The 42586-nt window shown below is 70.6% G+C and carries 33 protein-coding genes, 1 other RNA gene and 1 pseudogene; 17 read left to right on the top strand and 18 right to left on the bottom strand.

Annotated features, from left to right (window positions below; all coding sequences use genetic code 11):
• Positions 1-327: 327 nt before the first annotated feature.
• The 6 genes from ASF28_RS10675 to ASF28_RS10650 all read left to right on the top strand — a co-directional run bounded on the left by ASF28_RS10675 (position 328) and on the right by ASF28_RS10650 (position 7037).
• Positions 328-1413 (top strand): branched-chain amino acid ABC transporter substrate-binding protein, encoded by a 1086-nt coding sequence (locus ASF28_RS10675; RefSeq protein ID WP_147710697.1) that lies wholly within the window; start codon positions 328-330, stop codon positions 1411-1413.
• 127 nt (positions 1414-1540) lie between these two features.
• A complete protein-coding gene (locus tag ASF28_RS10670; RefSeq protein ID WP_056091873.1) occupies positions 1541-2650 on the top strand; it encodes a TRAP transporter substrate-binding protein in 1110 nt (369 codons plus the stop codon).
• Between the two features lie 419 nt (positions 2651-3069).
• Positions 3070-4479, top strand: coding sequence for a deoxyribodipyrimidine photo-lyase (locus ASF28_RS10665; RefSeq protein WP_056091870.1), 1410 nt, complete (start codon positions 3070-3072; stop codon positions 4477-4479).
• A 72-nt stretch (positions 4480-4551) separates the two neighbouring features.
• On the top strand, positions 4552-5874 hold the full coding sequence (locus ASF28_RS10660; protein WP_056091867.1) for a chloride channel protein: 1323 nt from the start codon (positions 4552-4554) through the stop codon (positions 5872-5874).
• Positions 5875-5976: 102 nt separating this feature from the next.
• Positions 5977-6156, top strand: coding sequence for a DUF1328 domain-containing protein (locus tag ASF28_RS10655; protein WP_056091864.1), 180 nt, complete (start codon positions 5977-5979; stop codon positions 6154-6156).
• A gap of 5 nt (positions 6157-6161) precedes the next feature.
• Positions 6162-7037 (top strand): SDR family NAD(P)-dependent oxidoreductase, encoded by an 876-nt coding sequence (locus tag ASF28_RS10650; RefSeq protein WP_443189731.1) that lies wholly within the window; start codon positions 6162-6164, stop codon positions 7035-7037.
• 284 nt (positions 7038-7321) lie between these two features.
• Here ASF28_RS10650 and ASF28_RS10645 read toward each other — a convergent pair whose 3' ends face one another.
• Positions 7322-9031 carry a lysine--tRNA ligase gene (locus tag ASF28_RS10645; RefSeq protein WP_443189730.1) on the bottom strand — a complete coding sequence of 570 codons (1710 nt, stop codon included), beginning with the start codon at positions 9029-9031 and terminating at the stop codon, positions 7322-7324.
• Positions 9032-9258: 227 nt separating this feature from the next.
• Here ASF28_RS10645 and ASF28_RS23300 point away from each other — a divergent pair.
• A pseudogene (locus tag ASF28_RS23300) lies at positions 9259-9459 on the top strand (MFS transporter); the annotation flags it as partial.
• A gap of 92 nt (positions 9460-9551) precedes the next feature.
• Here the strand turns inward: ASF28_RS23300 and ASF28_RS10635 are convergent.
• A complete protein-coding gene (locus ASF28_RS10635) occupies positions 9552-10373 on the bottom strand; it encodes a transporter substrate-binding domain-containing protein (protein WP_443189732.1) in 822 nt (273 codons plus the stop codon).
• Positions 10374-10513: 140 nt separating this feature from the next.
• On the opposite strand from ASF28_RS10635, the gene ASF28_RS10630 reads away from it, so the two are divergent.
• Positions 10514-12364 (top strand): glycosyltransferase family 2 protein, encoded by a 1851-nt coding sequence (locus tag ASF28_RS10630; RefSeq protein ID WP_082476464.1) that lies wholly within the window; start codon positions 10514-10516, stop codon positions 12362-12364.
• A gap of 3 nt (positions 12365-12367) precedes the next feature.
• On the opposite strand, the gene ASF28_RS10625 is transcribed toward ASF28_RS10630, so the two are convergent.
• From ASF28_RS10625 to ASF28_RS10575, 11 genes are all read right to left on the bottom strand, one after another.
• Complete coding sequence (locus ASF28_RS10625) at positions 12368-12946, bottom strand: SCO family protein (RefSeq protein WP_056091858.1); 579 nt, start codon at positions 12944-12946, stop codon at positions 12368-12370.
• A 110-nt stretch (positions 12947-13056) separates the two neighbouring features.
• Positions 13057-14550, bottom strand: a complete 1494-nt coding sequence (gene cysG, locus ASF28_RS10620; RefSeq protein WP_056091855.1) for a siroheme synthase CysG — start codon at positions 14548-14550, stop codon at positions 13057-13059.
• Positions 14551-14589: 39 nt separating this feature from the next.
• Positions 14590-17262, bottom strand: a complete 2673-nt coding sequence (locus tag ASF28_RS10615; protein WP_056091852.1) for a nitrate reductase — start codon at positions 17260-17262, stop codon at positions 14590-14592.
• Positions 17263-17487: 225 nt separating this feature from the next.
• On the bottom strand, positions 17488-19089 hold the full coding sequence (locus tag ASF28_RS10610; RefSeq protein WP_056091848.1) for a sulfite reductase subunit alpha: 1602 nt from the start codon (positions 19087-19089) through the stop codon (positions 17488-17490).
• On the bottom strand, positions 19086-20873 hold the full coding sequence (locus tag ASF28_RS10605) for a NirA family protein (protein WP_056091847.1): 1788 nt from the start codon (positions 20871-20873) through the stop codon (positions 19086-19088). The genes ASF28_RS10610 and ASF28_RS10605 overlap by 4 nt, the downstream gene beginning before the upstream one ends.
• Before the next feature lie 11 nt (positions 20874-20884).
• Positions 20885-22114, bottom strand: coding sequence for an NAD(P)/FAD-dependent oxidoreductase (locus tag ASF28_RS10600; RefSeq protein WP_082476463.1), 1230 nt, complete (start codon positions 22112-22114; stop codon positions 20885-20887).
• 13 nt (positions 22115-22127) lie between these two features.
• Complete coding sequence (locus ASF28_RS10595) at positions 22128-22922, bottom strand: ABC transporter ATP-binding protein (protein WP_056091841.1); 795 nt, start codon at positions 22920-22922, stop codon at positions 22128-22130.
• A 10-nt stretch (positions 22923-22932) separates the two neighbouring features.
• Positions 22933-23799, bottom strand: a complete 867-nt coding sequence (ntrB, locus tag ASF28_RS10590) for a nitrate ABC transporter permease (RefSeq protein ID WP_056091838.1) — start codon at positions 23797-23799, stop codon at positions 22933-22935.
• Positions 23799-25088 carry a CmpA/NrtA family ABC transporter substrate-binding protein gene (locus ASF28_RS10585; RefSeq protein WP_056091835.1) on the bottom strand — a complete coding sequence of 430 codons (1290 nt, stop codon included), beginning with the start codon at positions 25086-25088 and terminating at the stop codon, positions 23799-23801. Before ASF28_RS10585 ends, ntrB begins: the two co-directional genes overlap by 1 nt.
• Positions 25089-25542: 454 nt before the next feature.
• Complete coding sequence (locus tag ASF28_RS10580) at positions 25543-26559, bottom strand: CmpA/NrtA family ABC transporter substrate-binding protein (RefSeq protein WP_056091833.1); 1017 nt, start codon at positions 26557-26559, stop codon at positions 25543-25545.
• Positions 26556-27143 carry an ANTAR domain-containing response regulator gene (locus tag ASF28_RS10575; RefSeq protein WP_056091829.1) on the bottom strand — a complete coding sequence of 196 codons (588 nt, stop codon included), beginning with the start codon at positions 27141-27143 and terminating at the stop codon, positions 26556-26558. The genes ASF28_RS10580 and ASF28_RS10575 overlap by 4 nt, the downstream gene beginning before the upstream one ends.
• A gap of 272 nt (positions 27144-27415) precedes the next feature.
• Between ASF28_RS10575 and ASF28_RS10570 the strand changes: the two genes are divergently transcribed.
• From ASF28_RS10570 to pgl, 6 genes are all read left to right on the top strand, one after another.
• Positions 27416-27994 carry a hypothetical protein gene (locus ASF28_RS10570; RefSeq protein ID WP_157085546.1) on the top strand — a complete coding sequence of 193 codons (579 nt, stop codon included), beginning with the start codon at positions 27416-27418 and terminating at the stop codon, positions 27992-27994.
• A gap of 143 nt (positions 27995-28137) precedes the next feature.
• Complete coding sequence (locus ASF28_RS10565; RefSeq protein ID WP_082476462.1) at positions 28138-30024, top strand: glycoside hydrolase family 15 protein; 1887 nt, start codon at positions 28138-28140, stop codon at positions 30022-30024.
• A 118-nt stretch (positions 30025-30142) separates the two neighbouring features.
• The gene (tkt, locus tag ASF28_RS10560) at positions 30143-32218 is read left to right on the top strand and encodes a transketolase (RefSeq protein ID WP_056091880.1); all 2076 of its coding nucleotides are present in this window, start codon (positions 30143-30145) and stop codon (positions 32216-32218) included.
• A gap of 140 nt (positions 32219-32358) precedes the next feature.
• The gene (locus ASF28_RS10555; RefSeq protein ID WP_056091824.1) at positions 32359-35205 is read left to right on the top strand and encodes a bifunctional transaldolase/phosoglucose isomerase; all 2847 of its coding nucleotides are present in this window, start codon (positions 32359-32361) and stop codon (positions 35203-35205) included.
• Positions 35206-35346: 141 nt separating this feature from the next.
• Entirely contained in the window at positions 35347-36321 is a 975-nt protein-coding gene (gene gnd / locus ASF28_RS10550; RefSeq protein WP_056091822.1) for a phosphogluconate dehydrogenase (NAD(+)-dependent, decarboxylating), read from the top strand.
• A 44-nt stretch (positions 36322-36365) separates the two neighbouring features.
• Positions 36366-37088: a 6-phosphogluconolactonase gene (gene pgl / locus ASF28_RS10545; RefSeq protein WP_056091818.1), complete on the top strand. Its 723-nt coding sequence runs from the start codon at positions 36366-36368 to the stop codon at positions 37086-37088.
• Positions 37089-37103: 15 nt separating this feature from the next.
• Here the strand turns inward: pgl and ASF28_RS10540 are convergent, their stop codons facing one another.
• On the bottom strand, positions 37104-37766 hold the full coding sequence (locus tag ASF28_RS10540; protein ID WP_147710872.1) for a hypothetical protein: 663 nt from the start codon (positions 37764-37766) through the stop codon (positions 37104-37106).
• A 379-nt stretch (positions 37767-38145) separates the two neighbouring features.
• Here ASF28_RS10540 and ASF28_RS22465 point away from each other — a divergent pair, with 379 nt between their 5' ends.
• From ASF28_RS22465 to ASF28_RS10530, 3 genes are all read left to right on the top strand, one after another.
• Positions 38146-38316 carry a hypothetical protein gene (locus tag ASF28_RS22465; protein WP_157085545.1) on the top strand — a complete coding sequence of 57 codons (171 nt, stop codon included), beginning with the start codon at positions 38146-38148 and terminating at the stop codon, positions 38314-38316.
• A gap of 360 nt (positions 38317-38676) precedes the next feature.
• Positions 38677-39063, top strand: a complete 387-nt coding sequence (locus tag ASF28_RS10535; RefSeq protein ID WP_147710871.1) for a hypothetical protein — start codon at positions 38677-38679, stop codon at positions 39061-39063.
• A gap of 124 nt (positions 39064-39187) precedes the next feature.
• Positions 39188-39841: a hypothetical protein gene (locus ASF28_RS10530; protein ID WP_056091812.1), complete on the top strand. Its 654-nt coding sequence runs from the start codon at positions 39188-39190 to the stop codon at positions 39839-39841.
• Positions 39842-40014: 173 nt separating this feature from the next.
• On the opposite strand, the gene ssrA is transcribed toward ASF28_RS10530, so the two are convergent.
• The 4 genes from ssrA to ASF28_RS10515 form a co-directional block, all read right to left on the bottom strand.
• Positions 40015-40378: a transfer-messenger RNA gene (ssrA, locus tag ASF28_RS21745) on the bottom strand.
• Between the two features lie 23 nt (positions 40379-40401).
• Positions 40402-40719, bottom strand: a complete 318-nt coding sequence (locus ASF28_RS10525) for a hypothetical protein (protein ID WP_056091810.1) — start codon at positions 40717-40719, stop codon at positions 40402-40404.
• A gap of 7 nt (positions 40720-40726) precedes the next feature.
• Positions 40727-40906: a hypothetical protein gene (locus tag ASF28_RS10520; RefSeq protein WP_056091807.1), complete on the bottom strand. Its 180-nt coding sequence runs from the start codon at positions 40904-40906 to the stop codon at positions 40727-40729.
• A 137-nt stretch (positions 40907-41043) separates the two neighbouring features.
• Positions 41044-42471 (bottom strand): SNF2-related protein, encoded by a 1428-nt coding sequence (locus ASF28_RS10515; RefSeq protein ID WP_056091805.1) that lies wholly within the window; start codon positions 42469-42471, stop codon positions 41044-41046.
• Positions 42472-42586 lie beyond the last annotated feature (115 nt).

The raw sequence follows: 42586 nt of genomic DNA, 5'->3' as shown, positions 1-42586 counted from the left end.
CTCGTCTACGTCTCCAACGCCCCCTTCACCGAGGTCCAGAAGGTGCTCTCGGTCTTCTCAACCGTCACCGCACCCGTCGCCGCAGGCGCGTCGATCTACAGCGTCTCGCGCTGAGCGACGGCGGCACCGCCGGTCGCCGTCCGGCGATCGGCTCTTGCGTTCTCGTGCGGCATCCCGCACGGGTCGGTCGGTCCGGGGGCCCCGCGCCCCGCGTTGTCTTCGAAAGTCCGCTGAAACCTTCCTGAGGTCGAACGAGGCGTGAAACGGGGCGAGACGAGGTTCGGACGTGCGGCCCGGCGCCCTGCGAGAACAGGACGGTCGGCGGCCCTGCTGGGCCTCGCCCTGAGCCTCTGGCCGGCCGGGATCGCCGCCGCACGGGCGGACGTGGTCATCGGCGTCGCCGTGCCGCGCTCGGGCGCCTACGTGGGCGTGGGCGAGCAGGTCCTGCGCGGCGTCCAGGCGGCGGCCCGCGACGCCAACGCCAAGGGCGGCCTCGACGGCCAGACCATCGTCCTCGACGTGCAGGACGACGCGTGCGATTCGAACAAGGCTGTGGCGGTGGCCAACCACTACGCCGCGCAGGGCGTGCGCCTCGTCGTCGGGCACGTCTGCTCCAACGCGTCGCTGGCGGCCTCGGAGGTCTATGCCGCCAACGGCACCCTGATGATCACGGCGGCGTCCGTGGCGGCCAAGCTCACCGATCGCGGCCTGCCGACGATCTTTCGGGTGTGCGGCCGCGACGACGACCAGGCCAAGCTGTCGGCGACGGTGCTGGCCGAGCGGTTCCGCGAGAAGCGGATCGCCATCCTCAACGACCTCACGCCGGGCTCGCGCAACCTCGCCGCCGCGACGAAGGAGAACCTCAACCGCATCGGCATCAACGAGGCCCTCGCCACGGCCTTCGCGTCGAGCGACGCCGACGACGCGGCCCTGGCCGACCGCCTCAAGGAGGCCGGCATCGCGGTGGCGTATTACGGCGGGGACGCCCGCGAGATGGGACGCCTCGTGCGGATCTCCGCCGAGCGGGGCTTCAAGCCGCAATGGTTCGGCACCTCGGCCATCGCCACCCAGGAATTCGCCACCGTCGCGGGGCCGGCGAGCAACGGCGTGCTGATGACCTTCTACCTCGACCCGCGCCGCAAGCCCGAGGCGGCGGCCGTGGTCGCGGCCTTCAAGGCCGAGGGCGTCGAGCCCGAGGGCTCCACGGTCTACGGCTACGCCGCCCTCCAGGCCCTGGTGGCGGCGGGCAACTTCGCCCACAGCCAGGATTCCAAGCGTCTCGCCGCGACGCTCCACGCCGAGCGCTTCGACCTCGTGCTCGGCTCCGTCGGCTTCGACGCCAAGGGCGACGTCACGGCCCAGGGCTACGTCCTGTACGTCTGGAGCGACGGCACCTTCAGCTACGCCAAATAGAGCCGCAGCGACGGCAAAGAGGGCCACCCGGGATCGTTTCGGGCCCGTCCTCGTTCGTGAACCGACGGCCGGACGGGCCGCCCGCGCCCACCCCCCGGCGCGTGGATCGACAGCGAAGCGAGGCGTCATGGCCCAATCCCTCCCGCGACGGGCTCTTCCGCGACGGGCCCTCCTCGCCGCCGGCCTCGGCGGTGCGGCGGCCGTCGCCGCCCCCGCCCTCGCCCAGACCGCGCCGGAGCTGCGCTGGCGCCTCGCCTGCGCCTACCCCAAGACCCTCGACATCCTGTTCGGCGGCGCCGAGACCCTGGCCCGCCTCGTGGCCGAGGCCACGGACGGGCGCTTCCAGATCGCCGTGCAGGCGCCGGGCGAGCCGGTGCCGGGGAGCGGTGTCCTCGACGCGGTGGCCGCCCGCACCGTCGAGATGGGCTACGCCTCGGCGACCCAGGGCCTGGCCAGGGACCCCACCTTCGCCCTCGCCGCCGCCGTGCCGTTCGGCCTCAACGCCCGGGGCCAGGGCGCGTGGTGGCTCGACGGCGGTGCCGCCGACCTGTTCGGCGAGATCTTCGCCCGCAACGGCCTCGTCGCCCTGCCCGCCGGCAACACCGGCGCGCAGATGGGCGGCTGGTTTCGCAAGGAGGTGAAGACCGTCGCCGATCTCCAGGGGCTCAAGCTGCGCATCGCCGGCCTCGGCGGTCAGGTCCTGGCCAAGCTCGGCGCCGTGCCGCAGGCGACCCCCGGCCCCGAGATCTACGCGGCCTTCGAGGCCCGGACCCTGGACGCCGCCGAATGGATCGGCCCCTACGACGACGAGAAGCTCGGCCTGCAGAAGGTCGCGCCGATCTACCACTATCCGGGCTTCTGGGAGGGCGGAGCCCTCGAGCACGTCTGGTTCAACGCCGAGGCGTGGAAGGCCCTGCCCCGATCCTATCAGGCGATCCTGCGGGCGGCCGCCGCCCAGGTCCATGCCGAGGTCCAGGCCCGCTACGACGCCCGCAACCCCAAGGCGCTCCGCCGTCTCGTCGCCGCCGGCGCGCAGCTGCGCCCGTTCCCCCAGGACGTGATGGAGGCGGCCCTGAAGGCCGCCACGGACGTCTACGCCGAGATCGCGGCCAAGAACCCCGACTTCAAGCGGATCTACGAGGCGATGCGGACCTTCCGGAACGAGGAATACCTCTGGTTCCAGGTCGCCGAGTACACCTACGACAACTTCATGATCCGCGCCCGCGCACGGGGATGACGAGCGCGCGACAGAAAAAAGGCCGCTCCGAAGAGCGGCCCGAAGTCTAGGGAGGAAACGCCCAAGAAGGGCAGCGGGACCGCGACGCCATCGCGTTCCCGCAATGCACAATCTGATCCTCCCGCCTGGAATTGCAAGATCATTGGGGCAGCACCCCTGTCTCTTTTCGTGCCGCCGCGCACATTCCACCAATTCTGTATCCAAAATGACGCAGGCTCGCCCGCCCCTGCGCGGACGGCTCCGCGTCGATGCCAGAGCCGGGTGGAGGACGGGCAAGCGCTTGTTCGAGAACGGTTTTCGGGCGATCGCATGGCGATCTGCGGCGCTTGCCTGCATCCGGAACCTGCGGCCATCCACCGCCGCCCGGGCCCGGGGCGACGCTCTACTTTTTCAGCAGCACAGGAAAGCGACGGCCGAAGATGGCGATACAGGCGGGACGAATCAGGGTCCTCAACGACGTGGCGCCGCGCGAAGGGGGAGCCTACGTCCTCTACCTGCTCCAGCAGGCGAATCGCGCCCATTTCAATCCGGCCCTGGAATACGCCGTCGGGGAGGCCAACCGCCTCGGCGTGCCGGTCCTCGCCTGCTTCGGCCTCCTCGACGGGGCCAACGGCTTTCCCGAGGCCAATGCCCGGCACTACGCCTTCCTGCTCCAGGGGCTCGCCGACGCCAAGGCCGGCCTCGACAAGCGCGGCATCGGCTTCTGCCTGCGCAAGGCGTCCCCGGCCGAGATCGCCATTGATCTCGCCCGCGACGCCGCGCTCCTCGTCCTCGACCGGGGCTACCTCGCCATCCAGAAGCGCTGGTACGGGGAGATCGGGAAAGCGGTGGAGACCCGCATCGTCCAGGTGGAAGGCGACGTCGTCGTCCCCGTCGAGGTGGCCTCGGGCAAGCACGAATACGCCGCCCGCACCCTCAGGCCGAAGCTCAACCGCCTGTTCGACAGCTACATCGCGGGCCTGTCCGAGCGCACCGTGAAGCACAGGGCCGGGCGCGGCCTGCCGGAGACCGAGATCGACATCTCGGACCCCGACGCGGTGCTCGCCGGCATGACCCTCGACCGGGACGTTCCCCCGGTGAAGCGCTTCACCGGGGGCGAGACGGAAGCGCGGCGCCGACTCAAGGCCTACCTCGCCGGGCCGTTCGGCACCTACGGGACCGAGCGCAACAGGCCCGAGGCGGGGGCGGCCTCGCACATGAGCCCCTACCTGCATTTCGGCCAGATCTCGCCCGTGGAGATCGCCCTCGCCGTGCGCGCCGCCGGGACCGGCGGGGACGAGGACAAGACCGCCTATCTCGAGGAACTCATCGTCCGGCGCGAGCTCGCCATGAACCACGTCCACTACACCGAGGGCTACGAGGCCTACGCCCGCGCCGTGCCCGAATGGGCGCGCAAGACCCTGGCCGAGCACGCCGACGATCCCCGGCCCCACACCTACACCGAAGCGGAACTCGCCGAGGGCAGGACCCACGACACCTACTGGAACGCCGCCCAGGCCGAGATGCGCGAGACCGGCTACATGCACAATCACCTGCGCATGTACTGGGGCAAGAAGATCCTCGACTGGTCGCCCTCCCCCGAGGAAGGGTTCAGGCGCACCCTGCGCCTCAACAACCGCTACTTCCTCGACGGCCGCGACGCCAACTCGTTCACCAACGTCGCCTGGGTCTACGGCCTGCACGACCGCCCCTGGGCCCGGCGCAAGGTGTTCGGCACCGTGCGCTACCAGAGCGAGAATTCCTTGAAGAAATTCGACGCCAAGGCCTACCTGAAGACCGTCGCGGCCCTGTGCGCGGCGGAGGAAGCGCAGGGAGGCCGAAAAGCGTGATGCAAGGCGGGCCGGCGCCGGGTATGCGCCTTGCGTGAGGCGCCGTGCGCCGCAACGCCGGATTCCCGACCCATGCCGCCCCGTTTCCGCATCCGCCCCGCCTTCACGCGCCTGCGCAGCGGGGCCGTCGATGCCTTCGCGGTCTGGCGCCGCCGGCTCTTGTTCCTCCTCGGCGGGATCGGGGTCGGCCTCGCCGCGGTGGGAATGGCCAAGCTCGCCGACGCGGCGCAGGAGGGGTTTCGCGCGGCCCTGTCCCTGTCGCCCTGGGTGGCCCTCGCGGTGACGCCCCTGGGCTTCGGCCTGTGCGCCCATCTTGCCCGGACGGTGTTCCCGAATTCGCAGGGCTCGGGCATTCCCCAGGTCATCGCGGCGCGCCACACGGCGAACCTGTCCCTGCGCCGGGCCCTGGTCTCCCTGCGCACGGCCGCCGGCAAGATCGTCGTGATGGCGCTGGGCCTCCTGTTCGGCGCCTCCACGGGGCGCGAGGGGCCGACCGTCCAGGTCGGGGCGGCGATCATGGCCGCCGTCGGCCACCTGACGCCGCACCGCCAGCCCGGCCTCATCCTCGCCGGCGGGGCCGCCGGCGTGGCCGCCGCCTTCAACACGCCGATTGCCGGGATCGTCTTCGGCATCGAGGAACTCGGGCGCGCCTACGAGGCCCGGACCGGCGGCCTCATCGTGGCGGCCATCGTCGCGGCCGGCCTCACCGCCCTGGCGATCACCGGAAACTACACCTACTTCGGCACGTCGGGCACGACCCTGCCGTTCGGTCCCGGCTGGCTCGCCGTGCCGGTCCTGGGCGCCCTCGGCGGCCTGACGGGCGGTCTGTTCGCCCGCATCGTCATCCTGTTCGCCCGCGGCCTGCCCGGCCGCGCCGGCGCCGCCATCGCGCGCCGGCCCGTCGCCTTCGCGGTGGCCTGCGGCCTCGGCGTCGCCCTGTGCGGCCTCGCCTCGGGCGGCGCCGTCTACGGCACCGGCTACGAGGAGGCCCGCGCCCTCCTCCACGGCACCGGGGGAGGCGCCCTCGACTTCGCGCCGCTGAAGTACCTCGCGACCCTGTTCTCGGCCGTCAGCGGCATTCCGGGCGGCCTGTTCGCCCCCTCCCTCAGCGTCGGCGCCGGGCTCGGGGCCGCAATCCAGGGCCTGTTTCCCGGGGTGCCCGTGGCCGCCCTCGTCCTCGTCGGCATGGTCGCCTATCTCACCGGCGCCCTCCAGGCCCCCATCACCGCCTTCGTCATCGTCACCGAGATGACCCAGGACCATGCCCTGATGATCCCCCTGATGGTCGCCGCCCTCATCAGTGACGCCGTCTCGAAATCCGTGTGCCGGGAGGGGCTCTATCACGCCCTGGCGGAGATCCTGCTGGCGCGGGCGGAACGCGCCCCGGCGCCCTGACCCTCCGGAAAATCGGCGTGCGGGCGACGATCCGCGAGCGTGGCGGGAACGGAAGCGTGGCCGCGGGGTTGTCGCTCGATTCCGCGTGCTGGAGTGCTGTGCATGACCCTGTTGAAATGGGCCCTCATCTGTTTCGTGATCTCCCTCCTGGCGGGTGGTCTCGGCTTCACCGGCATCGCCTCGGGCGCCGGCTCCCTCGCCCGCATCCTGTTCGGCCTGTTCCTCGTGGTGGCCATCGTCATCGTGGTGGTAGCCTTCGCCGTCGGGCAGGCGGTGTTCTGAACACCATGGCCCATGCGGCGCCGATGCGGGACAAGGTCTGCCTCGTCACGGGCGCCACCTCCGGCATCGGCTTCGAAACCGCCCTGGGGCTGGCCCGCAAGGGCGCCCGGGTCGGCCTCGTCGGGCGCGATGCCGCGCGGACGCGGGACGCCGCCGAACGCATCGGGGCGTCCGTCCCGGGTGCGCGGATCGATCCCTTCGTGGCGGACCTCTCCGTGCAGGCGGAAGTCCGCCGCCTCGCCGGCGAGGTCCGGGCGCTCTATCCGCGCCTCGACGTGCTGGTGAACAACGCCGGCGCCATCTTCGACACGCACCGGCTGACCGCGGACGGGATCGAGCGGACCTGGGCCCTCGATCACCTCGCCTACGTGCTCCTGACCCTCGAACTCCTCGACCTGCTGAAGGCGAGCGCTCCGTCGCGCATCGTCAACGTCGCCTCGGCGGCGCACACCCGCGGCCGCATCGCGTTCGACGATATCGGGCACGCCCGCCGCTTCTCCGCCATGACGGTCTATTCCCAGGCCAAGCTCGGCAACGTGCTGTTCACGGGCGCCCTCGCCCGCCGGCTGGCCGGCACGGGCGTGACGGTGAATGCCCTGCATCCCGGCGTCATCGCGAGCGGGTTCGCCGCCGGCACCGGCGGCTGGTTCGGCCTCGGCTGGCGCCTGATCCGGCCGTTCATGACGGGGCCAGCCGACGGCGCGGTCACCTCGATCCACGTGGCCGGCGCGCCGGACCTCAATGGGGTGACGGGGCTGTACTTCGCCCGCTCGCGCCCCGTGGCGACGTCGCGCCGGGCGGCCGATCGCGATCTGCAGGAGCGGGTCTGGCGCCTGAGCCTCGACCAGCTCGGCCTGCCATCGACGGCGGTGTCATCCTAGGGCAGCATCGTCCTGGAACCGTTCGAATGCGTTTCACGCATACCCCCTCCCCCATCCGGGGGATTGAAGGGTGCAGTGCAAAATGGCATTTCGATCTCATACACCGCAGCGATGGCGTCGCCGCGGTGTGCCCTTCTTGGGCGTTTCCTCCCTAGACTTCGGGCCGCTCCCTCACCGGGGCGGCCTTTTTTCGTCTTCGGTGAAGCGGCTTCTAGCCGTCCGCCCCGGCGACGACAAGCACAATGATGCGCCGTTCGGCCGGGGTGTGGGTTTTTGTTGCAGTCTCAGGCCGCCGGGGAGACGAAAGCGCCCGAAAGGGCCTCGGCGATGAGCGCCCGGGTCTCGGCGACGCCGTAGAGGGCGACGAACGAGCCGAAGCGGGGGCCGCGCGCCTCGCCGAACAGCACGTTGTAGATGGTGGCGAACCACGCCTGCGACACGCCGGGGCGCCCGTCGGGGCTCTTGGCCTTGCCCGAGAGGTCGGGGAAGTGCCGGCGCCCGACCTCGTAGACGATGGCCTGGAGCCCTTCCGGATCCGTCGAGCCCTCGTGCGCCGCCAGGGTCTCGGACAGGTCGGCCAGCGCCGCCGCTTCCGCCTCCGTCGCTGCCCGGTAGGTCTTCTGAGGCCGCACCACATCGCGATAGTAGGCGAGGGCGTGGCCGACGAGCCGGGCCAGGACCGGATGGGTCTGCGGGCCCACGGTCGGGTCGTAGCGGCGGATGAAGCCCCACAGCACGGCCGGGTCCTCGGTGTTGGCCACCGCCGCGAGGTTGAGGAGCATGGCGAAGTTCAGTGCGCCGCCCTTGCCCACGGCCTCGGCCGCCGGCGGCCGGCCGGCATGCAGGTGCCAGACCGGGTTGCCGAGCTGCTGGGCCGGGGCCTGGCCGGGATACTTTTCGAGGAAGCCCAAGTAATCGTCGACCTGACGCGGGATCATCTCCACGAACAGGCGCTTGGCCTCGCGGGGCTTGTTGTACATGAACAGGGCGAGGCTGTCGGCGGTGCCGTAGACGAGCCAGTCGTCGATGGACAGGCCGTTGCCCTTGGACTTCGAGATCTTGCGGCCTTCCTTGTCGAGGAAGAGCTCGTAGTTGAATCCCTCCGGCGGCTCGGCCCCGAGGGCACGGGCGATCTCGCCCGAGAGCTTGACCGAGTCGATGAGGTCCTTGCCGGCCATCTCATAGTCGATGCCGAGGGCCATCCAGCGCATGGCCCAGTCGGGCTTCCACTGCAGCTTGGCGTGACCACCGGTGACGGGGGTCTCGTAGGCCTCGCCCGTGTTCGGATCGCGCCAGACCAGGGTCCCGGCGCTCGCCCGCACCTCGTCGATGGCGACCTGCATCACCGCGCCGGTGACCGGGTGGATCGGCAGGAACGGCGAGTAGCTCGCCGAGCGCTCGGCGCGGAGCGACGGCAGCATGATCGCCATCACGGCGTCGTAGCGCTCCAGCACCGTGAGCAGGGCGGTGTCGAACAGGCCGGCCCTGTAGCACTCGGTGGCGGAGCGGAATTCGTAGTCGAAGCCGAAGGCGTCGAGGAAGCGGCGCAGCTCGGCGTTGTTGTGGGCGCCGAAGCTCTCGTGGGTGCCGAACGGGTCCGGCACCCGGGTCAGGGGCTGGTTCAGCGCCCGGATCAGCATCTCCTTGTTCGGCACGTTGTCCGGCACCTTGCGCAGACCGTCCATGTCGTCCGAGAACGCGATGAGGCGCGTCGGCACGCTGTCGTTGGTGAGCACGCGGAACGCGTGCCGGACCATGGAGGTGCGGGCGACCTCGCCGAAGGTGCCGATATGCGGCAGGCCCGAGGGGCCGTAGCCGGTCTCGAACAGCACTTCGCTCTTGGGACGTCGCTCGAGCCGCGCCACCAGTTTGCGGGCCTCCTCGAACGGCCACGCCGTGGCGGAGGCGGCGGCCTCGATGAGGGCGGGGTCGAGCGGGGCGGACGGCATCGTGGCGGACGACATGGGTGCGGACGACATGGGTGCGGACGACATGGGCACAGCGTCAGTTCTGGCAAGGTGTTTGGGAAGGCCGGCACCCGAGAGCATCGGCCCGAAAGGTGGACACCGGCTTTCGGAAAAGCCGATGCCAGAACGATGCTCTAGGCAGCGCGTTCCGGAGGGTCAACGTAGGGAACGACCGGACCGGGCTTCACACGTTCGCCGCGTCGCCCTGCAAGGATGGTTCGACGGCCTCGTCCGATCCTGTCCGAAAAGGCCCCATGACCACGACCGTCGCCCTCGACACCCAAGCCGGCGCCAACGCCGAAATCCGCTCCACCCGCCTGCTGTTCCTCATCGTCGGCTTCGGTGTCGCCGCCTGGGCGCCCCTGGTGCCGTTCGTGGCGGCGCGGGCCGGCCTCGACGCCGCGACCCCGGGCGGGCTGCTGCTCTGCCTCGGCATCGGCTCCCTCGCGGCGATGCGCCCTCGCCTACGCCACCGGCCTGACCACGGCCTTCCTGGCGATCGCGCTCCTGTTGGTGGGCGTCGCCGCGGGCGGGCGCCGGATCGACGTCAGAACGGGCTGACGGGGAAGAACCGCAGGTAGAGTTCGGCGTACTTGCCGTCGTCCCACACCCGCTGGAGCGCATCGTCGAGGGCGCGGGACAGGGCCACGTCGTCGGGCCGGGTGACGAGGCCGATCCCCTCGCCGAAATAGCGGTTCTCGAGGTAGGCGCCGCCGATGAGGGCGCAGCATCGGGCCGATTCGATGCCGCCGACCCAGAGGGCGAGGTTGAGGCCGTCGGCGAAGACGTAGTCGACCTCGCCGCGCCGCAGGGCGCCCTCGGCGGCGGCGAGATCCGTGAAGTCCCGCGCCACCGCCTTGGGGAAGAACGCCGCGCGGTAGGCCGCGTGCGCGCTGCCCGCCACGACGCCGACGCTGCGCCCGGCGAGCGCCGCGGCGGACGGCGCGGGCAGGCCCCTGTCCGTGCGGGCCACGAACCGCCCGGGCCAGCGGAGATACGGCCGCGTCGCCAGGAACCGCGCCCGCAGGGCCGGCGTCAGGGGAATCGCGGCGGCGACCACGTCGCCCTGCTTGTCGGCCAGCGCGTCGAGGAGGGTGTCGAACCGCCGCGCCTGGACCGTGCAGGTCAGGCCGAGCTTCTCGCAGACGGCGCGGGCGAGCTCGACGGAAAAGCCCGTCGGCGTGCCGTCGGCCCCGGGGAAGTGCAGGGGCGGGAACTCGTCGTCCGTGAGGAAGCGGACCGTGCGGCCCGTCTGGGGCGTGTCCATGCGCTCCTGGCGCGCCCGCGGGTTCCAGAAATTGGGGATCGCGACCCCCTGCCCCGCCGCCGCAGGCGTCTGGGCCGGCGCGGCGCCGGCCCATAGACCGATCGCCAAGCCCAAAACCGCCGGGCGAATCCAGCGCGGTCTTGACCCGAGGGTTGTATTCGTGGTGCGCTGGTTGTGCGCGGACGCGGTCTGGCTCACGCCGCCTCCCTAGCACGTTCTCGAGCCGCCGGGAGACGCTCCCGTTGTCGATCCTCGGTTTCCCGTCGACCTTGCGGACCGGTGCCCTGCCGCTGCCGCCCGACCTCGCCTTCCTCCTGGGCCACGGGGTCGATCCGGCCACGCTGGTCCGGGCCGCCGACCGCGCCCGCGCCTGGGGCACCGACGGGGCCTCGACCCTCCTGGCCCTGGGCGCCGTCACCGAAGAGACGTATTACCGGGCGCTGGCGGCGGAACTCGGCGCGTCCTTCCTCGCCGGTCCGATCCCCCTGGGGCCGGGGGCGCGCTACCCCGAGAGTGTGGTCGCCGGCGTGGCGCCGCTCCGTCCCGGCGCGCCGGCCGCCTACGTGCTGGCGCCGCGCGGGGCCGCCATCGCCGAACTCCTGCACGGACGCAGTCCCACGGGGCGGATGCCGACGCTGACGACCCCCCGCACCCTGCGCGAGGCGGTCTTTTCCGCCAACCCCGCCGGCATCGCCGCCTGCGCAGCGGATTCGCTTCAGGTCCACCGGCCCGACTGGGCCCTGAAGGCCCGGCCCATGGGACCGACCCTGGCCATCGCCGGCCTGATCGCCGGCCTCGTCGTGGTCGCCGTGGTCGAACTCCCGCCCGCCCTGGTCCTCGGCCTGTGGACCCTCGCGCAAGGCGTGCTCCTGGCCATGGTGGCCCTGCGGGTCGCCGCGATCAGCGTCGAGGCGAACGGCCCGGCGACGGGGCCCATGAGCGATGCCGCGCTGCCGATCTACACGGTGTTCGTCGCCCTGCACCGGGAGGCCGCCGTGGTGCCGCGCCTCGTCGCCGCCCTGTCGGCCCTCGACTACCCGGCGGCCAAGCTCGACATCAAGTTCGTCATCGAGGCCCACGACGCCGGGACCCTGGCCGCCCTGGAGGCCGCCACCCTGCCGCCGGGGGCGGAGATCGTGGTGGTGCCGCCCGGCCTGCCGCGCACGAAGCCGCGCGCCCTCAACTGCGCCCTGCCCCTCGCGCGCGGCAGCTGCCTCGTGGTCTACGACGCCAAGGACGTGCCCGATCCGGGGCAGTTGCGCGCCGCCGCCCGGATCTTCGCCCGCAGCGATCCGGGGACGGCCTGCCTGCAGGGGCGCCTCGTCATCGACAACCAGCGCGACGGCCCCCTGCCGAAATGCTTCGCCCTCGAATACGCCGCCCTGTTCGACGTGCTGGTCCCGGCGCTCGCCGCCTGGAACGTCCCGATCCCGCTGGGGGGCACCTCGACGCATTTCCGCACCCCCATCCTGCGTGCCGTGCACGGATGGGATGCCTGGAACGTCACCGAGGATGCCGATCTGGGCCTGCGCCTCGCGCGGGCGGGCTACCGGGTCGGGGACCTGCCGAGCAGCACCTTCGAGGAGGCGCCGGCCCGGCCCGGCGCGTGGCTGCACCAGCGCGCCCGCTGGATGAAGGGCTTCATCCAGACGAGCTTCACCCACGGCCGCCAGCCGGCTCGGACCGCGCGCGAACTCGGGGCCCTCGGGACCCTGGCCGCCGCCGCCCTGGTGCCCGGCACCGTCCTCTGCGCCCTCGCCTACCCGTTCTTCATGGGGCACGCCGCCTACCGGTTCCTGTTCGCCGGGGTCGAGCCCGCCGCGGGATTCTGGAGCAACCTGCCCAACGGTACGGCGATGACGGTGTTCGTGTCCGGCCTCCTCGCCATGGTGCTGCCGGCGGCCCTGGGGTGCGTGCGCCGGGGCTGGTGGGACCTCCTGCCCTACGTGCCCCTGATGCCCGCCTACTTCCTCCTGGTGAGCCTCGGCGCCTGGCTCGGGCTCATCGAACTCGTCCTCGCCCCCGACCGCTGGAACAAGACCGAGCATGGCCTGTCGCGCAGTTCCCGCAGCGGCGCCCTGAACCGCACCTGACGCTCACAGCACCTTGGCGAGGTCGGCGGCGGCGGCCTCCGGCGGGCGGGTCAGGTTGAGGGCGTTGAGGAAGCGGTTCTGCCCGTCCATGACGTAGACCAGGGCCGTGTGCTCCATGGTGTAGTCGCCGTCCTTCGTCGGTACCTTGCGGATATAGGCGCGGTAGCCCTTCACCACGGCGGCGATCTCCTCCGGCGTGCCGGTCAGGCCGACGATGCGCGGGTCGAAACTCGTCAGGTAGGTCTTCAGGGCAGCGGGCGTGTCGCGCTCGGGGTCCACGGCGATGAACAGCGCCTTGGTGTCCTTGGCCTTGGGGCCGAGGGCCTGCAGCACGTCGCCGATCTGCTGGAGGGTGGTGGGGCACACGTCGGGGCAATGGGTGAAGCCGAAGAACACCAGATGGGTCTTGCCCGAGAAGTCGCGCTCGGTGACGCGGCGTCCGTCCTGATCCGTCAGGGTGAACGGGCCGCCGACGCTGCTGGCCGTGGCCACGTTCGCCTTCGGCACCAGCACGGTCACGGCGGCGACGCCGAGGGCGACAAGGCCGATGGCGAACAGGATGAGCGGCAGGGCGCGACGCATGGGGAGCCTTGGGGGAGACTTGGGGGGGCTTCAGGCCCGAAAATCTGCGCGTGCAAGACCATGCGACGGTGGGCGGGGCAACCCCGCAGACCGTCGCTGCCGGTTCCGGATCAGATCGCGAGCTTGTCCGGCGCGAGGTCCGCGATAGCGGCCTCGGCGCCCGTCCGACGAAGCGCTTCGCCGACCATGAGCAGCGCCGGTCCCTCGAAGCCCGAGGCCTCGACCCGGTCGGCGAGGTCGAGGGCGCTGGCCTCCACCACCCGCTGGTTCGGCCGGGTGGCGTTGAACACGAGAAGCGCCGGGGTGCCCGGGGCGAGGCCCTCGGTCATGGCCCGCTCCAGCAGCACGCGCAGGGTCTTCTTCGGCATGTAGACCACGGTGGTGACGCTCGGATCGGCGAGCGCGCCCCAGTTCAGGTCCTCGGGGAGCGCGCCGCGCCGGTCGTGGCCGGTGACGTATTGCAGGCGCCGAGCGGCGTCGCGGTTGGTGAGCGAGACGCAGAGGGAGGCGGCCGCACCCTGCGCCGCCGAGACGCCGGGCACGATGGAGACGGGGATGCCGGCAGCCCGACAGGCGTCGATCTCCTCGCCGGCCCGGCCGAACACCAGGGGGTCGCCGGATTTGAGGCGCACCACCTGTTTTCCGCTCCGGGCGAGCTGCACCATCAGGGCGTTGATGTCGTCCTGGCGGCAGGACGGGCCGTGCCCGGTCTTGCCCACCAGCATGGTGCGGGCCTCGCGGCGGGCGTAATCCAGAATCTCGGGGGCGACGAGGTCGTCGTACAGGATCACGTCGGCGTTGCGGAGCGCCCGCAGGGCCTTGAGGGTGAGGAGTTCGGCGTCGCCCGGCCCGGCGCCGACCAGGGTGACGGCGCCGCCCTTCGGCGCGGCCTCGGTCTCGCCGAGCAGTTCGGCGAGGTCGGTGGCGGTGGGAGCCCGGTCCGGTTCGGCGAAGGCCCGGTCGGTGAAGCGCTCCCAGAAGGCGCGGCGGTCGGAGAAGCCGTGGAAGCGGGCGGTGACCTCCTCGCGCCAGTCGCGGGCGGCGCCGATCCAGGCCTTGAACCCGCGCGGCAGCATGCCCTCGATGCGGGCGCGCACGGTCTGGCCGAAGACCGGGGCGGCGCCCTCCGTCGAGATGCCCACCACCATGGGCGAGCGGTTGACGATGGCGCCGAACTTGACGTCGCAGAGATGCGGGCGATCGACGGCGTTGACGATGGCGCCCGCCCGGCGGCCGGCGGCGACGAATTCGATGCAGTCGGCCTCGTCCTCCATGGCGCCGATGACGAAGGCCGCGCCCCGAAGGTCGGCCTCCACCCATTGGCGCTCGTGCAGGGTGACGGAGCCGGCGACGATCTCGCCCGGCACGGCGCGGAGTTCTTCGCTGGGCTCGGGGGCATAGACGTCCACGTCCGCCCCGGCGGCGGCCAGCAGCTTCACCTTCCACGGCGCCCCGCCGTTGGACCCGGCCAGCACCGCGCGCTTGCCCTGGAGCGGCACGAAGACCGGCAGGACGGCTAGTGGTTCGAGGCCGGCCGGGCCGGCGCCACGGGCGGATTCGGGACCGGCGGGGCGAGTTTCGCGGGGCTGGCGGGGTGTGCTCATGGATCTCGGATCGGGGTCCTTCGTCCCCACAAAGTGAGCCTATGCTGCGTTGCGCGCAAGCACCTGCGGCAGCAGCTTGCGGATCTCGGGGATGCACGAGCCGCAATTCGTGCCGGCCTTGCAGGCGGCGCCCACGGCCTCGACGGAGCCGGCGCCTGCGGCGATGACGCCGGTGATCACGTCGAGGCCGACGCCGTGGCAGGCGCAGACCGTGGGGCCGGACGACGCCGATTCCGCCCGGCCCGACAGGAGGGCGCGGCGGGCGGCGGGCTCGATCTCCTCGGCGGCGAAGTACGCCTTGGCCGCCTCCCAGCCCGGCCGGGCCTCGCTCGGGGCGAGGGCGAGGCAGGCGACGAGGCGGACCCCGTCATAGACGGCGCAGCGGTAATGCCCCCTGGCGTGGTCGGCGAATTCAGCGAGTTCCAGGCCCTGGAACAGGCCGCGCATCATCAGGGCGACGGCGCGCGAGCTCTCCTGGGTGGCGAATTGCAGGCCCGATCCCCCCTCCACCGTGGCCCGCGCCCACCACCAGCTCGCCGGCGGCATGTGCTCGGTGCGGGTGATGAGGAAGCCGCGGTTGCGGTAGGGTGCGGGCGCGACGGCGGCGGGCGTCGCCTTGAGTTCGGGCTGGCCCGAGACCGGATCGGGCACGCCGCGCACGAGGGCGCCGACGCGGGCATCCGACGCGGTGGCGTCGCTCCAGTGGAAGGCGGCGAACAGGTCGCCCCGGCGCACGCCGTCGGTCAGCATCGCCTCGAGGATCGCGGTGCCGTGCGGCGTCGAGACCCGGGCGAGGTCGCCCTCCTGTACGCCGAGGCGGACGGCGTCGTCGGGGTGGATCTCGACGAAGGGGACGGCGCGGTGGGCCGAGAGGCGCTGGCTTTTGCCCGTGCGCGTCATGGTGTGCCAGTGGTCGCGCACCCGGCCGGTGTTGAGGACGAAGGGGTGCGCCTCCGTGACGGGCTGGGCCAGGGCCGGGGCCTGCACGGCGACGAAGCGGGCGCGCTTGTCGAAGGTGTAGAACTGGCCGTCGGCGAACAGCCGTGCCCGGCCCTTGCCGCGCTTCGGCAGGGGCCATTGCAGGGGCGGCGTGCCGGCGTAGGCCGCGTCCGGCATCTCGGCGAGGGCGCCGATGTCGAAGTCGCGGGTGCCGTTGTTCTCGTAGGCCGAGAGGGCCGCGTGCTCGCGGAAGATGGCGGCGGCATTGGCATAGGCGAAGGCGTCGCCGTGGCCGAGGCGGCGGGCGACGTCGCAGACGACCGCCCAGTCGGCCCGCGCCTCGCCGGGGGCTTTCAGGAAGGCGCGCTGGCGCGAGACCCGGCGCTCGGAATTCGTCACCGTGCCGTCCTTCTCGCCCCAGGCGAGGGCCGGCAGCAGCACGGTCCTCTTGCCCGTCGCCCGGGCCGTGTCGCTGTCGGCGACGGCCTCGGAGACCACGTAGAGGTCGAGGCCCTTCAGGCTCTCGCGGATGGCGTCGGCCCGGGGCATGGAGACGACGGGGTTCGTGCCCATCACCCACAGGGCCTTGATCTTGCCGCGCGCCACCGCCTCGAACAGGGCCACCGCCTTCATCCCCTCGCCGGTGATGATGTTGGGCGCCTTCCAGAACCGGCGGACGCGGTCCACCTCCTCGGGGGCGAAGTGCATGTGGGCGGCGAGCATGTTGGCGAGCCCCCCGACCTCGCGCCCGCCCATGGCGTTGGGCTGGCCCGTGAGGGAGAACGGCCCCGCGCCCGGCTGCCCGATGCGGCCGGTGGCGAGGTGGCAGTTGATGATTGCGTTGCCCTTGTCGGTGCCCTGCGCCGACTGATTCGCGCCCTGCGAGAAGGCCGTGACCACACGGCTGGTGCCGGCGAAGAGCGCGAAGAAGGCGGCGATGTCGGCCTCGGCGAGCCCCGTGGCGGCGGCGGTGGCGGCGACGCTCGGGGCGATGGCGGTGGCGCGCTCCAGGGCGCCGTCGAAGCCGCTGGTGTGGTCGGCGACGTAGGCCGCATCGACGGCGCCGGTGGCGGCGAGATGGACCAGCAGGCCGGAGAACAGGGCGGTGTCGGAGCCGGGCTTGAGGCCGAGGAACAGGTCGGCCTCCTCCCCCGTCTGGGTGCGGCGGGGATCGACCACCACGAGTTTCGTGCCGCGCTTGGCCCGCGCGTCGATCATCCGGCGGAACAGGATCGGGTGGCACCAGGCGGTGTTGGAGCCGACGAGCACGATGACGTCAGCCTCGTCGAGGTCCTCGTAGCAGCCCGGCACCGTGTCGGAGCCGAAGGCGCGCCGGTGGGCCGCCACCGCGCTCGACATGCACAGGCGCGAATTGGTGTCGACGTGGGGCGTGCCAAGGAAGCCCTTCGCGAGCTTGTTGGCGACGTAGTAATCCTCCGTCAGCAACTGGCCCGACAGGTAGAAGGCGATGGAATCCGGGCCGTGCTCGGCGGCGATTTTTCGCAATGACCCCGCGACGGTGCCGAGCGCCGCTTCCCAGCTCGTGCGCGCGCCGTCGACCTGCGGGTGCAGCAGGCGGCCGTCGAGGGAGACGGTCTCGCCCAAAGCCGAGCCCTTCGAGCACAGGCGGCCGAAATTCGCCGGGTGCGCGGTGTCCCCGGCGATGCCGACCCCGCCCTGCCCGTCCGGCGTGGCGAGGACGCCGCAGCCGACGCCGCAATACGGGCAGGTGGTCTTTACGGAGACGGCGGGCGCCTGGACGTGCGCGTTCATGGCGTGATCCTCGGCAATCTTTTCGTGTCGGTGGTCGGGAGCAAGAGTCGGACCTAAGCGCGCCGCGTACCCCTCTCCCCTCTGCGGGAGAGGGTGGCCCGCGTCAGCGGGTCGGGCCGGGATGAAGTCCCGCGAGAGGGGAGCGCCGTATCCGGAAAGGTCGCCCCCTCGCCCGCCTGCTCCGCAGGCACCCTCCCCCGGAGGGGGGGAGGGTCGAGCGCGGCGCTAATACACGTCGGCCTGATACCGGCCGGTCTTCTTCAGATGGGCGAGGTAGGCCACGGCCTCGTCGGGGTTCTTGCCCCCGTGCTGGCCGGCGACATCGATGATCGCCCGCTCCACGTCCTTGGCCATGCGCTTGGCGTCGCCGCAGACGTAGAAGTGGGCGCCGCCCTCGAACCACTTCCACAGTTCCGCGCCGCTCTCGCGCATGCGGTCCTGCACGTAGGTCTTCTCGGTGCCGTCGCGGGACCAGGCCAGCGACAGGCGGGTGAGCACCTTCCTGTCCTTCAGGCCGTTCAGCTCCTCCTTGTAGAAGAAGTCGGAGGCCTGTTTCTGGTGGCCGTAGAACAGCCAGTTGCGGCCCGGCGCCTGCGTGGCGTCGCGCTCGCGCAGGAAGGCGCGGAACGGCGCGATGCCGGTGCCGGGGCCGACCATGATGACGTCCTTGGACAAATCCTCGGGCAGGGCGAACCCATGCGCCTTCTGGAGGTAGACCTTGACCTTCATGCCCTCGGGGATGCGCTCGCCGAGATGGGTCGAGGCGACGCCGAGGCGCAGGCGCGAGCGGTGGTTGTAGCGGACGGCATCGACGGTGAGGGAGACGCGGCCGGGATCGGCCTTCGGCGAGGACGAGATCGAGTAGAGCCGGGGCTGCAGCTCGTCGAGGGCTTCGACGAACACCTCGGCGTCGGGCCGCGCGCCGGGGAATTTATGGAGCGCGCCGAGGACGTCGAGATGGGCGGCGTCGCCGTCCGGGTCCTCGCCGGCGGCGAGCGCCTGGGCCTTCTTGCGGGCCTCGCCCGAGGTGAGCAGCGAGAGGAGCTGGTAGAGCCCGTCCGGCGCGCCGCCCAGCGCATAGTCCGTCATCAGGCGGTCGCGCAGGGTCCTGCCCCCGATCCTGCGCTCGGGCCGGGCGCCGAGTTCGGCGATGACCGCATCGACCAGGGCCGGGGCGTTGGCGGGAAACAGCCCGAGGGAATCGCCGACCACGTAGTCGATGGGCGTGCCGGTGAGGTCGATCTCGACGTGCCAGGTCTCTTTCTCGCCGCCGGGCGCGTTGAGGCGCAGGCGCGACACGAACGTCGCCTCCACGGGGTTTTCACGACAGAATCCGAGGGGGCCGAGGGTCGGCTCGGCCTTCGGCGCGGCCTCGCCGGCGGCTTTCGGCGCGGCGCCGTCCCCGGCGCCGAACTCCTCGTCGAGCTTCTTCAGCATCCGGAGCGTATCCTTGCCGCCGGGCTGGCACAGGTTCAGGCGCTCCTCGCTCTTGAGGAAGATGGCGTTGGCGTAATCGGCGCAGTTGTAGCCGCACTGGCCGCAATCCTGCTGGGCCATGGCGGCCATGAGCTTCTGCGCCTCGGGCCGTTCCTTGGCGAGCTCCATGCGGTCCGGCAGCGGCATCGACGGATCGTGCCAGGGCGCGTCGTCGTTGTCGGCGAGCTTCTGACCGCCGCCGGGCATGTCGCCGGGGGCCAGCGCCGTGGCGCCTTCCACGGCGGGGCCGAGCAGCGCGGCGAAGTAGCCCGACAGCCACGAGCGCTGATCGGGGTTGAAGGGGGCGTTCTCGGGGATGAGAACCAGCGGGGGCGTGACGTGCTCGCTCATGCTGCGGCCTTCAGGACGGGTTGCTCTTCGGCGCTGTCGCGCAGGGAATCGGGACCGGTGCGCATGGTGAAGGCCTGGAAGCTCTCCTGCGGCCCGTGGCGGTTGCCGAGATAGCTGCGCAGGAGCGCCTCGATCCGGGCCGGGCACTCCTCGGCTTTCACGGCCTTCCAGATCTCGGTGCCGATCTTCGGGCTGTCGCCAAAACCGCCGCCGACGACGATGTCGTAGCCCTCCACCGTGTCGCCCTCCTCCGAGACGACGACCTTGGCGCCGATGAGGCCGATGTCGCCGATGTAGTGCTGGGCGCAGCTGTGGTGGCAGCCGGTGAGGTGCACGTTTACCGGGACGTCGAGCTCCTTGAGGTTGGCCTCGATGTAGTCGGCGATGACGAGGGCGTGGCCCTTGGTGTCGGAGGCGGCGAACTTGCAGCCCTGGTTGCCCGTGCAGGCGACGAGGCCGGCGCGGATGCTGGAGGCCTCCGTGGTGAGACCTAGGGCGGCGACGCGGGTCTGAACCTCGGCGACCTTCGCGTCGGACACGCCCGAAAACAGGAAGTTCTGCCACACCGTCATGCGGATGGCGCCGTCGCCGCATTCCGTCGCGATCTTCGCCAGATCGCGCATCTGGTCGGTGGTGAGCTTGCCCACGGGCAGGATCACGCCGATCCAGTTGAGGCCGGGCTGAACCTGCTTGTGGACGCCCACATGGGCGAAGCGGTCCATGGGGCCGCGCGGGGCGACATGGGCGGGGTCGACGCGGTCGAGCTTGCGGCCGAGCTCGTCCTCGACGGCGGCGAGGTACTTGTCGAAGCCCCAGGCGTCGAGGACGTACTTCATCCGGCTCTTGTTGCGGTTGGTGCGGTCGCCGTTCTTGATGAAGACCCGCAGGATGGCGTCCGCCACCCTGTTGCAGTCCTCGGGCTTGAGGACCACCCCGGTGTCGCGGGCGAGGTCGCGGTGGCCGGAGATGCCGCCGAGGACGAGGCGCATCCACACGCCGGGCGCCACGGCGGCGCCGTCGAGGACCCGGATGGCCTGGAAGCCGATGTCGTTGGTCTCCTCCAGCACCGGCATGACGCCGCCGCCATCGAAGGCGACGTTGAACTTGCGGGGCAGGCCGAACAGCGAGCGGTCGTTGAGGATGTGGTTGTGCCAGGATTTGGCCAGCGGCCTCGTGTCGAGCAGCTCCTGCGCGTCGATGCCGGCCACCGGCGAGCCGGTGACGTTGCGGATGTTGTCCGCCCCCGCGCCGCGCGCGGTCAGGCCGAGGTCGATGAGACCGTCGAGGAACGGTTGGCCGTGCTCGGGAGTGATCTCGCGGACCTGCAGGTTGGCGCGCGTGGTCACGTGGCTGTAGCCGCCGCCATGGGCGTCGGCGAGGTCGGCGATGCCGGCGAACTGCCAGTGGTGCAGGATGCCGTTGGGGATGCGCAGGCGGCACATGTAGGAGTTCTGCGCCGGGGCGACCCAGAACAGGCCGTGATAGCGCCAGCGGAAATTGTCTTCGGGCTTCGGCGCCTTGCCGGTGGCGGCCTCCGCGATGAGGCGGTTGTGGCCGTCGAAGGCGCTCTCGGCCCGCTTCCACTTCTCCTGGTCGCAGAGCTTGCCGCCGGCCTTCACCGTGGCGTCCTGGGCCTTGATGTGGATGGCGTCGGGGCCGGTGGGCTCGGCCGGGGGCGCGGCGGCCTGCCCGAGGGCGAGGCCGCCCGTCATGCGGGCCGCGGAGATGCCGGAGGCGAAACCTTCGAGGTAGCGCTTCTGCTCGGCGTTGAAGTCGTCAGCCATGAAAGCCTCCGTCACGCTGCGAGGGGTTGGGGGGCGAGGGGATAGGGGGCTTGACGCCCGAACATGAGGTCGTCGCGGTGGCCGCCGATGGAGGCGCCGGTGCGGATGAGCTCCTTGCACCAGCCCTGCTCGGCGATGTCGCCGACGAAGACGGCGCCGAGCAGCCGGTCGTCGGCGACGATGAGCTTGCGGTAGAGGCCGAGGCCGGGATCGCTCATGAGGATGGTCTCGGAGCCCTCCGGCGCCTCGATGGCGCCGGCGGAGAACACCGGCAGGCCCGAGACCTTGAGGCTGGTGGACAGGGAGGTGCCGAGATAGGCCGCGTCCTCGCCGACGAGGTGGCGGCTCAGGGCCTCGGCCTGCTCGTAGGCGGGCTCGACGAGGCCGTAGACCATACCCCGGTGCTCGGCGCATTCGCCGAGGGCGAAGATGCGGGCGTCCGAACTCTGCATCCGGTCGTCGACCTTGATGCCGCGTCCGGTCTCGATCCCGGCGCCCTGCGCCAGGGCGACGTTGGGGCGCACGCCCACCGACATCACCACGAGGTCGGCGGGCAGCACGGTCCCGTCGGAGAGGATCAGGCGCTCGACCCGGCCGTCGCCCTCGATGGTGGCGGTGTCGGCCTTGAGCAGCACCGTGACGCCGCGGGCCTCCATGGCGCGCTTCACGAGGCCGGCGGCGGCGTGGTCGAGCTGGCGCTCCATCAAGCGGTCCATGACGTGCAGGAGCGTGGTGTCGACCCCGAGGCGCGCGAGGCCGACGGCGGCCTCGAGGCCGAGGAGCCCGCCGCCGATGACGATGGCGCGGGCGTGCTCCACCGCCGCCTTGCGGATGGCCGCGACGTCGGCGAGATCGCGGAACGTCAGCACGCCGGGCAGGTCCATGCCGGGCTTGGCCAACCGGATCGGCACCGACCCCACGGCGAGCACGAGCTTGTCGAAGGGCAGGACGTGGGTCTCGCCCACCATCACGAGGGCGTTCTCGCGGTCGACCTGCGTCACTGGCGCGCCGGTGATGAGGCGGATGCCGTGGCCCTCGTACCAGTCGAGGCCCCGGAAGGCGCAGCCGGCCTCGTCGACCTCGCCGCCGAGCAGGGACGAGAGCAGGACGCGATTGTAGGCGGCCTGCGGCTCGGCGCCCACGACGGAGACGTCGTAGCGCCCCGGCGCCCGCTCGGTGAGGCGTTCGAGAAACCGCAACGACGCCATGCCGTTGCCGATGACGACCAACCGCTCCCTCATGACGGCCGTATCCTCAGGCCGCCATGGCCGGCTTGGCGTGCCGGGCATAGAGGAACTCGAGGACCGCGGCGCGGGCATGGGTGTAGGTCGGGTCCTCGACGAGGTCGAGGCGGCGGCGCGGGCGCTCCAGATCGACGGTCAGGATCTCGCCGACGGTGGCCGAGGGACCGTTGGTCATCATCACGATGCGGTCGGAGAGCAGCACCGCCTCGTCGACGTCGTGGGTGATCATGATGACGGCGTTCCTGAGCCGCGCATGGATGTCCATGAGCGAATCCTGCAGGTGCGCGCGGGTCAGCGCGTCGAGGGCGCCGAACGGCTCGTCGAGGAGCAGGACCTTCGGCTCCATGGCGAGCGCCCGGGCGATGCCGACGCGCTGCTTCATGCCGCCCGAGATCTCGCTCGGGCGCCGGTCGGCGGCGTGGGTCATGTTCACGAGCGCGAGGTTGTGGTCGATCCAGGCCCCGCGCTCGGCGCGGGACTTCCTGCCCTTGAAGACCTTGTCGACGGCCAGGGCCACGTTCTCGCGCACGGTCAGCCACGGCAGGAGGGAGTGGTTCTGGAACACCACGGCGCGGTCCGGGCCGGGGCTGTTCACTTCCTTGTCTTCGAGGAGGACGCCGCCGGTCGAGGCCTTGAGCAGGCCGGCGACGATGTTGAGCACCGTCGACTTGCCGCAGCCGGAATGCCCGATGAGGGAGACGAACTCGCCCTTGTCGATCTTCACGCTGACGTCGCGCAGGACCTCGTTGGTGCGGCCAGAGCGGGTGAAGGAGATGCCGACGTTCTCGATGCTGAGATAGGTCATGGGATGATCCTCAGGCCGTCGCGGTGCCGCGGGTGACGAGATTGCCGACGAAGGCGACGAAGCGGTCGAGGATGAAGCCGATGACGCCGACATAGACGAGGGCGACGATGATCTCGGAGATGTGGGAGGAGTTCCACGCGTCCCAGATGAAGAACCCGATGCCGACGCCGCCGATGAGCATCTCGGCCGCCACGATGGCGAGCCAGGACAGGCCGACGCCGATGCGCAGGCCGGTGAAGATGTACGGCGCCGCCGAGGGGAGCATGATCTTGGAGAAGAACTCGATCGGGTTGAGGCGCAGGACCGCCGAGACGTTGCGATAATCCTGCGGGATGTTGCGGATGCCCACCGCCGTGTTGATGATGATCGGCCAGATCGAGGTGATGAAGATCACGAAGATCGCCGACGGCTGGCCGTCGCGGAAGGCGGCCAGCGAGAGCGGCAGCCAGGCGAGCGGCGGGATCGTGCGCAGGACCTGGAAGATCGGATCGAGGCCGCGCATGGCCCATTCCGACTGCCCGATGAGGGTGCCGACCAGGATGCCCGCCACGGTGGCCAGGGCGAAGCCCAGGGCGACGCGCTGGATGCTGGCGGCGATGTGCCAGAACAGCCCCTTGTCGGTGCCGCCGTTGTCGTAGAACGGGTGGGCGATGATGTCCCAGGCCTCGGTGACGACGCGGGACGGCGGCGGCAGGCCGGCGCCGGGACGCGAGCACAGGAGCTCCCAGATCACCAGGAACGCGATGAGCACCACCACCGGCGGGATCAGGTTTTTCGCGATGGTGTTCAGGGTCGCCATCGTGACGAGGGGCGCGCGCTTCGGCTTGGCCGCTTTCGCGGCGACCGGGCTGGCGGCGATGGTGGAGGTGTTGGCCATCACGCGGTCCTCTTGATGCCGAGGCTGGACAGGTAGGCGGCCGGATCGGCCGGATCGAAGACCTTGCCGTCGAAGAAGGTCTCTTTTCCGCGCGACGTGGAGCTCGGGATCGCGGTGACGCCCAGGGCCTTGGCGGCGTCGCGCCAGATGTCCTCGCGGTTCACCTTGGCGACCAGTGCCTTGGTGTCGGTCTGCGCGTCGAACTTGCCCCAGCGGATGTCCTCGGTGAGGAACCACAGGTCGTGGGACTGGTACGGGTACGAGGCGTTGTCGGCGAAGAACTTCATGATGTGCGGGCTGTTCTCGACCACCCGGCCGTCGCCGTAGTCGATGGTGCCCTTCATCCGGCCGGCGACGTCGGCCACCGGGATGTTGATCCACTGGCGCTTGGCGACGATGCCGGCGAACTCGTCGCGGTTCTCGGGCCTGTCGCACCACATCTGCGCTTCCAGCACCGCCATGGTGAGGGCTTTGGCGGCGTTCGGATACTTCTCGACCCAGGAGGCCCGCATGGCGAAGGCCTTCTCGGGATGGTCCTTCCACAGCTCGCCGGTGGTGAGCGCCGAGAAGCCGAGGCCCTGCTGCACCAGCTGCGCGTTCCACGGCTCGCCGACGCAGAAGCAGTCCATGGTGCCGACCTTCATGTTCGCCACCATCTGGGGCGGCGGCACGACGATGGTCTCGATGTCCTTGTCGGGGTCGATGCCGGCCGACGCCATCCAGTAGCGGATCCAGAGGTCGTGGTTGCCGCCCGGGAAGGTCATGGCCGCCTTCACCGACTTGCCGGAGGCCTTCTTCTTCTCGATGGCCGCCTTGAACGTCTTGGCGTCGAGGCCGACCTTCTGGTCGAGGTATTCCTTGGCCACCGAGATGCACTGGCCGTTGACGTTGAGGCGCGCCAGGATCTGCATGGGCACGGGGACGTTGTTCTGCGTCACCCGGCCGGCGGTGATGAGGTAGGGCATCGGCGACAGGATGTGCGCGCCGTCGATGCCGTTGCCCTCGGAGCCGAGCACGAGGTTGTCGCGGGTCGTGCCCCAGGAGGCCTGCTTCAGCACCTCGACGTCGGGCATGCCGTGCTTGGCGAAGAAGCCCTTTTCCTTGGCGACGAAGAGCGGGCCGGCATCCGTCAGGGCGATGAAGCCGAGCTTGGCCCCCTTCACCTCGGGACCCGCGCCCTGCGCAAAGGCGCCGCCGGGCAGGGCCGTGCGGGCGAGCGCCGCCAGGGACAGGGTCGCGACCGCCCCCTTCAGGATGTTGCGCCGGCTGTTGGCAAAACCATCACTCATCGAAACCGGATTCCTCGCCAGGGCTACAGCCCGCCGAAACAAAAATACCGCCGACCAAGCACTTCCGTCGGACGCAGGAGGATGCGTGCCTTGGGGGAGACTCGGGTCAGCGGCTCTGCCGACGGATGTGGCGCGTCTTCGTTGACGTGCCCCGATGAGCTAGCAGGAGGCATGCCACGGCCCGGATCGCGTGGGGCCGGATCGCGGTGCGAGGTCGTCCGGGGCGCCTAAGCGAATGAGAACTTTGGAATTTGTCCAAAACGTCTCAGGGCGTCGGAGCGCGGCCGGTCCGCCGGGGCCCGCGCCGCCCTTGCATCCGGCCTTGCATCCGGCCCGTCGGGCGCTTGGCACCGCCTGAGGCGAAACGCGGCATTCCGCGTCTCCGCTCCCGCACTGCACAATCCGTATGCAGGGTGCCGGTGACGCGGGCACGCCGCCGGATCAGTTCGCCGGATCAATCCGCCAGGGCGGCCGCGTACAGGTCCGGCCGGTAGAGGGCGCGGGCGCGCTCGGTCAGGGCGGGCGTGGGGACGAACTGGCCGGCCGCCGCCATCTGATCGAGGAGCCAGTCGACCCGGGCGACCCGGGGCTCCTCGACGCGCGGGCCGAACACCACGAAGTCCGGCGCGTCCCGCCGCGTCCCGTCGGGATCGACCACGATGGTGCCGGCCAGGACACGGCGGATCAGGGCCGGTGCCAGGGCGAGGTGGCCGGGGGCCGCCAGCAGGTCCGCGAGTTCGTTGTGGTTCTCCGCTTGCGCGCACCAATGGCCGGCCCGGCGCACCGCCCGCACCAGGGCTCCACTGGCCGGCGCGGCATCGGCGGGCAGGGCCAGCACCTTTTCCGGGCAGTCGGGCGCGAGTTCGCAGCCGAAGGCCGCGATCCGGCCGTAGCCGTCCTCCACCGCGAGGCTGTTCCAGGGGCTGCCGGCGCAGAAGCCGTCGATATGCCCGGCCCGGAGGGCCTCGGCAATGCGCGGCGGCGGAATCACCACGGTCCGGGTCGTCCCGTCGCGGTGGAGGCCGCCGCGGGCGGCGAACAGCCGGAGCTGGTAGGTGTGGCTCGAGAACGGGTGGACGGTGCCGAGGGTCAGCGGACGCCCCTGCCCCGCCCGCTCCCGCGCCACCCGGGCGAAGGCGCGGGCCACCGTGTCCACGTCCGCGCCGTCCGGGCCCATGGCGGCCCAGAGGGCCCGCGAGACGGTGATGGCGTTGCCGTTGAGGTTGAGGGCCAGCGGCACGGCGAGCCGGGTCTCGGGTCCGCTGATCCCGAGGGTGCTGGCCAGCGCCAGGGGCGCCAGCATATGGGCGCCGTCGAGGTGGCCGAGCGCGAGCTTGTCGCGCAGGGTCGCCCAGGAGGGCTCGCGCACGAGGTCCACCGCCAGCCCCTCGGCGGCGGTGAACCCGCCCTCCACGGCGACGATGAGGGCCGCCGCGTCGACGAGGGGCACGTATCCGAGAGCGAGCCTCATCCGAGCAGGTCCGCCGCCGTGACGATGGCGCGGGCGATGTCGGCGATCTTGCGCTTCTCGTTCATGGCCTTGCGCCGCATCAGCCGATAGGCCTCCTCCTCGGGAAGGCCCTTGGCCGTCATCAGGATGCCCTTGGCGCGCTCGATGAGCTTGCGGTCGGCGAGTTCCCCGCGCGCCTCCGAGAGTTCGCGCTGGAGCCGCGCGAAGGCGTTGAAGCGCAGGATCGCCACGTCGAGGATCGAGCGGATGCGCTGGGGGTGGAGGCCGTCGACCACGTAGGCCGAGATGCCCGCATCCACCGCCGCCTGCATCATCGGAACGTCGGAGCGGTCGACGAACATCGCCACGGGCCGCTCGACGTGGCGCGACAGGCCGGACATCTGCTCGAGGATGTCCCGGCTCGGACTCTCGAGGTGGATCACCACCACGTCCGGATTGAGGGCGGCGACCCGGGCCGGCAGGTCGGCGGTGTCGGGCAGGATCACCACGCGGGCGATGCCGGCCGCCGCCAGACCTTCTTCGAGGATCGCGGCGCGTGCCGGGCTCGGATCGATCACGGCGACGGTGAGGGACGGCTCGGTCATCGGGGTCCGAAGGGCAGGGAGGGCCGCCTCACGCTGATCGCACGGGGCTCCGATTCCCGGCAAGGTGAGGTTTTGGGCAGGGCGCGCTTTTGAGCACGACGGTTTCGGGGAGCGGGACGCAGCCGAAGGGAGGCGGTTTACCGTTGCGAAAGGAAATAGCCCAGCTTCCGCCGCAAACGACCCCGCTTATGGGCGTGGGGACAGCGATGGATTGCGAGGATGCCGGCATGACGGAGCGAAACCAGTGCGGATGTGCCGATGAGGGCCTCGGCATGGATGCGACCTCCGGCGTGACGCCGCCCCTGCTGCCCACCCTGCTCATGGCCCTCGTGCTCGGTGCAGGCTCGCTGCTCTGCCGCGAGCCGGACGCGCCCGCGCCGGCTCCCATGGCAGCGCCCCGGACGGTCATCAGCACGACGATGGCGCCGCGGATCGTGGCGGCGCCCGCGATCCAGGTCGCCGAGGCCGCGCCGCCCTTCGTGCCCGCCGCCCTCGCCTTCCCGCGCCAGTTCCCCATCGTCGTGGCCGCCGCTTCGATGACGGCGGTCGCGCAGCACCGTCCGGCCGGCCCCCGCGTCGCCGCCCTGCGCCGGGCCGCTCCCGCCAAGACCCATATCGCCGAAGCCGCCGAGGTCCCGCGTGCGGACCCCGTCGCGAGCGTGGCGCAGGTCGAGGCGCCGGCGCCCGCCGAGGCGGACGATCTGCTGCCCGATCTGGCCCTCCCCTTCGCGCCGGCGATCCGGGCCGTCGGCCGTGCCCGCGACTTCGTCGGCATCCAGGGCGCGGCGGCGCGCACGCAGGCCTCGGCGCTGGGCGGTGCCGTGGTGGATTTCGTCGGCACCCTGCGCTGAACGCAGCCCTGGTTTTCGAGACGGCTCGGTTTCTCGCCCCGCGCGCCCTGGACCCTGCCCCCTCGGGGGACTAGGTGGACGCCATCGACGATGCGTTGCCGCGAGGTGGAACGTGCCGCGGGTTTGCCGGGACGAGGGCGTGGATGGCGGGACGGATCGAGGATTACGCGCTCGTCGGCGACGGCCGCACCGCCGCCCTGATCGGGCGCGACGGCAGCGTCGACTGGCTGTGCTGGCCCCGCTTCGATTCCGCCGCGTGCTTCGCCGCCCTCCTCGGCACCGAGGATCACGGCTTCTGGAAGCTCGGCCCCGCCGACCGGGCGGCGAAGACGTCCCGCCAGTACCGCACCGGTAGCCTCGTCCTCGAGACCCATCACGAGACCGGGACCGGCTGCGTCCGGGTGACCGACTACATGCCGGCCAATGACGGATCGCACCTCGTGCGCATCGTCGACGGCCTGAGCGGCGAGGTCGCCATGCGGATGCATCTGGCCGTGCGCTTCGATTACGGGCTCGCCGTGCCGTGGGTGTCGCACAACGAACTCGGGGACCTGCGCGCCATCTCGGGCCCGCACAAGGTGGTCCTGCGCACCCTCGTTCCGCTCCACGGCGAGGGCCAGACCACGGCCGCCGACTTCTCCGTCGCGGCGGGCGAGAGCGTCGCCTTCACCCTGAGCTACGGCCCCTCCCACGAGGACGACCCGCCGCCGGTGCAGCCGCGCAAGGTTCTGTTCGAGACCGACCGCCATTGGCGCGACTGGTCGAACCGTTCCGCCCACGGTACGCCGTGGGATGCCATCCTTCAGCGCTCGCTCCTGACCCTGAAGGCGCTGATCTACCAGCCCACGGGCGGGATCGTCGCCGCGCCGACCACGTCCCTGCCGGAGGATCTCGGCGGCGTGCGCAACTGGGACTACCGGTTCTGCTGGCTGCGCGATTCCACCTTCACCCTCATCGCCCTGATGGATGGCGGCTACCTCGACGAGGCCCGCGCCTGGCGCGACTGGCTGGTGCGGGCGGTGGCCGGCAACCCGGAGCAGGCCCACATCCTGTACGGCATCGCCGGCGAGCGCATGCTGCCCGAGATCGAGCTCGACTGGCTGCCCGGTTACGAGAACTCGAAGCCCGTGCGCATCGGCAATGCCGCCGTCGAGCAGTTCCAGCTCGACGTCTACGGCGAGATCTTCGACGCCCTCTACCAGGCACGCCAGCGCGGATTGCTCGGCGACGCCGACGGCTGGCGCGTCGGCCAGGCGCTCCTGCGCCACCTCGAGAAGGTCTGGAGCACGCCGGACGAGGGCATCTGGGAGGTGCGCGGCGGACGCCGGCACTTCGTCCATTCCAAGGTGATGGCCTGGGTCGCCTTCGACCGGGCGATCCGCTCCTTCGAAGAGGGCGACACCCGCGTCGACGCCCCGGTGGGGCGCTGGCGCGAGATCCGCGACCAGATCCATGCCGAGGTCTGCGACAAGGGCTTCGACACGCAGCTCAACAGCTTCGTGCAGTCCTACGGTTCGAAGAGCCTCGATGCGAGCCTGCTGCTCATCGCCCATATGGGCTTCCTGCCCCAGACCGACCCGCGCGTGGTCGGGACCGTGGAGGCCATCGGCCGGACCCTGATGCGCGACGGCTTCATCCTGCGCTACGACACCGAGGACCAGACCACGGACGGCCTGCCGGGCGACGAGGGCGCGTTCCTGCCGTGCAGCTTCTGGTACGCCGACAACCTCATCGGCCTCGGCCGCTGCGAGGAGGCCCGCGCCCTGATCGAGAAGCTCATCGGCGTCTGCAACGATGTCGGCCTCGTCTCGGAGGAGTACGACGTGAAGGCCAAGCGCCTCGTCGGCAACTTCCCGCAGGCGTTCAGCCACGTCACACTGGTGAACACCATCCTGAACTACAGCCGGGCCAACGGGCCGGCCCGGGAACGCAGCGCGGGCGCCGAGGACGGAACCGGGAACGGGGACGGAACCGGCACCCGGGGCGCACGCCTCCGGGCCGACAGGACGGCCGAGACGATGCCGGCCTGACGGCGACGTCGACGTGAATCGAGGTGGATGGGGCCGGCATCGCGCCGGCGACCCTCCACGGGACGAGGGCCGGACCCGCGGCGTGGGCGGCCAAGGCGATACGAAGGAAGACGAGACCATGAGCGGAGCCGACACCAAGCCGAGCGAGGCCCTGAGCCCCATCGACAAGCTCAGCATCGACACCCTGCGCACCCTGGCCATCGACGCGGTGCAGAAGGCGAATTCCGGCCATGCCGGCGCGCCGATGGCCCTGGCGCCCGTGGCCTACACCCTGTGGAACCGGTACCTGCGCTACGATCCGGCCCACCCGCACTGGCCCAACCGCGACCGCTTCGTGCTCTCGGCCGGCCACGCCTCGATGCTGCTCTACGGCCTGCTGCACCTCGCCGGCGTCGCCCAGACCGACGGCGGCAACGAGCCCGCGGTCTCCCTGGATGATATCAAGAACTTCCGGCAGCTCGACAGCAAGACGCCGGGCCATCCGGAATACCACTTCACCACCGGCGTCGAGACCACCACCGGGCCGCTGGGCCAGGGGGTCGCCAACTCCATCGGCATGGCCATGGGCGGGCGCTTCCTCGGCGAGACCCTGAACCGGCCCGAGCTGCCGCTGTTCGACTTCAACGTCTACGCCATCTGCTCGGACGGCGACCTCATGGAGGGCGTCGCCTCGGAAGCCGCCTCCATCGCCGGGCACCTGCGCCTGTCGAACCTGTGCTGGATCTACGACAACAACACCATCACCATCGAAGGCCACACCGAGCTCGCCTTCTCCGAAGAGGTCGCGACGCGCTTCCTCGGCTACGGCTGGCAGGTGCTGCGGGTCGCCGACGCCAACGACGTCCACGCGATCTCGAACGCCCTGGAGACCTTCCTCCAGTCCAGCGACCGGCCGACGCTCATCGTGGTCAACTCGATCATCGGCTTCGGCGCGCCGAAGAAGCAGAACACCTCCAAGGCCCACTCCGATGCCCTTGGCGAAGAGGAAGCCAGGGGCGCCAAGCGCGCCTATGGCTGGCCCGAGGATGCGCAGTTCCTCGTGCCCGAGGGGGTCCGCGAAAACTTCCAGGCCGGCATCGGCGAGCGCGGTGCGGCGCTCTTCGCCGACTGGGAGCGGTTCATGGGCGAGGCCAAGGCCTCCGATCCCGCCCTGGCCGAAGAGATCGACGCCCTGCACGCGGGTCGCCTGCCCGAGGGCTGGGACCGGGACATCCCGGTCTTCCCGGCCGACGCCAAGGGCATGGCCACCCGCGAATCGTCGGGCAAGGTCCTCAACGCCATCGCGAAAAACGTGCCGCACCTGCTCGGCGGCTCGGCCGATCTCGCGCCGTCCAACAAGACCAAGCTCGAATTCGAGGGCGCCGGCACCCTGTCGCCGTTCGAGCCGGGCGGCCGCAACATCCATTTCGGCGTGCGCGAGCATGCCATGGGGTCGATCGTGAACGGCCTCGGCCTTGTGGGCCTGCGCGCCTACGGCGCCACCTTCCTGGTCTTCGCCGATTACATGCGCCCGCCCATCCGCCTCGCGGCCCTGATGGAGCTGCCGGTCTTCCACGTCTTCACCCACGATTCCATCGGCGTCGGCGAGGACGGGCCGACCCACCAGCCGGTGGAGCAGCTCCTGACCCTGCGGGCGATCCCCGGCCTCGTCACCCTGCGCCCGGCCGACGCCAACGAGGTCGCGGAATCCTATCGCGTCATCATGGGCCTCAAGGACCAGCCGGCGGTGCTCGCCCTTTCCCGCCAGCCCCTGCCGACCCTCGACCGCGAGACCTTCGCGAGTGCCGCCGGCGTCGCCAAGGGCGCCTACGTCCTGGCCGACAGCGACGGCACGCCCGACGTGATCCTCATCGGCACGGGCTCGGAGGTGCAGCTCTGCGTCGGCGCCTACGAGGCCCTGACGGCGGAGGGCGTGAAGGCCCGCGTGGTCTCGATGCCGTCCTGGGACCTGTTCGAGCGCCAGGACGAGGCCTATCGGAACTCGGTCCTGATCCCGGACGTGCTGGCCCGCGTCGCCGTCGAGCAGGGCTCGGTCATCGGCTGGGACCGCTACGCCGGCTCGGCGGGCACGATCATCGGCATGCACACCTTCGGCTCGTCGGCGCCGATCAAGGACCTGCAGACGAAGTTCGGCTTCACCCCGGAGAAGGTGCTTCAGGCGGCGCGCGACCAGATCGCGCGGCACAAGAAGTAGGGTTCGGGGGTTTTCGAACGACGGGACGCGCATCCCCTCCCCCCTTTTCGGGAGAGGCGGCGCATTTCCGGACGACGATGGTTGAACGGCGCCACCCTCTTGCGCGCGACTCACGACGACGGACGACTGGGAGTTTTCGCATGAACCCGCTCAAGGCTCTCTTCCCCGAACAGGGCCAGGCCGTGTGGCTCGACTTCGTCGCCCGCGGCTTCGTCCTCGACGGCAAGCTCAAGGCCCTGGTGGACGCGGACGGCCTGCGCGGCGTGACCTCGAACCCGTCGATCTTCGAGAAGGCCATCGGCGGATCGCAGGAATACGACGCCGCCCTGAAATCCGTGATGGACGCGGGCGACGCCCGGGTCATCGACCTCTACGAGGGCTGCGCCATCGCCGACATCCAGGCGGCGGCCGACGTGCTGCGCCCGGTCTACGAGGCCAGCGACGGCGCCGACGGCTACGTCAGCCTCGAGGTCTCGCCCTACCTTGCCCTGAACATCGAGGACACGCTGGATGAGGCCCGGCGTCTCCACAGGACGGTGGCCCGCGACAACCTGATGGTGAAGGTGCCGGCGACCCGCGAGGGCATCCCGGCGATCCGGGCGCTCACGGCGGACGGCATCAGCATCAACGTCACCCTGCTGTTCTCCGTCGAGACCTACGAGGCCGTGGCCCGCGCCTTCATCGACGGCCTGGAGGAATTCGGCGCCAAGGGCGGCGACGTCTCGAAGGTCGCCAGCGTCGCGAGCTTCTTCATCAGCCGCATCGATGTCGCCGTCGACAAGGCCCTCGACGACAAGATCGCCGCCGGCAGCGCCGACAAGGCGCCCCTCGAAGCCCTCAAGGGCAAGGTCGCCATCGCCAACGCCAAGCTCGCCTACCAGCGCTTCAAGTCCGTCTTCTCGGAAGCGAAGTGGCAGGCCCTTGCGGCAAAGGGCGCCAAGGCCCAGCGCCTGCTGTGGGCGTCCACGGGCGTGAAGAACAAGGCCTATTCCGACGTGCTCTACGTCGAGGAATTGATCGGCCCCGACACCGTCAACACCATGCCGCCGGCCACCATGGACGCCTTTCGCGACCACGGCACGGTCAAGGCCGCCATCGAGACCGACCTCGATGGGGCGAGGGCCGTGATGGACGGCTTGGCCCGCGCCGGCATCGACATCGAACAGGTCGGGGACCAGCTCGTCGACGAGGGCGTGCAGCTCTTCATCGACGCCGCCGACAAGCTCCTCGGCGCGGTCGCGGGCAAGCGCATCGACTTCCTCGGGCCCAAGCTCGACGGCCAGACCCTGGTGCTGCCCGAGCCCATCGCGGCGGAAGCGAAGAAGGCCGTCGAGGCCTGGCGTGCCTCGGGCGCCATCCGCCGCCTGTGGGCTCACGACAAGACCGTCTGGTCGAACGCCGACGAGGACAAGTGGCTCGGCTGGCTGCGGATCGTCGAGGACGAACTCGCCCACGTCTCCGATTACGCCGCCTTCGCCGACGACGTGCGCCAGACCGGTTTCACCGACGTGGTGGTCCTCGGCATGGGCGGCTCCAGCCTCGGCCCCGAAGTGCTGGCCGAGACGTTCGGACACCGCGACGGCTTCCCGACGCTGCGGATCCTCGATTCGACCGATCCCGATCAGGTCCGCGAGACGGAAGCGGCGATCACCCTCGAGACGACTTTGTTCATCGTCGCCTCGAAGTCCGGTTCGACCCTCGAGCCCAACGTGTTTCGCGACTACTTCCTCGGCCGGATGAAGGCGGCGGTGGGCGAGCGCGCCGGGGCGCATTTCGTCGCCGTCACCGATCCGGGCTCGGCCATGGAAGCGGCGGCCAAGGCCGACAACTTCAGAAAAATCTTCTACGGCGTGAAGCAGATCGGCGGGCGCTACTCCGTGCTCTCGGCCTTCGGCCTCGTGCCGGCGGCGGCCTCTGGCATCGACGTGAAGGCGTTCCTCGACACCGCCCGCACCATGGTCCGCTCCTGCGGCCCGGCCGTGCCGCCGGCGCAGAACCCGGGCGTACTCCTCGGCACGGCACTGGGCGCCGCTGCCCTGGCGGCGGGGCGCGACAAGGTCACGTTCATCGCCTCCCCGGGCATCGACACGTTCGGCGCCTGGGCCGAGCAGCTCATCGCCGAATCCACCGGCAAGGACGGCCATGGCCTGATCCCCATCGACGGCGAGCCCGTCGACGTGCCGGCCGTGTACGGACTCGACCGGATCTTCGTGTACCTGCGCCTCGACAATCGCGCCGATGCGCGCCAGGACGAGGCCGTGCGCAGCCTCGAACGCGAGGGCCATCCCGTCGTCCACATCACCCTGGCGAACGAAGAGCAGCTGCCGCAGGAATTCTTCCGCTTCGAGATCGCCACGGCGGTGGCCGGGGCCATGCTCGGCATCAACCCGTTCGACCAGCCCGACGTCGAAGCGAGCAAGATCGAGACGAAGAAGCTGTTCGATGCGGCCGAGGCGAGCGGGGCTCTCCCCGCCGAGACGCCGCTGTTCTCCGACGACACCATCGCGCTCTACGCCGACCCGAAGAATGCCGGGGCCCTGCCCCAGGCATCGGATGGATTGGATGCGGCCCTCAAGGCCCATCTCGGCCGGGCCAAGGCCGGCGACTACGTCGCCCTGCTGGCCTACGTCGCGCGCAACCCGAAGCACCACGCGATCCTGCAGGACGCCCGCGTGGCGCTCCGCGACAAGACCCGCCTCGCCACCTGCCTCGAATTCGGCCCGCGCTTCCTCCACTCCACGGGCCAGGCCTACAAGGGTGGGCCCGACACCGGATTGTTCCTGCAGATCACCGCCGATCCGTCGGAGGATCTGTCGATCCCGGGGCGCACCCTCGGCTTCGGCACCGTGGTGGCGGCCCAGGCGCGCGGCGACTTTTCGGTCTTGGCCGAGCGCGGCCGGCGGGCCCTGCGGGTCCACATCAGGGGCGGCGACGTCGAGGCCGGCCTGAAGCGCATCGCCGCCGCGCTCAAGGCGGCCCTGGCCTGACATAAGCGTCCTCTCCTCCCCCTTGCGGGGAGGAGCCGGAGGTGGGGGTCGTGCAGAAGGCACCGCCGCGCCCGTCCGGCACCACCCCCACCCCTGACCCCTCCCCGCAAGGGGGAGGGGAAAAACGCACGGAGATCACCCATGCAACTCGGCATGATCGGCCTCGGCCGGATGGGCGGCAACATCGTCCGCCGGCTCCTGCGCGACGGGCACACGGCCGTAGTGTTCGACCAGAGCCCGGAGGCCGTGGCGGCCCTCGTCGCCGAGGGCGCCACCGGGGCGGCGAGCCTCGAGGAGTTCGTGCAGACGCTCGACGCGCCGCGCAATGCCTGGGTGATGCTGCCGGCGGGCGCCATCACGGAGGGCACGGTGGCGAAGCTCGGCGGCCTCATGGCCGCCGACGACGTGATCATCGACGGTGGCAACTCGTTCTACAAGGACGACATCCGCCGCGCCGCCGAGCTGAAGCCGAAGGGCATCCACTACGTCGATGTCGGCACCTCCGGCGGCGTCTGGGGCCTGGAGCGCGGCTACTGCATGATGATCGGCGGCGACGACGCGGCCCTCGCGCGCCTCGACCCGATCTTCAGGACCCTGGCACCCGGCGCCGGCAGCATTCCCAAGACCCCCGGCCGCGACGGCCGCGATGCCCGCGCTGAAGAGGGTTACATCCATGCCGGGCCGAGCGGGGCCGGCCACTTCGTCAAGATGATCCACAACGGCATCGAGTACGGCCTGATGCAGGCCTATGCCGAGGGCTTCGACATCCTCAAGCACGCCAACTCGCCGGATCTGCCCGAGGGCCAGCGCTTCGACCTCAACATCGGCGACATCGCCGAGGTGTGGCGGCGCGGCAGCGTGGTCTCGTCCTGGCTCCTCGACCTCACCGCCGGGGCGCTGGCCGGCGACGAGAGCCTGTCGGACTTCTCCGGCTTCGTCGCCGATTCCGGCGAGGGCCGCTGGACCCTCAATGCCGCCATCGAGGAATCGGTGCCTGCCAACGTGCTCTCGGCCGCCCTCTACGCCCGCTTCCGCTCCCGCGAGGATGCCAGCTACGCCGACAAGCTGCTTTCGGCCATGCGCAAGGGATTTGGCGGTCACCAGGAGCCGAAGTAGGGACCCGCCCATCCCATCGCTACCGCGACGTCGAGGACCACGCGATGATCCCGCTGCCGAAGAACTCCGGGATCCTGCCTGATGCGGACGCCGTGGCGCGGGCGGCGGCCGACCGCCTCGTCGCCCTGTGCGCGGCGGCCCCGGACCGGCCCGTCGCCGTCTGCCTCTCGGGCGGTTCGACCCCGAAGCGCCTCTATGCCCTTCTGGCCGGCCCGGACTATCGCGACGCCCTCCCCTGGGCGAGGCTGCACTGGTTCTTCGGCGACGACCGCCACGTGCCCTGGGACGATGCGGCGAGCAACGTCCGCATGGCCCGCGAGGCTTTCGCCGGGGCGCCGATCCCCGTTGACAACCTCCACGGCATTCCCACGGAGGGGACCCTGGAGGCGGATGCGGCGGCTTACGGGACGGAATTGAACGCGTTCTACGGCGCCGACCGCCTCGACCCGGGCCGGCCCCTGTTCGACCTCGTCCTCCTCGGTCTCGGCGAGGACGGCCACACCGCTTCGTTGTTTCCGGGAAAGCCCGCCTTGGACGAGGCCACGGCCTGGGTCGCTCCGGTGCCGGAGGCGGGGCTCGCCCCGTTCGTCCCGCGCATCACCCTGACGTTCCCGGTCCTTGCCTCAGCCCGCAGCGTCCTCTTCCTGGTGACGGGGGAGGCCAAGCGCGCACCCCTCGAACGCCTTGCCGAAGGCGAAACCCTTCCGGCGTTCCGCGTCGCGGGCCCCGTCACTTGGCTGTTGGATCGTGCCGCCGCGGGGGCCTGAACCCCGCGAAATAGATCAGTTTGAGGCGGCGACGGTCCAGGGCATGATGACCCGCATGGACGCGGTCTCGGCCTGCACCGGCGCGACGCTCGTCGGCAGGACCTTGCGCGCCTTGGCTGCCATCCGCCGTGCCTCGTCGGCCGGGATCGCGCCCACGGGCATCACCATCGCCGACAGCAGGGCGCGGGTGTGCCGATCGACGAAGGCTGAACGGCCGACGCCCTCGAAATCGCGCGCCGCGTGCCGCTTGTCCGGGTTGCCGGTGAACACCTTCACACCCTCCTTGAGCACGACGATGTCGCCGGGCCGCAGGGTCTCGTCCTTCATGAACGCGGCGGCCGGTCCGGCGCTCAGGTCGAGGGGGGTCTGACGGTCGCTCACCCGAATCTTGAGGGGCTCGGCCTTCGGCAGGGCGGCGTAGCGCATGTTCGGCCGGGGGCGGGTGTTCAGGGCCCGCGCCGCGCGGCGGACATTCATCTGCCGTTGGGTCGGCCACGCCGCGGCGTCCGCAGCGGGTGCCGGTTGCATCGCCACGGGCTGGCTCGGCTGGAACAAGCGCTGGAACAGGCCGCCGAGACCGTCATCGGCCGCGATGGCCTGGTTCGGAAGGGTAAAGCTCAGGGCGGTGAAGAGCGCAACGGCGACACCGCCGCGCACGAAAGACGGAGCTCGGGTCATGGGAAATCGGCTCTCGTTGTCAATCCCCGCCGCACGCTGGGATGAGCCTTTAACAAAAGCTCAACCTGAACAGTTCCCACGGGGTCGTGTGGTTTCTTGAGGGGGCTCGCAACTCATCTGTCGTGCACGGTACGAATTGGTTCCGGACGATACCAACGGATGATGCACGTCTCAGAGGCCGGATGGGAAATCCTGATCCGCGCGTCTCGATCCGGCACGGATTCGTAGGGCGAAACGGTGATCCTTTCGCCACGCCAGGTGCAATTTCGTTAACGCAAGGGAAACGATTCGCCTCTGGCGACTTTACCGTCCCTGCGATTCATCCTGCATGCGAACGGGTCCACCGACGCCGGGGGGATCGCCTGGGAGTCTTCGAGCCGTGACTGAAACCAGCCATCTCATGCCCTCCGGCGATCTTGCCTCCGATCCCGTGGTGTTTGGCGTTGCCCAGGGCTTGTCCCAGTTGTTCCCGCCCGTGGCACATCCGGATGGCGTCTTCGTCGATGACGCAACCGGAGAGGATTCCGGCGAAGCGGATGCGATGGCCTGAGCCTCGGGCTCGCGTTCGGAAGGTTCGAACCGGCCGCTCTGGCCGGGCGCCTCCAGGGTGGAGGCCGGCGCTGAATCGGTATCGGGGTGTGCCCGGGCCAGCAGTCCATGGCTTGGTTGGTTTGCCGCCGGGGGACACCGTTTTACGCGCGTAAACGCATGACGGCGGAGAGACATCAGTCGCGATCGCCATCCGCCAAGAATTCGTGTTCGTCCGAGTTTTTTGGATGAAAGTGATCCGGCAAATGGGATCGCGCGCAGCGCCCTTCCCATCACAGTGAAGACTGATCCGCTGTTACGAAAGACGGAACGATCGGGCAATCTCGGAGATTGAATGGGTCCTCAGTCAAAGGAGAATACCGTGAACCGGACCCTGCAAACCCTCGCCATCCTGACGGTCCTCGGCGCCAGCCCGGCCCTCGCCCAGACCACCGTGACCGGAACGCCCGCCCCCGACGCCAAGTCGAGTGCCACCTCCGGCGGCCAGGAAGCCGTGACCCGGCCCAACACCGACCGGCCGGATGCGGCCAAGCCCGGCACGGCCCATGCCGCCACGGGCGCCAAGCTCGAGGAAGGCGCCAACAGCTTCACCGAGGCCCAGACGCATCACCGCCTCACCGAGGCCGGCTACAAGGACGTCAAAGGCCTGACCAAGGACGACAAGGGCATCTGGCGGGCCGACGCGATGCTCGATGGCAAGCCCGTCAAGGTCGGCATCGACTTCAAGGGCAACGTCGCCGCGCATTGAGCGTGTCCCGCGGAGATTGCCCCGACATGAGGGGGCTTTTCGCGGGGACCCGAGCGGCCCACGGGGTTCCGTGAGCGCTTCGCCGATCCCGAGTCCGCGTTTCAGACCTGAACAGGAGTCCACCATGGCCCAGCAGACCATTACGGCCCTCTACGACAATTACGACGATGCCAGCGCCGCCGTGGCGAAGATCGAGACCCTCGGCGTCCCGCACAGCGACATCAGCATCGTCGGCAGCAACGAGGGCGACCGCCACGCCGGACGCGTCGCCTCCCCGACAGCGACGCACGACCACACCGACACCGCCGAGAGCACCGCGACGGGGGCCGGCACCGGCGCCACCGTCGGCACGGTTCTGGGTGGTGCCGCTGGCCTGCTCACGGGCCTCGGCCTGATGGCGATCCCCGGCGTCGGCCCCGTGGTGGCGGCCGGCTGGCTCGTCGCCACCCTCACGGGCGCCGGCATCGGCGCGGCGGCGGGTGGTCTTGCCGGTGGCCTCACCGGGGCGGGCTTGAGCGAGACGGACGCCCATACCTACTCCGAGGGTGTGCGCCGTGGCGGCACCCTGGTGACCGTCCGGGCGGACGAAGCCCGCGCCACCGCGGTGATGGACATCCTCGAGGAGCACGGCTCCATCGACATCGACGAGCGGGCTCAGGGCTGGCGCGCCGAGGGCTGGACCGCCCCGCAGGCCGCCGCGGCGTCCGATCCGGCCGTCCTGTCCGGGACGCCCGAGGGCCGCGCCCGCGTCCGGTCCTACCCGTCGAACCCGGTCTGACATCGGGCCATCATCGGCGAACGTCACCGTCCGGAACCTTGCGCCCCGCGATTCGTCGCGGGGCGTTTTTGCGTGGGTGCTCCGCTCGTCCCACGCACGCAAAAACGCCGGCCTCGCGCGTCACGCGATCCGGTCGATCCGATCATAGTGAGAAAAGTGGGTCCCGGGGCCGAAGCCCCGGGTTCTGTTTCGACGGTTACCCTACCGCAAGATGCTTACGCCGCGAGGCGGGCATCCATGACAACGTTATCGTTGGCATTTAGAGTTTTGGTCAGATGCCTGGAATAGGGGTTGCCCACGCCAAACCGGTCGAAACCTTACCGACAGTCGCATCGTATCCCACCGAAGTGAGACTGAACTCGCGATCCCTTTACCGCCCAGTCGATCCTATTTCGCCCCCATCAGAAACTCACCATCGACGGGATGGGCTTTTGGTGGAGGCGCCGGAGTACTGCCCTCCGGGTCCTGAAACGTTATTATGAACCGGTCATCAACCGCACCCGGAATATAGGCGATGCCCGGCCCGGGGTCCAGTGCGGCGGATCGCGGAAACGACGCGGTCACGCCTCGTCGGACTGGTCCGCGTACCATTCCGCATAGGGGGTGTTGCGGGCCATGCGGCGGTTGAGGTCCGGCGCGCTGTCCGTCCACCACACCGGGCCGCGTTCCCCGAGGCCCCGCTTGGCCCGCTCGACGGCGGCCCGCGCCTGCGCAACCGCCTCCGGATCGCCCGCCTGCCGGCCGGCCTTCACCGCCCGCCTCGCATCCATGAGGTCGTGGACGAGGCCGTCGCGGATGTCCGGGGCCAGATCCGGCCGGGTCCGCCGCCAGAGCCGGCCGCGCACGACGATGTAGCGCCCGTCCGGGGTTTCGAGCATGGCACGGTCAGGCGCGAGCGTGGCGCTGCTCGTCGATGAGCGCTTCCACCGCCGCGATGGTGTTCTCGAGGTCGGCAATCCGCCGCAGCATGCTGTCGGGTGGCACCATGGCGACTTTCGCCGCGTCGAGGATGAGATCGCGCTGAGCGTTCTTCAGGCGATCGAGGAGCGTTTCCAGGTCTGACATGGCCCTCGCCTTACGGCATCGGCCATGAAAGTGGAATCCGGTTTTCGAGAAAGCCGTTGGGGAAACAAGACCCTACGGCCGTTCCCCGAAAGGTCCGTCCGGATCGGACCTCGGCGGCGGCAGCCCATACGCCCGTGCTACGGATTGGGCGGCGTGGGCGTGCCCTCGATGAGGGCCGCGATGGCATCGAGGAGGGCGGTGTCCTCCCCGGCCATGGCCTCCATGGCGGTCATCCGGCGCAGGACCGTGGCGGTGATGGTCTCTTCCACCGTCCCTTCGGCGAAAGCGTAGTAGATCGTCGCCCGCTCGCCGTCGCGATGGCAGCGGCCCTCGATCTGCGCCAGCTGGATCGCGCTGTGGCGCATGTCGTGGATGACGAGGGACCGTACCGCCTCGCCCCCCGGCATCTCGTTGCGGTGGAGCGAGATCGACTCGGTCACGGTGAAGATGACCACGTCGCGGGCACCGGTCTGGAACGCCACCCGTTCGGCCTCGTTGGCGGCGTCAGCTCGCGTCCCGTCGATGGCGCCCGTGCGCCAGCCGCGCCGGGTCAGGGTCTCGGCCAGGGCCGCGCCGGTCTCGAGGAAGGCGACGGACACCGCCACGGCCTCGCCGGACTCAAGCAGGGTCTCGACGAAATCCGCCGTGCCGGCGACCCGGAGCAGGCTCGCCTTCTGGCGAAAGCGCAGGTCGGCCGCCCAGCCGGCCGGGCGGCGGGCGCTGCCGCCGAGCAGACCCCAGCTCCGGCGGAACTCCCGCCAGTTGGCGTCGTAGAGCCGGCGCGCCGCGGGATCGAGGGCGGTGGCGGCGAGTTCGCGCTGCACCTCCGGCCAGCCGGCAATGTCACCGGGCCGGCGGCGCAGGCCGATGGCGTCCGGTCCGGCATAGAGCAGCTCCGCCATCACGGCGCAGTCGCGGGGGTTGGCCGTCCAGCGCCAGTTGGCCCAGCGACCCTTCGCCCCGCCGATGCCGAGGCGCCGCAGGAGATCGCGAAACTCCGCGAGGGTATCGCAGGGGGCGCCGGCGGCTGCCCCCAGGAGGCGTCCGAGATAGGACAGCTCGTGGGGGGCCTGGCCGGCGGTGGCGCTGAGATAGACTGCGAACCGCGCGGCCTGGGCGAGCTGGCGGCAGACGAGGGTCTGCTGGGCCGTCGGATTGCGCAGGCGGTGGCTCTCGTCGAAGGCGACCAGGGACCAGGTCCGCTTCAACTGGCCGTGCTTGGCGAGTTCGTTGTTCCTGGCCCGCGTCGAGCGCCGCTTGCTCGCCGCCGGCGGCGCCATGAGGGATTTGGTGCGCTCATAGTTGAGCAGGGTCACGGACTTCGCTGACAGGCCCGCCTGCGCGATGGTGCGCCGCCATTGCGGCATTGCTCCCTTGGGGCAGACGATGAGGATGTCGGGCTCCGGCATACGAGCCAGGGCGCTCCACACCGACAGGGTTTTTCCCAGGCCGGTCATGTCGCCGAGCAGGAACCCGGGTTTTCCGCCCGTCCGCGCGGCGAGGATAGCCCGTGCGGCCTGTTCCTGATGCGGCCTTGGGACGAGGACGGTCTGGGGTTCGGCGATGGGAACGGCTCCGTTGGCGGGCGATCATCGGACGGCAAAAAGCCCCCGACCGTTGAGGATCGGGGGCTTTTGGGTCTGTTTGGTGTTTGGTTGCGGGGACAGGATTTGAACCTGT

This window comes from Methylobacterium sp. Leaf99 (genome assembly GCF_001422375.1).
In the GTDB taxonomy this organism is placed as follows: domain Bacteria; phylum Pseudomonadota; class Alphaproteobacteria; order Rhizobiales; family Beijerinckiaceae; genus Methylobacterium.
The sequence above is the reverse complement of the archived record's forward strand: the minus strand, read 5'-3'. Positions and strand labels throughout refer to the sequence as shown.

Excerpts from the sequence above, each read along its gene's own strand:
- ASF28_RS10595 (WP_056091841.1), bottom strand. The coding sequence starts at position 22,922 with ATGACCTATCTCAGCATCGAGAACGTCGGCATCTCCTTCACCCGCTCT.
- ASF28_RS10650 (WP_443189731.1), top strand. The coding sequence starts at position 6,162 with ATGGCCCATGCGGCGCCGATGCGGGACAAGGTCTGCCTCGTCACGGGC.
- ASF28_RS10555 (WP_056091824.1), top strand. The coding sequence starts at position 32,359 with ATGAACCCGCTCAAGGCTCTCTTCCCCGAACAGGGCCAGGCCGTGTGG.
- ASF28_RS10655 (WP_056091864.1), top strand. The coding sequence starts at position 5,977 with ATGACCCTGTTGAAATGGGCCCTCATCTGTTTCGTGATCTCCCTCCTG.
- ASF28_RS10645 (WP_443189730.1), bottom strand. The coding sequence starts at position 9,031 with ATGTCGTCCGCACCCATGTCGTCCGCACCCATGTCGTCCGCCACGATG.
- ASF28_RS10540 (WP_147710872.1), bottom strand. The coding sequence starts at position 37,766 with ATGACCCGAGCTCCGTCTTTCGTGCGCGGCGGTGTCGCCGTTGCGCTC.
- pgl (WP_056091818.1), top strand. The coding sequence starts at position 36,366 with ATGATCCCGCTGCCGAAGAACTCCGGGATCCTGCCTGATGCGGACGCC.
- ASF28_RS10625 (WP_056091858.1), bottom strand. The coding sequence starts at position 12,946 with ATGCGTCGCGCCCTGCCGCTCATCCTGTTCGCCATCGGCCTTGTCGCC.
- ASF28_RS10660 (WP_056091867.1), top strand. The coding sequence starts at position 4,552 with ATGCCGCCCCGTTTCCGCATCCGCCCCGCCTTCACGCGCCTGCGCAGC.
- ntrB (WP_056091838.1), bottom strand. The coding sequence starts at position 23,799 with ATGGCCAACACCTCCACCATCGCCGCCAGCCCGGTCGCCGCGAAAGCG.
- ASF28_RS10520 (WP_056091807.1), bottom strand. The coding sequence starts at position 40,906 with ATGTCAGACCTGGAAACGCTCCTCGATCGCCTGAAGAACGCTCAGCGC.
- ASF28_RS10615 (WP_056091852.1), bottom strand. The coding sequence starts at position 17,262 with ATGAACGCGCACGTCCAGGCGCCCGCCGTCTCCGTAAAGACCACCTGC.
- cysG (WP_056091855.1), bottom strand. The coding sequence starts at position 14,550 with ATGAGCACACCCCGCCAGCCCCGCGAAACTCGCCCCGCCGGTCCCGAA.
- ASF28_RS10600 (WP_082476463.1), bottom strand. The coding sequence starts at position 22,114 with ATGAGGGAGCGGTTGGTCGTCATCGGCAACGGCATGGCGTCGTTGCGG.
- ASF28_RS10570 (WP_157085546.1), top strand. The coding sequence starts at position 27,416 with ATGGATGCGACCTCCGGCGTGACGCCGCCCCTGCTGCCCACCCTGCTC.
- gnd (WP_056091822.1), top strand. The coding sequence starts at position 35,347 with ATGCAACTCGGCATGATCGGCCTCGGCCGGATGGGCGGCAACATCGTC.
- ASF28_RS10580 (WP_056091833.1), bottom strand. The coding sequence starts at position 26,559 with ATGAGGCTCGCTCTCGGATACGTGCCCCTCGTCGACGCGGCGGCCCTC.
- ASF28_RS10575 (WP_056091829.1), bottom strand. The coding sequence starts at position 27,143 with ATGACCGAGCCGTCCCTCACCGTCGCCGTGATCGATCCGAGCCCGGCA.
- ASF28_RS10565 (WP_082476462.1), top strand. The coding sequence starts at position 28,138 with ATGGCGGGACGGATCGAGGATTACGCGCTCGTCGGCGACGGCCGCACC.
- ASF28_RS10610 (WP_056091848.1), bottom strand. The coding sequence starts at position 19,089 with ATGAGCGAGCACGTCACGCCCCCGCTGGTTCTCATCCCCGAGAACGCC.
- ASF28_RS10585 (WP_056091835.1), bottom strand. The coding sequence starts at position 25,088 with ATGAGTGATGGTTTTGCCAACAGCCGGCGCAACATCCTGAAGGGGGCG.
- ASF28_RS10605 (WP_056091847.1), bottom strand. The coding sequence starts at position 20,873 with ATGGCTGACGACTTCAACGCCGAGCAGAAGCGCTACCTCGAAGGTTTC.
- ASF28_RS10530 (WP_056091812.1), top strand. The coding sequence starts at position 39,188 with ATGGCCCAGCAGACCATTACGGCCCTCTACGACAATTACGACGATGCC.
- tkt (WP_056091880.1), top strand. The coding sequence starts at position 30,143 with ATGAGCGGAGCCGACACCAAGCCGAGCGAGGCCCTGAGCCCCATCGAC.
- ASF28_RS10525 (WP_056091810.1), bottom strand. The coding sequence starts at position 40,719 with ATGCTCGAAACCCCGGACGGGCGCTACATCGTCGTGCGCGGCCGGCTC.
- ASF28_RS10670 (WP_056091873.1), top strand. The coding sequence starts at position 1,541 with ATGGCCCAATCCCTCCCGCGACGGGCTCTTCCGCGACGGGCCCTCCTC.
- ASF28_RS10665 (WP_056091870.1), top strand. The coding sequence starts at position 3,070 with ATGGCGATACAGGCGGGACGAATCAGGGTCCTCAACGACGTGGCGCCG.